Origin of the sequence: Lysobacter sp. 22409 (assembly GCF_052045105.1) — a bacterium.
Taxonomy (GTDB): Bacteria; Pseudomonadota; Gammaproteobacteria; order Xanthomonadales; family Xanthomonadaceae; genus Lysobacter; species Lysobacter antibioticus_B.
The window spans coordinates 1-56,685 of record NZ_JBQEOE010000015.1 but is presented as its reverse complement, the minus strand read 5'-3'; the positions used below and the strand labels follow the sequence as shown (position 1 = coordinate 56,685).

Genomic DNA, 56,685 nt, shown 5'->3' with positions numbered 1-56,685 from the left:
GACCGACTCGATCTGCGGCTGCGCGGACGACGGCTCGCTGGCGGCGGGCTCGCCGACCGCAGGCTGGGCTTCGTGGCCGAGGTTCGCGAACGAGGCCTTCGGCTCGGCCGCCGTTTCCGGGGCCGGGCTGAACACGCGGCTGGCGGCGACGGCGGCAACCGCTGCGGGTGCAGCGACTGCGGCAGCGGCGGGCGCGGTGGATTGGGCGCGCGGCGCCGGTGCGCTGCCTTCGTCGTCGAAGTCGAACTCGGGCTGCGAACGGTTCGCCGCGGCCGGGGCCGCTGCGGGTTCGCCGCCGATCTCGTCTTCGTCGTCGAATGCGTTCTCGTCCTGGCCCTGACCTTCGCCACCGGCAGCGGCTTCACCGTTGCCACGACGACGGCGACGGCCACCGCGGCGGCCACGACGGCGACGGCCGCCGCCTTCGCCTGCGGCTTCGTCGGTGTCGCGCGGCTCGCTGCCGGCATTGTCGGCGGCGACGGCTGCGACAGCGGCTTCGGTCTTCAGTGCGGTCTCGTCGCTGACGCTCGGCACGGCCGGCACGGCGATGGGAGCGCCGGCGCTGGCCGATGCGGCGGCTACGGCGGCCGGCACGATCGCCGCGGCGCTGACGGCTTCAGCCGGAGCCGGGGCGTCCTGGCGCGGCGGCCTGGGTTCGCGCGGCGGACGCGGGGTCCCGCCGGCGGCCTGGGCGGCGCGCTCGTCGTTCTGCGGCTTGGGCGGCTTGGGCTGTTGCGCCTGCTGCGGTTGCTGCGGCTTGGGCTGCTGCTGCGCTTGCGGCTGCTTCTGCTTGGGCGGCTGCTGGGCGGCCTGCGGCTGGGCGTTCTGCGCCGGCTTGTCGCGACGCTGCTCGTCGCGACGCGGTTCGTCGCGGCGCTGCTGCTCGTCGCGGCGACCGCCGTCGCGTCCGCCCTTGCCGGCGTTGTTGCGGTTCTCGCCACGGCGCTGGCCGTTGCGGTCGTTGCGGCCGCGGCCTTCCGAACTGCGCGCGGCCGGTTCGGCCGGGGCCGGAGCGGGCTGCGAGGGGCCACGGAAGATGCGCAGGATGCGCTCGACCAGACCGACCGAATGGGTCGGCGCGGCGACCGGCGCCGGAGCCGGGGCGGGAGCCGCGGCCACGGCGGGCTCGCGCGGTTCGCGCAGCGGCGCCGGTTGCAGCGGCTTGACGTTGGTGACGATCGGCGCATCCGGAATGTTCAGATGGGCCTTGGTCAGCGCATGCAGCGGCAGCTTGCGCTGGGTGCCGCGCTGGTAGCTGGGCTTGGACGACTCTTCGCCGATCTCGTTTTCGCGCACACGGGTGACTTCGTAATGCGGGGTCTCGAGCTGCTCGTCGGCGACGATCACGATCGGCGCGCCGTGGCGCTGTTCGATCTCGGTCAGCGCCCGGCGCTTCTCGTTGAGCAGGTAATTGGCGATCTCGGTCGGGGCCTGCACCAGCACCTGTCCGGTGTTCTCCTTCATCGCATGCTCTTCGGCGATGCGCAGGATCGACAGCGACATCGACTCGACGCTGCGCATGCGGCCGTGGCCGTCGCAACGCGGGCAGACCAGCTGGCTGGACTCGCCGAGCGAGGGGCGCAGGCGCTGGCGGCTCAGTTCGAGCAGGCCGAAGCGCGAGATGCGGCCGATCTGAACGCGGGCGCGATCCTGCTTGAGGGCGTTCTGCAGGCGGTTCTCGACGTCGCGCTGATGGCGGTTGGAGGCCATGTCGATGAAGTCGATGACCACCAGGCCGCCGAGGTCGCGCAGGCGCATCTGGCGCGCGACTTCCTCAGCCGCTTCCAGGTTGGTGTTGAACGCGGTTTCCTCGATGTCGCCGCCCTTGGTCGCGCGCGCCGAGTTGACGTCGATCGCGGTCAGGGCTTCGGTCTGGTCGATCACCAGGGCGCCGCCGGAGGGCAGGCGGACGGTGCGCTCGTAGGCGTTCTCGATCTGCGACTCGATCTGGAAGCGGTTGAACAGCGGGGTGTCGTCGGCGTACTTCTTCAGCTTGCGCAGGTTGTGCGGCATGACCTGCTCGACGAACTCGCGCGCTTCGGCGTACATCTCGTCGGTATCGACCAGGATCTCGCCGATGTCCGGACGCATGTAATCGCGCAGGGCGCGGATGATCAGGCGCGATTCCTGGTAGATCAGGAACGGGGCCTGCTTGCTCAGGGCGGCGTCGGTGACGGCCTTCCAGACGCTGACCAGGTAATCCAGGTCCCACTGCAGTTCTTCGGCATCGCGGCCGACGCCGGCGGTGCGGATGATCACCCCCATGTCGTCGGGGATGGTCAGCTTGTCCATCGCGTCCTTGAGCGCGGCGCGGTCCTCGCCTTCGATCCGGCGCGAGACGCCGCCGGCGGTCGGGGAGTTGGGCATCAGCACCATGTAGCGGCCGGCCAGGGAGATGAAGCTGGTCAGGGCGGCGCCCTTGTTGCCGCGCTCTTCCTTGTCGACCTGGACGACGATTTCCTGGCCTTCGCGCAACAGCTCGCGCAAGCCGGCCTTGTTATGGTCGACCCCGGGCTGGAAATAGTCGCGGGAGATTTCCTTCAGCGGCAGGAAGCCGTGGCGGTCGGCGCCGTAGTCGACGAACGCCGCTTCCAGCGAAGGTTCGAGCCGAGTGATGCGGCCCTTGTAAATGTTGGACTTCTTCTGTTCCTTCGACGGCTGTTCGATATCGATGTCGTACAGGGATTGGCCGTCGACGATGGCGACGCGCAGTTCTTCCGCCTGCGTCGCATTGATCAGCATGCGCTTCATTGTTGCGTTCCTCGCGCGCTCTACCGCGCGGAACGCCATGGCGTTTCGCTATCTGGGAACTGAGACTTCGCCGTCGCGATCGTCGGCCGCAGCGAATGCGGGCCGCCCGCGCGCCGGCGAGGTCTCCACTACCAGCGCTACATCACCACGGCACGCCGCGGGAGCGCTTCTTACCTACTCGGTTCTTTCGGGGCCGGCGACGCGAACGTCGCTCGGGGCGGGCGGCGACGCGTCAAGCCGGCTCTCAACGAGCCTCAGGCTTGGGCGCCGCACGGGTGTTCATCTCGACGGTTTGACCCATCGGGCGCTGGCCGGTTCCGCCGGTCCGTCGCTGCTAACATGGCTACCCCGTGGGCAGTGGTTAGACGCGGACCGGAATCGCGGGAGGGGCTTTCGGCCCCGTACCGAACCGCACGCTTGTCAGGCGACGCGGTCGGGTACAACTCCCAGCGAAATCAAAACCTTATCTCGCGTCGCGAGTGTAACAGATAACGCTTCGGGATGACCCAGACAGCAAACTCCGGTAACACCGGCGCACGGACGGTGCGTGTACCCGAAGATCGTGAAGGTCAACGGCTCGACAATTTCCTCCTGGGCCAACTCAAAGGTGCGCCCAGGTCCTTGATCTACAAGCTCGTGCGCTCCGGCCAGGTGCGCGTGAACGGCGGCCGCGCCAAGGCCGAGCGCAAGCTCGAGGCCGGCGACGAGGTGCGCATTCCACCGGTTCGTCTCAGCGAACAGGGCGACAAGCCGACCCCGCCGAAGGGGTTCATGGACGCCCTCGACGCGGCGATCGTGTTCGAGGACGCGCGCCTGCTCGCCCTGAACAAGCCCTCGGGGGTCGCCAGCCACGGCGGCAGCGGGATCAGTTTCGGCGCCATCGAGACCCTGCGCGCGCTGCGCCCGGGCCAGACCCTGGAGCTGGTGCACCGGCTCGACCGCGACACCTCCGGGCTGCTGATCGTGGCCAAGAAGCGTTCGGCGCTGACCGAGATGCAGGCCTTGATGCGCGAAGAGGGCGGGATCGCCAAGCGCTATCTGGCGCTGCTGACCGGGCGCATGCCCGAGGGCGTGATGAGCGTGGACGCGGCCCTGCACATCGGCCTGCGCCAGGGCGGCGAGCGCCATGTCCAGGTGCACCGCGACGGCAAGCCGTCGCTGAGCCACTTCAAAGTGCTGGAGCGGCGCGGCGGGCAATCGTATTGCGAGGTGCGGATCGAAACCGGCCGCACCCACCAGATCCGCGTGCATGCCCAGCACATCGGCCATCCGGTCGCCGGCGACGACAAGTACGGCGAAGTCGAGGCCAACAAGCGCCTGCGCGAGCAGGCCGGTCTCAAGCGCCTGTTCCTGCACGCCTCGACCCTGGAGTTCGCCCTCGACGGCGGCCGCGAGCCGTATCTGCTCAACGCGCCGCTGGCTCCGGAGCTGGTCGAAGTGCTGGATCGCCTGGGCTGAGCCGAAGTCCCCGCGCAGTCGCTGCCTGCGGGGAGCGGCCCGGCGGATCAGGCTTCGGTACCAGGCGCTCCGGCCTGATGCGATTGCTCCGAACGGACAACGCCGGCTCAGGCCGGCGTTGTCGTCTGACTGGATTTACTGCGCGCAGTGGCCTCAGCCGCAATGCTCCGGGCGTGTCGTCGGCGAGTGGAAGGTCACCGGGACCTGGATGTCGGTCGACACCGGCTTGCCGTTGCGGGTCGCGGCCTCGAAGCGCCAACGCTGCACGCCCTTGATCGCGGCCTGGTCCAGCGCCGGCGTGCGGCTGCTTTCGAGCACGTCGACTTTCTTCGGCTTGCCGTCCGGGCCGACGCTGAGCTGCAGCACGACCTTGCCGCCGATCTGGTCGCAACCGATCTCCTGCGGGTAATCCGGCGGCGGCGTGTCGACCGCGCGCAGCGGCGTGGATGGAATGATCGGCGCATCCGCGGCGCGTTCGCCGCAGCCGGCGGCGACCAGGGCGAGCAGGGCGGCGCCGAGCATCGGGAGCAGACGCGGCGAGAGGCGGGAGTTGCTGCGGATTGGGTTCATGGCGGGATCAACCGGTCAGAGCGTCGGCCTTGGCCGCGCAGATGAAGTCGTTCTCGCTCAGGCCACCGACGTCGTGGGTCGAATACCGCACCACACAACGGTCGTAATGGACGCCGAGATCGGGATGATGGTCTTCGCGATTGGCCATGAAGGCCAAGGCGTTCACGAAAGCCATCGTTCGATAATAGTCGTCGAAACGGAAGGTCCGGGTGAGGGCATGGCCGTCTTCGGCGAGCTCCCAGCCCGGCACCTCGGGCAGCAGCTCGCGGATGCGGGCTTCGCTGAGCTTGTGTTCGATGCCCCGGCGCACGATGCAATGGGCCTGGGACAGGGGGATGAGATCGTTCATGCTGCGGACTCCTGGGCGGCCCGGCGATGGCGCCGCGGCATAGCTTCTGCGCGGCGACCGCCTTCCATGAACGGAATCGTATCGCCGACGGTCGTAGGATGCATACGCGGCTTCACGCCGTGCTGACCCCGCTAGAATAGCCCGATGATCAATATTTCCGAATCCGCGCAAAACCACTTCCGCAAGCTCATCGAGCGCGAGGCCCTGCCGGGGCTCGGAGTGCGGCTGTCGGCGGTGCATCCGGGTACGCCGCGCGCCGACGTGCGCCTGGAGTTCGCCGAACCGGCCGATCTGACCGGCGACGAATGGGCGGTGGATTGCGAGGGCTTCACCCTGTGGCTGCGCGCCGACAGCGTGCAGTACCTGGACGGCGCGGAGATCGATTACGAGGTCAAGGCCACCGGCGGCCAGCTGCAGATCCGCGCGCCCAAGATCAAGGGCGAGGCGCCGACCGATTCGGCCTCGCTGGTCGAGCGGGTGCGCTGGGTGGTCGAGCACGAGGTCAACCCGCAGCTCGCCCAGCACCGCGGCCATGTCTCGGTGCAGGAAGTGACCGCCGACGGCGTGGTCGTGCTGCGCTTCGGCGGCGGCTGCCACGGTTGCGGCATGGCCGACGTGACCCTCAAGCAGGGCATCGAAACCACCTTGATGACCAAGGTGCCGGGCGTGACCGCGGTACGCGATGCCACCGATCACGAGACCGGTGACGCGCCGTACATCCCCCGAGACACCGCCGCCTGATTCCGGCGCGGCGCAGCCTATGCCCACCGCCGCCTCCGTCATCGAAGCACTGCAACGCCGGTTGCGGCTTTCCATGCGGCGCGATTCGCCCCCGCCGGGCGAATTCCCGGCGGGCTGGCAAAGCTGGCTGGAGTCGTTGCAGGAACGCAGCGGTGCGGTGACCGGCGCGACTTCGGACGCACTGGTCGCGGTGATCGCGCAGCGGCCCTTGGCGCAACCGCCGCCGCGCGCGGCCATGCTCAACCGTTGGCAGGCCTTCGCGACCCTGTGGCGTCAGCAATGGCAACCGCCGGAGCGCGAGGAGCGCTGGCTGCGCTGGATCGCCGGCGCGTTCTCGCTGGTCTGGCACATCTTCGTCGCCGGCCTGCTGATCTGGCTGATGTATCTGCAGTTCTTCGCCACCCGGCCGCCGCCGGAAGGCGAGAACGTCACCATGATCGAATACATCGGCGAGGGCACGCCGAAGGAACCCGGCGGCGGCTCGCAGCAGCCGAGCGACCAGCCGCAGGCCGAGACCCCGCAGGCGCAGCAGCCCACCCAGCAACAGCCCACCCAGCAACAGCCGGCCCCGGCCGAGCCTTCGCCGCCGCAATTGGCGGCGGATGCGCCCTTGCCGACCCCGGAACTGCAGGCGACCTTGCCCGAGGTGCCGCAGCGCGACGTGCCCGAACCGCAACTGCCGGCGCCGACCGTCGAGCAACCGGTGATGGTCAGCAAGGAAGTGCCGGATTCGCCGCAGATCTTCGTGTTGCCGCCGACGCGTCGCCGCCTCGACGACACCCCGCGCGTGCCGCAACTCGAAGCCAAGACCCAGCCGGTGCCGTCGCTCGACGTGCCGGCGCCGGTGCAGCCGATCGCGCGCGAATTGCCGCAGCGCGAGATCGCCGCGCCGAGCATCGCGGTGCAGCCGCGCGAAGTGAGCGTGCGCGACGTGCCTGCGCCGCTGTCGCGGATGCCGGTGCGCGAGTTGCCGACGCCATCGATCGCGGCGCCGCAGCTGCCCTCGACCGCGCCGCAGGTGCGCATCGCCGACATCCCCACGCCGTCCGCGGCGGCCTCGACCGCATCCTCGCCGAGCAGCGCGCCGGCTACGGCGCCGTTTCCGGCCTCGGCTTCGACCATCACCAGCGCGCCGGCCAGTGCGTCCAGTTCCAAGCCTGCCGCTTCGAGTTCGGCCCCGGCCGCGAGTTCGAGCCCGCCGGCGGCGACCGCCGGCGCCGGCCCGAAACCGACGCCCGCGCCCGGGACCTGGTCGTCGCCGAAGCGCGGCGACGATTGGGGCGATTCCACCCGCAACCAGCCCGGCGGTCAGCGCGGCGACACGCCGGGCCTGTACAACAGCGACGGCAGCGTGCGTCTGGCCGATGCGCCGGGCTCGGCTTCGCCGGGCAAACCGCCGGGCACGATCACCGCCGAGATCAAGGACCTCGACCGCGCCGGCACCTGGTTGCGGCGCAAGCCCACCGATTACGAGCCGACCGCGCTCGACAAGTACTGGCGCCCGAACGAGACCCTGCTGGCCGAGTGGGTCCGGCGCAGCGTGCAGACGGTGATGATTCCGATCCCGGGCAGCAAGGGCAAAAGCATCCAGTGTTCGGTCGCCCTGCTGATGCTCGGCGGCAGTTGCGGCATCAACGACCCGAACCTCAACGAACAACCGGCCACCGCGCGCCCGCCGCCGGATATCCCGTTCAAGCCGCATCTGCAGGAAGACAACGGCAGCGTGCGGCCGCCGCCGGGCGGGTGAAGGCGGTCGCTGGATTGGATGCCTGGTTCCAGAGGGCTGGACTGCGCTAGTTGTCGCGGTAGCGCAGTTCGCCAGGGCTCGGGCAGCAGCGGCTCTTTCGCAAATGCCGCCGCAAACGAAAACGGCCCGCTGATGCGGGCCGTTTGTTTCTGATCGACTGCGCGGCGAGGCCGCGCGACGGCTCAGTGGATGCCGTGCAGGTCGCGCAGTTGGCTTTTCTGGCGCGAACCGAAGTAGGCGGAGAGATCGGCGATCTGCTGATCGTTCAGATCCTTGGCCTGGCTCGACATCAGCGGGTGCTCGCGGTCGCCGTCGCGGTACATCTGCAGCGAGTGCGCGATGTAATCGTGGTACTGGCCGGCGAGCTTCGGGTAGGTCGGGTCGATCGGCGCATTGCCTTCGGCGCCGTGGCAGTCGACGCAGGACTGGCCGGTGGCCTTGCCCTTGACGCTGGCGAGCTTCTCGCCCGCGGCGACGTTGCCGGCCGGCAGGCCCGCCGACGACGAAGTGTGGCCGGCGTCGCGGTCGGCCGAAGAATGGCCGGCCGGGACTTCACCGCCCTGCGAGCAGGCGGCGAGGGTCAGGACCGAGAACAGGGCGATGGCGAGGCCGCTCTTGAAGAAGCTGGAGTTCGTCATGGGGCGGCTCACTTGGCGCTGGAAAGGAAGGCGGCGATATCGGCGATGTCCTGGTCAGAGAAGCTCTGAGCCTGGGCCTGCATCGTCGGGTGCTTGCGCGTGCCTTTCTTGTATTCGGTCAGCGCATTCGTCAGGTATTCCGGCGACTGCCCGACGATCTTGGGAACGTGATAGTTCGGGTACGCGTTCTTGTAGCCGGTGACGCCGTGGCAGCCCTGGCAGGTATAGGTCAGTTGGCGGCCGGTCTCGGCACTGCCCTTGATGGCCGGCGCGGCGGCCGGAGTGGCCGAGGGCGCCGGAATGGCGGCGGCGGCGGTGGGGGCCGGCGCCTTGGCGGGTTCCTCGGCGTGCGCCGTCATGGCGGCCAGGGTCAGGGCAAAGCAGGCGGCGATCATCAGCGGTCGCATCATGTCTAGTCCGCAATCTCGAATGGCTAGCGAAAGGTGGTGGCTGGCTGTGCAGGGCCGGAGCCGCGCATAAGTCGGCGAGTATAGCCGGCCATGCGACTGCAACGAAGTCGTCCTTGAGCGCATCCATACTCGGCGGGTGGCGCTGGCGCGCCGCCCGAGGCCGCCGCAGGCGCGCGATCGGCATCGCTCGCGCTAACCGTGCCTCAGAATAAATGCATGGCTCCAGTCACCATTACCTTCGGCGGATGGTGGTTTTCAGGGCCGGTGATATACCTATATACAACACCGGCATACGACCGGTAACCGACGAAAAAACTAGAGCTTGGGGTCGTCTCGAATGCGTCAACTCACCAATATCCGCAAGAGCGGTCCGGCAATGGGCGGCACGGTGGCAGTCGCCGCCCTGGCCCTGGCCTGTGTGCTCGGCCTGTCGGCCTGCAAGGGCGGCGCCGGCGCTGCGGAAGCGCAGGCCAAGGAAGCCAAGGACAAAGCATCGGAAGCGGTTCCGGTCGAGGTCGCCCAGGCGACGCGGCGCGCGATCGCGGCCAGCTACACCGGTACTGCGCCGCTGGAGGCGCGGGCCGAATCGCAGGTGGTGGCCAAGACCTCGGGCGTGGCGCTCGCGGTGATGGTCGAGGAAGGCCAGCACGTGCAGGCCGGCCAGATCCTGGTCCGGCTCGACTCGGCGCGCGCCGAGCTGCAGGCCGCCCAGACCAACGCCACCATGCGCAAGCTCGAGGCCAACTACGCCCGCTCCAAGCAACTGGCCGAACAGCGTCTGCTCAGCGCCAACGATAACGACCAACTGCGCTACGACCTGGAGAACGCCCGCGCCGCCAATCGCATGGCGAACCTGGAGCTGTCCTACGCCAAGGTCGAAGCGCCGATCTCGGGCATCGTCGCCTCGCGTTCGATCAAGACCGGCAACTTCGTCCAGATCAACTCGCCGATCATCCGCATCGTCGACACCTCGCGCCTGGAGGCCACGCTCAACGTGCCCGAGCGCGAGCTGGCCACGCTGAAAGCGGGCTTGCCGGTACAGATGCAGGTCGATGCCATGCCCGGCAAGGTCTTCACCGGCACGGTCGACCGCGTCGCCCCGGTGGTCGATTCCGGCAGCGGCACGTTCCGGGTGATCTGCGCCTTCGAAGGCGGCGGCACGCTGCAGCCGGGCATGTTCGGCCGCCTGCGCATCGATTACGACAACCGTGCCGATGCGCTGGTGGTGCCGCGCGCGGCGCTGCTCGACGACGAGGGCGACCCGGCGGTGTTCGTGGTGCGCGGCAAGAAGGTCTCGCGCGTCCCGGTCAAGCTGGGCTATCTCGACGGCGCCTGGGCCGAGGTCCGCGACGGCCTCAAGCTCGGCGACCAGGTCGTGGTCGCGGGCAAGACGGCGTTGCGCGAAGGGACCGAGGTGCAGTTGATCAATACGGCCCAGCCCAAGGCCGTCGCCAGCGCCGCCACCGGCCCCGCTACCAAGCAGTAAGCCGGCGCGGCCGCAGCCCGACGCGACCGCTGCGGTCGCGTCGTTCGCAACCTTTATGAACGTGGGGACTGACTGTGGCTCAGCCTTCGGACACGACGTCCTTTAACTTGGTGGAGTTTTCCACCCGCCGCCGCGTCACCGTGGCGATGGTGACGATCACTTTCCTGCTGTTCGGCCTGATTGCGCTGAACAGCCTCAAGGTCAACCTGCTGCCGGATCTGAGTTATCCGACCTTGACCGTGCGCACCGAGTACACCGGCGCGGCGCCGACCGAAATCGAAACCCTGATCTCCGAACCGCTGGAAGAGGCGGTCGGCGTGGTCAAGGGCTTGCGCAAGCTCAAGTCGGTCTCGCGCACCGGCCAGAGCGACGTCGTGCTCGAGTTCGCCTGGGGCACCGACATGGACCAGGCCAGCCTGGAGGTGCGCGACAAGATGGAAATCGTGCAGTTGCCGCTGGAAGCCAAGAAGCCGGTGCTGCTGCGTTTCAATCCCTCGACCGAGCCGATCCTGCGCATCGCGCTGTCCAATAAGAATGGCGCCAAGGCCGGCGACAGCGAGGCGATCCGTCAGCTGACGGCACTGCGCCGCTACGCCGACGACGACCTGAAGAAAAAGCTCGAACCGGTCGACGGTGTCGCCGCGGTCAAGGTCGGCGGCGGTCTCGAGGACGAAATCCAGGTCGATATCGACCAGCAGAAAATTTCCCAGCTCAACTTGCCGATCGACACCGTCATCCAGCGCCTGAAGCAGGAAAACATCAACATTTCCGGCGGACGCCTGGAAGAGGGCGCGCAGCGCTATCTGGTGCGCACCGTCAACGAATTCGCCAGCGTGCCGGAAATCCGCGAGATGCTGGTGACCACGCAGAAGGCCGGCGGCAATGCCGCGGCCGACGCCGCCGCGGAAATGGCGCGCGTGGCCGCCGCTTCCGGTTCGGCCGACGCGATGGCAGCGGCGGCTTCGGTGCAGAGCGCGTCCTCGGGCGAGCAGAGCACCGCGGCCGGCGGCAAGCCGGTGCGTCTGAAGGACATCGCCGAGGTCCGCCAGAGCTTCAAGGAGCGCGAGGCGATCATCCGCCTGGGAGGCACCGAAGCGGTCGAACTGGCGATCTACAAGGAAGGCGACGCCAACACCGTCGCCACCGCCGACGCGATCCAGGAACGCCTGAAGCAGATCAAGGAGCAGATTCCGCCGGACGTGGAACTGACCACGATCGACGACCAGTCGCAGTTCATCCGCCACGCCATCGCCGACGTCAAGAAAGATGCGGTGATCGGCGGTTTCCTGGCGGTCTTGATCATCTTTCTGTTCCTGCGCGACGGCTGGAGCACCTTCGTGATCGGCCTGTCGCTGCCGGTCTCGATCATCGCGACGTTCTTCTTCATGGATCGCCTGGGGCTGAGCCTCAACGTGATGTCGCTGGGCGGCCTGGCGTTGGCCACCGGCCTGGTGGTGGACGATTCGATCGTCGTATTGGAGAGCATCGCCAAGGCGCGCGAACGCGGGCTCGGCATTCTCGAAGCGGCCGTCACCGGTACCCGCGAGGTCAGCATGGCGGTGGTCGCCTCGACCCTGACCACGATCGCGGTGTTCCTGCCGCTGGTGTTCGTCGAAGGCATCGCCGGCCAGTTGTTCCGCGACCAGGCCTTGACCGTGGCTTTGGCGATCGGCATCTCGTTGATCGTATCGATGACCCTGATCCCGATGCTGAGTGCATTGCGTGGCCGGCCGACGCTAGGCTTCCAGGAAGAAGCGCCGCATCCGCGCTGGCAGCCGCGCAACCGGTTGCTGAAGGTGCTGGCGTGGCCGCCTTATGCGATCGCTACGGCGGTGCGCGGGACCTTCTTCGGCATCGCCTGGGCGGTGACGCGCGTTTGGCGCGTCCTCGGTGCGGTGGTCGGGCCGGTCATGGGCAAGGCCAGCGATCTGGCGATGGCGCCTTACGAGCGCGCCGAACGCGGCTATCTGAAGCTGTTGCCGGCGGCGATGGGCCATCGGGTGCTGGTGCTCGGCCTGGCCGGCGCGGCCTTCGTGGCGACTCTGGCGGCGGTGCCGCTGCTCGGCGCCGACCTGATTCCGCAGTTGGCCCAGGACCGCTTCGACATGACCGTCAAGCTGCCGCCGGGCACGCCCTTGCGCGAGACCGACCGGCTGGTGCGCGAAATCCAGGAGAAGCACGCCAAGGACCCGGGTATCCACGCCTGGTTCGGCGTCAGCGGCAGCGGTACGCGCCTGGACGCCAACCCGACCGAGAGCGGCGAGAACATCGGCAAGATCACCGTGGTGATGGCCGACGGCGGCAGCAAGGAGATCGAAGCCGAAGAAACCGAGCGCCTGCGCCGCACCATGCAGGGCCATCCCGGCGCGCAGGTCGACTTCGCACGGCCGCAGCTCTTCAGCTTCTCCACGCCGCTGGAAATCGAGTTGCGCGGCCAGGACCTGGAAACCATTCAGCGCGCCGGCCAGCACATGGCCAAGTTGTTGCGCGGCAGCCCGCATTTCGCCGACGTTAAATCTACGGTCGAACAGGGCTTCCCGGAGATCCAGATCCGTTTCGACCAGGACCGCGCCGGCGCGTTCGGCCTGGCCACCCGCGATATCGCCGACGTGGTGGTGAAGAAAGTGCGCGGCGACATCGCCACGCGCTACAGCTTCCGCGACCGCAAGATCGACGTGCTGGTGCGTGCCCGCGAGTCCGACCGCGCCTCGATCGATAGCATCCGGCGCCTGATCGTCAATCCCGGTAGCAACCGCCCGGTGACCCTGGAGTCGGTGGCCGACGTCGTCGCCACCAGCGGTCCCAGCGAGATCCACCGTGCCGATCAGGTGCGCGTGGCGATCGTGTCCTCGAACCTGCGCGATATCGACCTCGGCGGCGCCATTGCCGAAGTACAGAAGCTGGTCCGCGAGCAACCGCTGAGCGCGGAAGTGCGCATGCACATCGGCGGCCAGGGCGAGGAACTGCAGCAGTCGATCAACTCGCTGTTGTTCGCGTTCGGTCTGGCGATCTTCCTGGTGTATCTGGTCATGGCGTCGCAGTTCGAGTCGCTGCTGCATCCGTTCGTGATCTTGTTCACCATCCCGCTGGCCCTGGTCGGCGCCGTGCTGGCGCTGCTGCTGACCCGTTCGGCGGTGTCGGTGGTGGTGTTCATCGGCTTGATCCTGCTGGTCGGCCTGGTGGTGAAGAACGCGATCATCCTGATCGACAAGGTCAACCAGTTGCGCGAGCACGGCATGCCCAAGCGCGAGGCCCTGATCGAGGGCGCGCGCTCGCGACTGCGCCCCATCATCATGACCACCCTGTGCACCTTGTTCGGCTTCCTGCCGCTGGCGATCGCCACCGGCGAAGGCGCCGAAGTGCGCTCGCCGATGGCGATCACGGTGATCGGCGGCCTGCTGGTATCGACCCTGTTGACCCTGGTGGTGATCCCGGTGGTCTACGACCTGCTCGACCGCCGCGGCGACGAGTATTACCGCAACCGCGTGCGCAAGGCCGAGCGCGAAGCCAGAGTGGCCGCCGACAAGATCGGCCACGACAACGATCCGCTGGCCGAGGCGCACTGACATGAGCGTTGCCGAGATCAGCATCAAGCGGCCGATCACGACCATCATGTTGTTCGTGTCGATGTTCGTGATCGGCCTGATCGCGGCGGTGCGCCTGCCGCTGGAATCGCTGCCGGACATCACCGCGCCGTTCCTGGTGGTGCAGCTGCCTTACGACGGGTCCACCCCGGAAGAGGTCGAACGGACCATCCTGCGCCCCGCCGAAGAGGCGCTGGCGACGATGACCGGCATCAAAACCATGCGCGGCAGCGCTACCTCGGACTCTGCGACCATCCAGATGGAGTTCAAGGACTGGGACCGCGATATCGCCATCGCGGCCTCGGAGGCGCGCGAACGCATCGACGCTATCGTCGACGATCTGCCCGAGGGCTTTCAGCGCTACTTCGTGTTCAAGTGGTCGAGCGCCGACCAGGCGATCCTGCAAGTGCGGCTGGCCGGCGACATGGACCTCAGCCGCGAATACGACCTGATCGACCGCGAGTTCAAGCGTCGACTGGAGCGTATTCCCGGCGTGGCCAAGGTCGAAATCGGCGGCGCTTCGCCCAACGAGGTCGAGATCGCGATCCTGCCCGACCGCATGGTCGCGCACGGCGTCGATCTCAATACCCTGACCAAGAGCCTGCAGGCACTCAACTTCTCGATTTCCGCCGGCCAGATCGAGGACGGCGGACGACGGCTGCGGGTGCAGCCGATCGGGCAGGTCGCCGACCTGGAGCAGTTCCGCAACCTGGTCATCAACACCAGCGGCCTCAAGCTGCGCGACATCGCCGACGTGCGGCTCAAGCCCGCGCGCCTGGAGACCGGCCGGCGTCTCGACGGCCGCCCAGCGATCGGCCTGGATATCTTCAAGGAACGCAGCGCCAATCTGGTGGAGGTGTCGAAACTGGCCTTGGCCGAAGTCGAGGCGATCCGCGCCCAGCCGGCGCTCAGCAACATCGAGATCAAGGTGGTGCAGAACCAGGGCGAGGACGTGACCAGCTCCCTGCTGGAGCTGGGCGAAGCCGGCGCGATCGGTCTGCTGCTGTCGATCGCGGTGCTGTTCTTCTTCCTGCGCCATTGGCCCTCCACCCTGATGGTGACCCTGGCGATCCCGATCTGCTTCGTGATGACCTTGGGTTTCATGCACTTCATCGGCGTGACCCTCAACGTGTTGTCGCTGATGGGCTTGCTGCTTGCGGTCGGCATGCTGGTCGACAACGCCGTGGTCGTGGTCGAGAGCATCTATCAAGAACGCGAGAAGATGCCCGAGCAGCCGCAGCTGGCCTCGATCCTGGGCACGCGCCACGTCGCCATCGCGCTGTCGGCCGGCACCTTGTGCCACTGCATCGTGTTCCTGCCCAACCTGATCGGCGAAACCAACGACATCAGCATCTTCATGTCGCAGATCGCCATCACGATTTCGGTCTCGCTGCTGGCGTCGTGGCTGGTCGCGGTGAGTCTGATTCCGATGATCTCGGCGCGGATGAAGACGCCGCCCGCGGTCAACACCACCACCGGGCTGATCCCGTGGCTGCAGCGCTCGTATGCGCGGTTCCTGCGCTGGACCCTGGAGCATCGCGGCCTCAGCGTGATCGGCATCGCGCTGGTGGTGCTTATCAGCCTGTTTCCGGCGACCCAGACCAAGTTCGACATGTTCGGCAACGACGGCGGCAAGGAAGCCTTCATCGGATACCAATGGAAGGGCAGCTACACCCGCGAACAGATGTCGCAGGAGATCCTCAAGGTCGAGCAATTCCTGGAGGCGCGGCGCAAGCAGTACCACATCAAGCAGATCTATTCGTTCTTCAGCGAGCAAGGGCGCGAGGGCGGCACGCGTTTGCAGTTCAACGAGAACGAAGTCGAAAACAACAAGCCGCTGGTCGACGCGATCGCCAAGGCGCTGCCGAAATCGGCCAAGGCCGAGATCAGCGTGGGCCAGGATCAGGACGGTGGTCAGGGCGGGGGCAAGAACGTCCAGGTCCAGTTGGTCGGCGACTCGACCGAGACGCTGACCGAACTGGCCCGCGACATCATCCCGATGCTCGCGCGCCGCCCCGAGCTGCGCGATGTGCGCGTGGACGTCGGCGACCGCAATACCGAGCTCAACGTGAAGGTAGACCGCGAACGCGCGGCGTCGTTCGGTTTCAGCGTCGAGGAGGTCTCGCGCTTCGTCGGCTTGGCGCTGCGCGGCGCGCAGTTGCGCGACTTCCAGCGCGGGGAAACCGAAGTGCCGGTGTGGGCGCGTTTCGCCGGCGCGGAAAAGTACGGCATCGAGAATCTGGCCGAGTTCACCGTGCGTTCCAGCGACGGTCGCAGCGTGCCGCTGCTGGCGATGGTCGACGTCAACCTGCGCCCGACCGCGAGCCAGATCAACCGCAACGACCGGCAGACCACGCTGACCATCCTGGCCAGCCTCAACGGCAAGGCGACCACGCCGGACGCGCGCAAGGCAATGGAGGAAGCGCTGAAGAAGATCGCGTTCCCGGCCGGCTACAGCTACAGCTTCGACGGCAGCTCGTTCGAGCGCGACGACGACGCGGGCAAGCAGATGATGTTCAACCTCATCATCGCCCTGGTGATGATCTACGTGGTGATGGCGGCGGTGTTCGAGTCGCTGCTGTTCCCGGCGGCGATCATGAGCTGCGTGGTGTTCTCGATCTTCGGCGTGTTCTGGTTGTTCTGGCTGACCGGCAGTTCGTTCACGGTCATGGCCTTCATCGGCATCCTGGTGCTGATGGGCGTGGTGGTGAACAACGGCATCGTCATGGTCGAGCACATCAACAACCTGCGCAGACGCGGCCTGTCGCGCAACGAGGCCCTGGTCGAAGGCAGCCGCGAGCGCCTGCGTCCGATCATGATGACCATGGGCACGGCGATCCTGGCGATGGTGCCGATTTCGTTGAGCGACACCGTGGTGCTGGGCGGCCTGGCCTATTCGCCGATGGCGCGCGCGGTGGCCGGCGGCCTGGCGTTCTCGACCGTGGTCAGCCTGCTGTTCCTGCCGACGATCTACAGCATCCTCGACGATATGCGTGCCAGCACCGCCCGGATCGTAGGCCGGGCGCGCGGCAAGTCCGCAGCGTCGGATGCGCAGGCGGGCGAGGGCGCTGGATTGCCGGTTTGAGCGGCAGATTCGCCCATAGGCCTGAGCCGCCGACCCACCTGCGAAGTGCGGCCTGAGCGCATGGCCGTGCCCCTGTACGAGGGGCGCGGCCGGCCACCCCGGCCGAGAGGCCCGCTCGGACCTGGGCATTGCGGCACCTCGTTCGCGAGGCGCGACCGCCGAATCCGTGCGCTGCCTCGCAGCGACGATGCCCCCGATTCGTGGCAGGCTAAGCGCCTCGAAGCCACGACGACGCGCATGTACCTCGAGCACTATGGCCTGAAGGAGCCGCCGTTCTCGATCACCCCCGACCCGCGCTTCGTGTTTCTCAGCGAGCGTCACCGGGATGCGCTCGCGCACCTGCTGTTCGGCATCGGCCAGGGTGGGGGCGGCGGTTTCGTCCAGCTCACCGGCGAAGTCGGCACCGGCAAGACCACCCTGTGCCGGTTGCTGCTCGAACAACTGCCGGAGAAGACCCACGTCGCCCTGGTGCTGAACCCGCGCCTGACCCCGGTCGAGCTGCTGGAAACGATCTGCGAGGAACTGCACCTCGATCTGGCCGGCAAGCGCGGCAGCGTCAAGGCCCTGGTCGACGCGCTCAATGCCTACCTGCTCGGCGCCTATGCGCAGGGCCTGCGGGTGGTGTTGATCATCGACGAGGCGCAAAACCTCTCGCTGGAAGCGCTGGAGCAGGTGCGGTTGCTGACCAACCTGGAAACCGATACCCAGAAGCTGCTGCAGATCATCCTGCTCGGCCAGCCGGAGCTGCGCGTCATGCTCGCGCGCCCCGACATGCGCCAACTCTCGCAGCGCATCACCGCGCGTTTCCACTTGACCCCGTTGAGCGCGGACGAAACCACGGCCTTCCTGCGCCATCGCTACCGCATCGCGGGCGGTCAGCGCTTGCCGTTCACGCCCGGCGCGATCAAGCGCATTCACGCGCATTCCGGCGGCGTGCCGAGACTGATCAACGTGATCGCCGAGCGCGCTTTGCTCGGCGGTTACGCTCACGACAACATCCAGGTCGACGAGAGCACCGTGAACCGGGCCGCTGCCGAAGCGCTGGCGCCGAGCCAGCGAGGCGTTTCGCATCAACGCCTCGCCATTCTTTCTGCCGCGGTCATAGTGGCGTTGGCGCTCGGCGCGCTGTGGTGGTGGACACAGCCGCCACCGGCCACGGCGAACGCATCGACGGGCCAGGCCGGGGCGGGGAACAGCGCGCTCATCGCGAAGACCTCGGCCAAGCCGCGCGGCCAGGCCGGAACCACGGATGCGGATAAGACGCCATCGGCAGCGAAGACCGAAGCGAGTACGGAACGGGCGGCTGTAGCGAAGGACCCGACTGCAACGCCGCATTTGGACGAGACCGCTTTCGCGCAGCGTGTCGCTGCGGCCGAGGTCGCTTCGCTACCGGCATGGCGGCAGTTGCTGAGCGCGTGGCAGCTGCCGACGGATGAGGCGGCCGTTGCCGCAGCATCGCGATGTGTCCCTCCTATCGCTCCTGGAGTCTATTGCCTGCGCGGCGAGGCGAGTCTGGAAAAACTGGTCCAGTTCGGCCGTCCGGTGCTGCTGCATCTGCGCCTCGGCGTCCGCGACCCCTGGGTGCTGCTGAGCGGGGTAGATGCGAGCAAGGTGCGTTTGTCGCTGGACGGGACTTCATTCGACACCGAGCGCGCCGCACTCGAACGTTTATGGACTGGCGAGTATGCCGCTGTATGGCGCGGCCCGGAGGGCTTGGCGTCGTCGTTGTCGCCGCGCGCCGGCGGTGTACGCGGCGAGTGGTTGCGCACGCGGCTCGGCGCGACCGCGGCCGGTGGCGCGAGCATCGAGGACGTGCGTCGTTTCCAGACCGCACGCGGTTTGCTCAGCGACGGCGTCGTCGGTCCGGAGACCATGCTGGCGCTGTCGTCCGGCGACGCAGGCCCGCGTCTGCAGTCGGTGCTGGAGTAAACGATGTCGTTGATTCTCGAAGCCCTGCGCAAATCCGAGGCCGAACGCCGACGCGGCGAGTCGCCCGACCTGTATGCGGAACTGCCGCCGGTCGCCCGCGTGCAGCGTCAGTCCACGCCGATCGGGTGGTGGCTGGTGCTCGCTGCGGTCGTCGTCGCTGCGCTTGCCTGGTGGTTCGGCAGCCGGCAGAGCCCGCCCGTCGAACCTCTCGCCGATAGCACGGGCGAAGTCGGCCAGCGCGATCGGATCGCCGATGCCGGGCCGCCTCGGATCGAAGCGCCCGCGATCGCCGAGTCGCCTGCTGCTCCGGTCAAGCCGGTGCCAGAATCAGAATCAGAGCCAGAGCCAGAGCCAAGGCCGGCGGCACCCGCACCGGTGCCGGCGAGCCCGGCCGTCGTCGCGGCGCCAGCGCCCCCGGCGCCTGCGGATACGAAGCCGGAGAGAGAGACAAATAAAGAGACCGTCGCGGTCGCGCCGCGCGCGCCGCCGGCGCCGGAACCTCGGCCGGCGCCGCCCATCGCGGTGCCGGAACCGTTGCCGGTAGCACCGCCCGCGCCGCCGGCGCCGGTGGCCGTCGAACGCAACGAAGGCCTGCTGCTACTCGCCGACCTTCCGGTCGCCGAGCGCAAACAGCTGCCGCCGCTCAAACTGAGCATGCACATGTGGAACGACGCACCGGCGCAGCGGTTCGTGATCATCGACGGCCAGCGCCTGTCCGAAGGCGGCCGCATCGGCGATGCCGTGCTGGTCGCGATCAGGACCGACGGTGTGGTCCTGGACTGGAACGGACGGCGCCTGAAACTGCCGATTCGTTGAGCCTTGGTGATACGGGAGCTCCGTCATTCCGACGGCCGCTCTTCTGCCTCGATCGCCTCGTGACAATTCCCCCTTGTAAAGAGGGGGCAACGGGAGCTTGCCCTTCCACGCAGCGTCATCGGCACGAAGGCCCCCGCGCTCCGTTTTCTCGCCTGCAACGATCCTGCGCCGGGCGCTTGCCCCCTTCTCAAAAGGGGGCGGGGGTGACAGCGAAGCTGCGCGGCGTAAATCCGGCCCCTTAACCGACCAGCTTGCTCGCGATGCGGAACCCGGCCAGCCACACGCCGATGCCGGTGCCGATGTTGGTCAGCATGAAGTTCAGCACCACGCGGGCGACGCGGTTGCGGTACCAGCCTTTGAGCGTCTGCGCGTCGTCGCGCAGGGCCATGAAGTCGCCGTAGGCCGGCTTGCGCCGATGCACCTCGACCAGGGCGCTGAGCGCGCCGGTCGGCACGCCGGGGCGGAACGGTTTCAACGGCGCGACCACCGCCGCGGTGATGATGCTGAAGGGATGCCCGCCGGCGAGCAGGCAGCCGAGCGCGGCCAGGCCGCCGGTGAACAGCACCCATTGCAGCAGCAGGTCGGCGCCCATCGCTGCGCCGCCCTTCCAGAAGCCCCAGGCGATGCCGGCGATGATCAGCGAGGTGATCACGATCATCACCCACGGCACCTTGCTCTTGGTGGTGACCTGTTCGAGCGCGGTGCGTTGGGCGACCGGGTCTTCGGTGTCTTCGCGCAGATGCCGGGCCAGTCCTTGCAGGTGACCGGCGCCGACCACGGCCAGCACTTCGCGCGCATCGCCATGGGTCTCGCGCAGGCGTGCGGCCATGTAGCGGTCGCGTTCGGCGATCACGGTCTCGTACAGCTCCGGGCTTTCGGCGGCGAATTCGCCGAAGCTCGATTCGAGCATGTCGCCTTGCTTGAGTTTCTCGATCTCTTCTTCGCCAACCTCGTCGGCGGCGAACAGGCCGCTGATCAGGCCGACACCGAGCTTGGCCCGGCCCCAGAAACCGAGCTTGGAGGAGGCGCGCTTGAAGGTCAGGCCGACTTCGCGATCGATCAGGTGCACCGGCAGGTCGCGCTGCCGCGCCTCCAGCACCGCACGCTTGAGCTCGGCGCCGGGTTCGATGCCGAGCTGTTCGGCGAGCCGGCGCTGGTATGCGGCCAAGGCCAGGTTGGCGGCGAACAGTGCGGTCTTGCCGGAACGGATCACCTGGATCAGGTCGAGCTTGGCCAGCGCGTCCGGATCGGTCAGGGCCTGCAGGCGCTGCGGGTCGAGTTCGACCGCGACCGCATCGAAGGCGCCGCTGCCGACCGCATCGCGCACCGCGTCGACGCTGGCCTGCGATACGTGGGCGGTGCCGAGCAAGGTGTAGCGCACGCCGTCGCGTTCGACCACTGCGTGCGGTTGCGTGGCGAGCACGTCCTGCAGGCCGGTGCCCGCCTGCGCCAACAACGACTCGCTCATGCGCGCGGCCCGCGCAGTCGACGGAGGGACGAACTCGAGAACGGATGCATGCAGCGGCCCGGTGGCGGCCCGGCAAACACAACGGCGCCCAAAGGCGCCGTCTTGTGCCGAAGCGGGTGGAATCGATGGGGTGAAGCCGCTCCGTTGCCGGACGGCGACTCCTACCGTATGGGGGCAGAGCTTAGAGCCTGCAACCGGGGCCGGCAATGAACGCGGTCGCGTTCACGAAACGGCCGGGAGGGCATTGCAGCGCGCCCGCCACGGTGGCTCTCCCCACGAGCGATCTCCCATCGAACCGNCTGGGCCGGGTTCAGGCGAAGCCGTAGGGCAGGTTCTCGCTGGACACCACTTTGTCGCCGACCTGTTCGCCGTGCAGGAAACGCAAGGCGGCGAGGATCACGCTGCCGTCGTCGGCGATGCGGTTGTGGCCCAGTCCCTGGGTGCTGAGCAGACGCGAATCGGGCCAGTAGCGTGCATAACGCTCGCCCTCGGCCCAAGGCACTTCGCGGTCGTCCAGGTCGTGCACGATCAGGGCCGGGCTGGCGATGCCGGGCGCGTTGCGGTGCGCCTGCTGCGAATCGAAGCTGATGCCGATATGCGCCTCGTAATAGGCGAACAGGCGCCGGCAGATGTCTTCGCCGACCCACAGGAAGCGGGCGAAACGCTTCACCGCCGCGACCGGGTCGGCCGCGGGCGCGATCAGCACCGCGCGTTCTGCGCGCATGCCGCGCGCCATCGCCAATAACGCCGCGGCGCCGCCGAGCGAATGACCGATCACCACCGCAGCCGGGCCGTAGTGCTGGCCGACGGCGAACAGGTGGCGGGTGAAGTCGGGCAGGGTGGCGAGGCGGCCGGCGCTCTTGCCGTGGGCGGGCTGGTCGAACGCCACCACCGCGTAGCCGGCAGCCGACAGCGCCGGCAACCATTTGGCGATGCGGGTGCCATGGCTCGACCAGCCATGGGCGAACAACACATAAGGCTGGCGCTGCGGGTCGCCCCAGACATAGGTGGCGATGCGCTGGCCGTCGACCTCCAGCGACTCCTCGCGGGCGCCGTGGGTCGGCGCGGCGAGCGCGCGAGTGCGGGTCGAGGCGAACGGCGTGCAGAACAAGGTCGCCACCCGGTGCATGGTGGCGTCGGGCGCGAACCAGGCGCCGACCAGGAAACTCAGGCGCAAGCCGTATAGTTTCAACATGTTACGAACGGTCGTGCTAATTTTGGCGATAAGCGGATACATGACGAACCTCGTCGGTCGCTCAGGCGGTGGGGGAAGAAGCGTAGGAACCGATCAGGCGCTCGTAGGCGCGACGCCCGCGTTCGGTCGCGGAGTCGTAGCCGAACAGGCCGGAGTCGTGGTGCACGACCAGGGCCACGCCGTAGATCTCGAAAGCCAGTTGCGCGGTGTCGGTGTCGGAGCCGAGCTCGCCGGTGTCGATGGCCAGTTGCACGGCCTTGCCCAGCACCTGGTGCCAGCGCTTTTGCTGGTCGACCACGGCATCGCGCAGCGTGCCGGGGCGGTCGTCGTACTCGCTGACCGCGCCGAGCAGCACGCAGCCGCCTTCGGTGTGGCGCGCCCAATCGAACCAGGCATCGACGATCGCGCGCAGTCGCGGCAGGCCGCGCGGGTGTTGCAGTGCCGGCAACAGCACATATTCGACGAAACGCTGGCTGGCCATGTCGAGCACCGCCAGCTGCAAGTCTTCGCGCGAACCGAAGTGCGCGAACACGCCGCTCTTCGACATGCCGACCGCGGCCGCCAACGGGCCGATCGACAAGCCTTCCAGCCCGGCCGACGAGGCGATGCCGTAGGCCTGTTCGAGGATCGCGTCGCGGGTGGCGGCGCCTTTGACGGTGGCGGTCAGCATCGACATGAATTCAAAATAGCACGTCCGTTCGTTTTATTGTGACCGTTCGTCGGCAATTGCTGTTCAGCTTACCGGACGCCGCCGGCCTTGCCACGGGCCTGGGTCGCAGTGCGGTCCCGAGGGTTGTGCGACTGCCTGTAATGAGAACTCGGACCGCGGCCATCCGCGGCCACGGTCGGGCGCCCGGTATGGGCACCGGGCGCGCGGAGTGTTCAACGCGGGGGAGGCCGACGCCTCGATGGGCGTCGATGCTTCGATGGACGTCGATACTTCGAAGCTATCGCCGGATGGCGATCAGCGCAGGCCCGGCACGCCTTCGTCGGGCTCGCCCTGGTCGCCGTCGCCGAGCGCGCGTACCAACTGCACGGTGTCGAGCCAGCGGCCGTGCTTGCGGCCCAGGCCGGGGAATACGCCGCCGGGCTTGAAACCCAGGCGTTCGTGCAAAGCCACCGAGGCCTGGTTGCTGCCGTCGCCGATCACCGCGACCATCTGTCGGAAGCCGAGCGCGGTGCAGTCCTCGATCAAGCGCTGCATCAGGGCACGGCCGATGCCGCGGCCGTGGAAGTCCGGGGCGACGTAGACCGAGTTCTCGACCGTCCAGCGATAGCCGATGCGGCTGCGGTAGGCCGTCGCATAGGCATAGCCGGCGAAAGCGCCGTCGTGCTCGGCGACCAGGTAGGGATAGCCGGCGTCGACGATCGTGCGCCAGCGTCGCCGCATTTCGACGGCATCGGGTTCGTCGTACTCGTAGGTCGCCAGGCCCTCGCGCACTTCCCGCGCATACAGCACGGTGATTGCGTCGAGGTCGGCTTCGACCGCCGGACGCAGCAAGGGCGACGGACGAGCGTCCGCGTTCAATCGCGGTACCGCTTGAGCAGGTCGGCGTAGGCGTCGATGCGGCGATCGCGCAGGAACGGCCAGATCCGCCGCACGTGTTCGCTGCGGCCGAGGTCGACTTCGGCCATCACGATCTCCGGCTCCTGGGTCTTGGCCTCGGCCAGGAACTCGCCCTGCGGCCCGAGCACATGGCTGGAACCCCAGAACTGGATGCCGGAGGCACCGATCGGAGAAGGTTCGTGGCCGACGCGGTTGACGCTGAGCACCGGCAAGCCGTTGGCGACCGCATGGCCGCGATGGCTGAGGATCCAGGCGTTGCGCTGGCGGTCCTTCTCGTCTTGCTGGTCGTCCGGGTCCCAGCCGATGGCGGTCGGATACAGCAGCAGCTCGGCGCCGGCCAGCGCCATCAGACGGGCGCCTTCCGGATACCACTGGTCCCAACACACCAGCACGCCGAGGCGGCCGACCGAAGTGTCGATCGGCTCGAAACCGATGTCGCCCGGGGTGAAGTAGAACTTCTCGTAGAAGCCCGGATCGTCGGGGATGTGCATCTTGCGGTACTTGCCGGCGATCGAGCCGTCGGCCTCATAGACCACCGCAGTGTTGTGGTACAGCCCGGCCGCGCGGCGCTCGAACAGCGAGCTGACCAGGACCACGCCGTGTTGCTTGGCGAGGGCGGCCAGGCGCTCGGTGCTCGGGCCGGGAATCGGCTCGGCCAGGTCGAACTCGGCGACCGACTCGTGCTGGCAGAAGTACGGCCCGTTATGCAGTTCCTGCAGCAGCACCAGGCGCGCGCCGCGCTTCGCCGCTTCGCCGACGCGAGCTTCGATGTTGGTCAGGTTGGCCTCGCGCGAGCCGTGGTCGCGGTCCTGGATCAGGGCGACGGGCAGGGTGGTCTTCTTCATGGGTAAGCGGTCCAGACGAGGTGCGATGTCATTGTAGACGGGACGCGTCGGACGTCCGCGCGGTGGCGGCGTCGATCGCCTTCAATCGCGATTTCTTTCCTGATCGATCGCGGCTTCGCAGGCCCAGATTGCGAAGGTGGCTACGCCGCTGATGAGAAAGCCGGTAAAAGTCCATTTGAACGCATGGTCCCAACCGATCGATTTCGTCGCGATCATCAGTACCAGACATTGCAGGCTAAACGCTTGCGCAGTCATGCCCCAAGGGCCTGTGCGCACACCCTCCTGCCAACGCGGACGGAACGGCATCAGCCGCCGCAATGACGGCGCCCACCATGCGGCCGCGATCAGGCCGAGGCAATACAGGCTGATCGCCACAGCGGTGGCGATCAGCAAGGCGATGCGCATGTCCTGCATGGAGCGGGCTCAGTCGCCCGCCACCAGCCCCTGAGGCAACTGCATGGTCACGCAATGCAGGCTGCCGTTCTGCCAGATCAGGGCGCGGCAGGGCACCGGGACGATGTCGCGATCCGGGAAGGCTCGGGCCAGCACGGCCTGGGCCTCGGCATCGGCGGCATCGCCGTAGGCCGGCATCAGCACGGCTCCGTTGATGATGAGGAAGTTGGCGTAACTAGCTGCCAGTCTTCGGTTTTCATCGATCACCGGCTGCGCCCACGGCAACGCGAACAGGCGATAAGGTTGGCCGTCGCGGGTGCGCAGCGCCGCCAGTTCGGCCGCCATGGCCTGCAGTTCGGTGTAGTGCGAATCGGCGGGGTCGTCGCAGCCCTGGTAGACGATGGCATCGGGCGCGGCGAAGCGGGCCAGGGTGTCGATGTGGGCGTCGGTGTCGTCGCCCTCGAGATAACCGTGGTCCAGCCACAGCACCCGGTCCTGCTGCAGCCAGCCGGCCAGCTTGGCGGTGATGTCCTCGCGGCTGGCCTGCGGGTGGCGTTCGTGCAGGCACTGCCAGGTACTCAACAAGGTGCCGGCACCGTCGGTCTCAATGGCGCCACCTTCCAAAGCAAAATCAATGCTTTGACGAACACTGTTCGAGAAGGTTCCCATCTCGGTGAGGCGTTCGACCAGCAGGTCGTCCTGGCTGGCGTCGAACTTGCCGCCCCAGCCGGTGAAGCGGAAGTCGAGCAGTCGGAAGCCATCGCCGTCGCGCAGGCTGATCGGACCGGAGTCGCGCAGCCAGGTGTCGTCGTAGGGCGCTTCGATGAAGTGCACCCGGGCCATGTCGATGCGCGCCGAGGACAGGCGCGCGCGGGCATAGGCCTGGACGTCGTCGTCGGCCACGCAGATCAGCACGGGTTGGTAGCGGACGATGGCCGCGACCAGGGCGATATAGGTTTCCTCGACCTCGCCCAGGCGCTCGGCCCAGTCGGTGTCGGCGTTCGGCCAAGCGATAAGCACCGCGGACTGGGGTTCCCACTCCGCGGGGAAGCGCAATACGTTTTTATTCATAGCCTCAAAGGATAGGCGGTTTCGGCCCGATTTCCTCGGCGTCGGCCTTGTTGGCGACCACGTCGATCACCCGGCTCTTCTCGAAGTAGACGGTGAAAGCCGGGTAGACCCAACGGTTGATCTGCGGCCACTGGCGCTTCTGGCCGCCGCGCGGATCCATGCGCTGGGTCGGCTCGCCGTAGCGCGCCTTGACCTGGTCCATGCTCTGGCCACGGGTCGGCAGCAAAGCCTTGCCTTCCTCCTGCACGCGCTGGATCAGCAGAGTCTCGGCAGAGACGGCGCCGGAAAAGGCGAGCAGGGCGAGCAACAGCGGGGCAACGGCGATACGCGATTTCATGGAAGAGCCACCTCGTCAAAGGACGCGGGGATTCTAGTCACAAGCTGACGCTTAACGGCAGCGTGCGGCCGTCACGGTTTGGCGAAGCCGAGGGAGGATCGGGCTGGATAACGAAGAAAGCCGCCTTGCGGCGGCTTTCTGCTTCGAACCTCGAACGGCGAGGAGCCGTCCGGCGGGTTTCAGCGCTGACGCGCTTTGACCCGGTTGGTTCGTTTCAGCGCTGGCGCGCTTTGAAACGCGGGTTCGACTTGCAAATCACGAAGACCTTGCCGCGGCGGCGGACGACTTTGCAGTCGCGGTGACGGGCCTTCGCCGACTTCAGGGAGGACAGGACCTTCATGAGAGACCTCGGCAAAAATTAGGTGAAAGAAGCGGGGTGGAAAAGTTAGCCCGCGATTGTAGCGGACAAATCTTCGTCCGATCAAGTGCTTGCGTGAAAAAATCCAGCCGGCGCCGACGAGGGGCGAAATCGCCACGCTGGCGACGATGCGCCGAGAGCCGTGGCCGCGGGGGCCGGGCTCGGGTTTGGCGGCCCGATTCGGCGGGTCGGGCGCGGCGAGCCGGGGCCTGCGCCCAGAGGCACCTGGCGCCGATCGGCTGCGATCGCGAGCCGAAAACCCCTGCTGCCGTCGCATAATGATACGCATGAACAGCGCATCCTCAGACAACAGCAGTATCCCCGTCCTCACCATCGACGGGCCCTCGGGCTCGGGCAAGGGCACCATCAGCCGCCTGGTCGCGCAGCGCCTGGGCTGGCATTACCTCGATTCCGGCGCCCTCTACCGTGCGGTCGGCGTGGCCGCGGGCTGGGCCGATCTCGACCTGGCCGACCCGGCGGCCCTGGTCCGCTGCGCCTTCGACACCCACATCGGCTTCCGCGACGACGAGCGCGGCGAGCTGAGGGTCCTGGTCAACGAGGTCGACGCCACCGACGAGCTGCGCACCGAAACCGCCGGCGCCGCGGCCTCGGCGATCGCCGCCATCCCGGAAGTCCGGGCCGCTCTCAAGGACCGCCAACGCGCGTTCAGGCAGGCGCCGGGGCTGGTCGCGGATGGCCGCGACATGGGCACGGTGATCTTCCCGGACGCCCCGTTCAAGGTGTTCCTGACCGCCAGCGCCGACGAAAGGGCCGAAAGGCGCTATAAGCAGTTGAAAGACAAAGGGGTTTCGGTTACTTTAGATGGTCTGCTACGGGAGATTCTTGCCCGCGACGCCCGCGACGCCCAGCGTTCGGTGGCGCCGTTGCGTCCGGCCGAAGATGCCGTCCGCATCGATACCACCGGTCTGGGCATCGACACGGTAGTCGAACAGGTGCTGGCTTTGTTGCCTGCGCGCTGAACGGCACGAGCGCACGCGATGCGTCCGTGGCAGATGCAGTCGTAACAGGGTTTCGTTACAGCTGGTTTTCGTTACGCATGTTGCAAACGTTGTTCCACAGCCCCGTCGCAATCCTGCGCCGGATCAACCAATAACACATGGTGCAGTTCCATCGCGCCACATAACGGGTGGGTCGACCACGTACTGCTTGCGTTGCCAGTCCGGCAACGATGTCAGACGGTGCGGCCCGTGTGTTTAACCGAGATATCCAATCCAATGACCGAATCATTTGCCGAACTGTTCGAGCAGAGTCAGCAATACCTCGCCAAGCTGAAGCCCGGCGCCATCGTCACCGGTACCGTCGTGGAAGTCCGCGGCGACGTGGTGGTGATCAACGCCGGCCTGAAGTCCGAAGGCATTGTGCCGATCGAACAGTTCCGTAACGACGCCGGCGAGATCGACGTTGCCGTGGGCGACGAGGTCAAGGTCGCACTCGACTCGATCGAGAACGGCTTTGGCGAAACCGTGCTGTCGCGCGAGAAAGCCAAGCGCGCAATGGTGTGGGACGAGCTCGAAGAGGCGCTCGAAAAGAACGAGACCATCACCGGCCGCATCAGCGGCAAGGTCAAGGGTGGTTTCACCGTCGACATCAAGGATGTCCGCGGCTTCCTGCCGGGTTCGCTGGTGGACGTGCGCCCGGTGCGCGACTCCGCCTACCTGGAAGGCAAGGAACTCGAGTTCAAGCTGATCAAGCTGGACCGCAAGCGCAATAACATCGTCGTCTCCCGCCGTGCGGTGGTCGAGAGCGAGTACAGCGTCGAGCGCGAACAGCTGATGGAGAAGCTGCAGGAAGGCGCGATCCTCAAGGGCGTCGTCAAGAACCTCACCGATTACGGTGCGTTCGTCGACCTCGGCGGCATCGATGGCCTGCTGCACATCACCGACATGGCGTGGAAGCGCGTGCGTCACCCGTCGGAAGTCGTGGAAGTCGGTCAGGAACTCGACGTCCGCGTGCTCAAGTACGACCGCGAGCGCAACCGCGTCAGCCTCGGCCTCAAGCAGCTGGGCGAGGATCCGTGGGACAACATCGCCCGTCGCTACCCGGCCAACACCCGCGTGTTCGGCAAGGTCAGCAACGTCACCGATTACGGCGCGTTCGTCGAGATCGAGCCGGGCGTCGAAGGCCTGGTGCACGTGTCCGAGATGGATTGGACCAACAAGAACGTCAACCCGTCCAAGATCGTGCAGGTCGGCGACGAAGTTCAGGTCATGGTCCTCGACGTCGATGAAGAGCGTCGTCGTATCTCGCTGGGCATGAAGCAGGTCACCTCGAACCCGTGGGAGACCTTCGCGGCCATCCACAAGAAGGGCGACAAGGTCGAAGGCCAGATCAAGTCGATCACCGACTTCGGCATCTTCATCGGCCTGGACGGCGGTATCGATGGCCTGGTCCACCTGTCCGACATCAGCTGGAACACCACCGGCGAAGACGTGGTCCGCAACTACAAGAAGGGCGACACGCTGGAAGCCGTGGTCCTGGCCGTGGATCCGGAGCGCGAGCGCATCAGCCTCGGCGTGAAGCAGCTCGAGCAGGACCCGATGGGTCAGTACGTGGCTTCCAACGCCAAGGGCTCGATCGTCAAGGGCACGGTCAAGGAAGTCGACGCCAAGGGTGCGACGATCGAACTGGCCGACGGCATCGAAGGCTACGTCGCCGCGCGCGACATCGCCAAGGAGCGCGTCGAAGACGCTTCGCAGTACCTCAAGGTCGGCCAGGAAGTCGAAGCCAAGATCATCGGCACCGACCGCAAGGGCCGCAGCATGCAGCTGTCGATCAAGGCCAAGGACGAGCACGAGCAGCAGGAAGCGATGGCCGATTACAACCGCCAGACCTCCGAAGCCGCCAGCGGCACCACCAGCCTCGGCGCGTTGCTGCGCGAGCGTCTGGGCGGCAAGTCCGAGTAATCGCTGCACGCGTCACGCTACAGGCAATACGGCCCGGTCGATCCGGGCCGGCAACACCGAAGTATCCGCCGAGGCGGCCCGGCATGGCCGGGTCGCCTTCGGTCTGCGGTAGGGGATCGCAGCTGATCGCGACGTCCGCACGACTCTCTCACGACCTTCCTAAGGCAAGGCCACGCTTCGTCCATGACCAAGTCCGAACTCATCGAGATCCTTTCGCAGCGTCAGGCCCATCTCAAGGGCGACGATGTGGATCTGGCGGTGAAGGCTTTGCTGGAAATGATGGGCGGCGCCCTGTCGGCCGGCGAGCGGATCGAAATTCGCGGCTTCGGCAGCTTCTCGCTGCACTACCGTCCGCCACGCCTGGGCCGCAACCCGAAGACCGGCGAGTCGGTCGCATTGCCCGGCAAGCACGTCCCGCATTTCAAGCCCGGCAAGGAACTGCGCGAACGCGTCAGCGGCGTAACGCCGCTCGACGAAGAGGCCTGAGCGCCCGCGTTCGGCCAGGTTTAGTCCCGGCATCCCGCGATGCCGCCTTATATAAGGTCCCGACCGCACCACCGACCTTCGGGCCGGCTTCAGGGCGGGCCTTCCTCGTCCCTTCCCTTAATCCCAGCCCGCCCGGCGTCTACGCTGTGGCCGCGCCTGTCCGTTAAGCTAGGCGCGACACGCACGAGATCGTGCACGACCTCCGGAACTCTCCCATGCGCGTGATCCGACTCCTCATCGCCCTGGCCTGCCTCGCGGCAGGGGCGATCCTCGGCGCTTTGAACCGCCAGATCGTCAGCATCGACCTCGGTATCGGTTTCGTCCCGGCGACCTCGCTCGGCATCGCCCTGATCGTCGCGCTGTTGCTCGGCGCCCTGATCGGCGGCCTGGCCATCAGCGCCAGCGTGGTCCTGCCGTTGCGGCGCCGCCTCAGTCGCGCCGAGCGCGCTGCGAGCGCCGCGCCGGCGCCCCCGCTCGCCGGCCCCGAGGTCTGAGCATGGAATTCATCAGCCAGTGGTTCTGGTTCTTCCTGTTGCTGCCGGTCGCGGCCGTGAGCGGCTGGGTGATCGGGCGGCGAGGGGGCGAGCGGCATAGCGACAACCAGGTCAGCCGGTTGTCGACCACCTATTTCCGCGGCCTCAACTACCTGCTCAACGAACAGCCCGACAAGGCGATCGAGTTGTTCCTGCACATCGCCGAGCTCGACAAGGACACCTTCGAGACCCAGGTCGCGCTCGGCCACTTGTTTCGCCGCCGCGGCGAAGTCGACCGCGCGATCCGCCTGCACCAGGCCCTGGTGCAACGGCCGGGCCTGAGCGATCAGCAGAAGGTCCAGGCCTTGCTCGCGCTCGGCGAGGACTACATGCGTTCGGGCTTGCTCGACCGCGCCGAGACGGTGTTCAGCGATCTGGTCGCGCTGGACATGCGCGCGCCGCTGGCGCTGCGCCATCTGATCGGCATCTATCAGTCCGAACGCGACTGGGACAAGGCGATCGAGAACGCCCAGCGCTACGAGGCTGCGACCGGCGAACCGATGGGCAAGCTGATCGCCCAGTTCGAGTGCGAGCTGGCCGACCGCTACCGCGCCGCCGGCGACACCGATGCCGCGCGCGCGGCGGTCAAGCGCGCCTACGAGGCCGATGCCAATTCGGTCCGCGCCGGCATGCTGGAAGGCCGCATCGAAGTGGAAACCGGCAACGATGCCGCGGCGATCCGCGCCTTCGAGCGCGTCGCCCGCGCCGACCCCGATTACCTGCCGGAAGTATTGCCGGCGTTGCTGAGTTGCTACGAACGCGACGGCGACGCCACCGGCGCGCGCGCCTTCCTGGCCGAGATGTGCGAACACTACCGCGGCATCGCCCCGGTGCTGGCGCTGACCCGCATGGTCGAAGCCGAAGACGGCGTGCCGGCCGCGCGCGCCTATCTGGCGCGCCAGCTCAAGGACCGGCCCTCGGTACGCGGCGAAGCGGCGCTGATCGACCTGACCATCGCCGAGAACGCCGACCCGCTGGCGACCCTGCACGACCTCAAGCACATTACCGACCAGTTGCTGGTGCGCAATCCGAGTTACCGCTGCAACCGCTGCGGCTTCGGCGCCCGTAGTCACCACTGGCAATGCCCGAGCTGCAAGGAATGGGGTTCGGTCAAGCCGCTGCTGAACTACGCGGTGGTCTGAGCGATGTGGCAATGGATCGCGATCTACGCGGCGCTCGGCGCCGCCGGTACCTGGCTGGCGCGCGTCTATGCGCTGCACAGCCGGCTCATCGACGAGCCCGGCGAACGCCGCAGCCATAGCGTCGCCACGCCGCGCGGCGGCGGCATCGCCATCGTCGCCGCGGTGTTGATCGCCACGGCTGCGCTCGGCATTCGCTTCCCCTCGCATGCGCCGCTCGCATTGGCGTTCGGCATCGGCCTGTTGGCGATCGCCGGTATCGGCTGGGTCGACGACCATCGCCCGCTGTCGCCGTGGCTGCGCCTGGGGGTGCATGCCTTCGCTGCGGCCTTGCTGGCGTTCGCAGTCTGGTACGTCCTGGGCAATGTCTGGCTGGCGCTGGCGGCGTTCGCCCTGGCGGTCGGACTGACCAACGTCTGGAATTTCATGGACGGCATCAACGGCATGGCCGCTTCGCAGGCGGCGTTGGTCGCGCTGGCCCTGGTCTGGCTCGGAGGGCCGGTCTGGAGCTGGCTGGCGCTGGCCTTGCTGGCGGCCTGCGTCGGGTTTCTGCCGTTCAATTTCCCGCGCGCGCGCATCTTCATGGGCGACGTCGGCAGCGGCGCAATCGGCTACGCCGTCGCCGCATTATGTGTGCTCGCCGCGAGCGGGCTCGGCCTGCGTTCAGGCCTGTTGCTGTTGCCGCTGGCCGCATTCATGGTCGACTCCGGCCTGACCCTGCTACGGCGTGTCCGGCGCGGCGAACGCTGGTGGACACCGCATACTCAGCACGCTTACCAGGTCTGGGCCAGGCGCATCGGCCACACCCGGGTGACCCTCGCCTATGCGGTTTTCACGCTGCTGTCCGTAGTCTGCGTGCGCTATGTGACCGAAGTCCGAACCGGTTTCATCTTATGTATGGGAGCCGCGTGGTATATGTCCGGCGCTTTTTTTTGGTGGCTGATCCAGAAGACCGGACGCGAAACCGGCGACCCGATCAGCTAGGACGAACCGAGCGGCCGAGCGGGCCGAACCGATTGATTTTCTTCAGTAGGGGCAGGGAATGAGTTCATTGCGCGATCGTCTGAAAAGCGGCCTGCCCCGGTTGGCGGTGGTTGCGCACGATCTCGCGATGGTTTGGCTGGTCTGGCAGGCGCTGCACAAGTTGCGCTTCGGCATCACCGCGACCCCTCCGACCCTGCCGCTGTGGTCGACCGAGATCGCCCTGGTTCTGGCCGCGCAAGGCCTGGTCTTCTGGCAGGTCGGCCTGTACCGCGGCCTGTGGCGTTTCGCCGGCGTGCCCGACCTGTGGAACATCTTCAAGGCCTGCATGCTGGGCCTGTTCGCGATCGTCCTGGGCCTGTTCCTCTATAACCGCGTCGATGCCGTGCCGCGCACCGTGCTGGTGCTGTACCCGCTGGTGCTGATGGGCATGCTGGGCGCGCCGCGCCTGCTGTACCGGGCCTGGAAGGATAGCCGCATCGATAGCGCCAATGCGGTCTCGGTGAGGATTTTGATCCTCGGCGCCGGCCGCGCCGGCGAGGCCCTGGTCCGCGACCTGCGCCGATTCGGCACCTATCACCCGGTCGGTTTCCTCGACGACGCCGCGCGCCTGCGCGGCAGTAAGGTCCAGGGCGTGCCGGTGCTCGGCAACGTCGACGACGTCGCCGAGATCGCGCGCGAGACCGCGGCCAAGCTGCTGGTCATCGCCATGCCCTCGGCCGATGCCAATGCGATGCAGCGCGTGGTCATGGCCTGCGAACGCACCGGCGTGCCGTTCCGCATGGTGCCGCGCCTGCAGGACGTGCTTGAAGGGCGCTCGCTGCCCGGCGAGCTCAAGGAAGTCGCTATCGAGGACTTGCTCGGCCGCAAGCCGGTGCTGCCGGACTGGAAGGCGATCCGCGCCTGGCTCGGTGCGCGTTCGGTTCTGGTGACCGGTGCTGGCGGTTCGATCGGTTCTGAGTTGTGCCGCCAGTGCGCGCGCCACGGCGCCGGGCGCATCGCCCTGATCGAGATCGACGAGCTGGCCCTGGTCACCACCGAGACCGCGCTGCGCCGCGACTTCCCCGACGTCGAATTCATTCCGATCCTCGGCGACTGCGGCGACAGGGCGCTCATCGAGTACGCGCTCAAGCTCGCCGCGCCGGACGCCGCCTTCCACGCCGCCGCCTACAAGCAGGTGCCGTTGCTGGAAGCGCAGTTGCGCGAGGCGGTGCGCAACAACGTATTGACCACCGAGACGGTGGCACGCGCCTGCCGCGCGGCCGGCGTCGGCACTTTCGTGCTGATCTCCACGGACAAGGCGGTCGACCCGGTCAACGTGCTCGGCGCGACCAAGCGCCTGGCCGAGATGACCTGTCAGTCGCTGGCCGATCAGCGCGCCACCCGTTTCGTCACCGTGCGCTTCGGCAACGTGCTCGACTCGGCCGGCAGCGTGGTGCCGCTGTTCCGCGAACAGATCCGCAGCGGCGGTCCGGTCACCGTCACCGATCCGGAAGTCACGCGTTTCTTCATGACCATTCCGGAAGCCTGCCAGTTGATCCTGCAGGCTTCGGCGATCGGCACCCACGAGGCGATCTACACCCTCGACATGGGCGAACCGGTGCCGATCCGCCTGCTGGCCGAGCAGATGATCCGCCTGGCCGGCAAGACGCCGGGCCGCGATGTCGCCATCGTCTACACCGGCCTGCGTCCGGGCGAGAAGCTGCACGAGACCTTGTTCCACGCCGACGAGCGTTATCGCCCGACGGTGCACCCGAAGATTCTCCAGGCCGAGCCGCGCGACGTGTCGGCCGGGGCGCTGGAGAACTCCTTGCAGCAACTGCGCGAGGCTTCGATCCGCTACGACCGCGAGGCGCTCAGCACGCTGTTGCGCATCGCGGTACCGGAATTCCGCCCGGTAGGTGAACATCCCGATTACAAGGAGTCGGCTACGGTGGTGGCGTTCCCCGCCCGCAACGCCAGGAAGATTTAATGGAAACACGTATTCGCAAGGCTGTTTTTCCGGTCGCCGGCCTCGGCACCCGTTTTCTCCCCGCGACCAAGACCGTGCCGAAGGAGATGCTGCCGATCATCGACCGGCCGCTGATCCAGTACGCCGTGGATGAGGCGATCGAAGCCGGTTGCGACACCCTGGTATTCATCACCAACCGCTACAAGCACGCGGTTGCCGACTACTTCGACAAGGCCTACGAGCTCGAACACAAGCTCGAACGCTCCGGCAAGACCGAACAACTCGAACTGATCCGCAACGTGCTGCCCGAGGGCGTGCGTGCGGTGTTCGTGACCCAGGCCGAAGCGCTGGGCCTGGGCCATGCGGTGCTGTGCGCCAAGGAAGTGATCGGCAACGAACCCTTCGCGGTGCTGCTGCCCGACGACGTGATCTGGAACCGCGGCCCCGGCGCGCTCAAGCAGATGGCCGACGCCGCGCAGAGCAGCGGCGCCAGCGTCATCGCCGTGCAGGACGTGCCGCGCGAACAGACCGCCAGCTACGGCATCGTCGCCACCGATGCCTTCCAGGCCCGACAGGGCCGGATTCGCGCCATCGTCGAGAAACCCGAGCCGGACGTGGCGCCGAGCACGCTCGCCGTAGTCGGCCGTTACGTGCTCAATCCGGGCATCTTCGAACTGCTCGAAACCACCACGCCTGGCGCCGGCGGCGAGATCCAGCTCACCGACGCCATCGCGACCCTGCTCGAACGCGAGACCGTCAACGCCTATCGTTTCCAGGGCACGCGCTTCGACTGCGGTACCCACCTCGGCCTGATCGAGGCCACGATCCGTTACGCCCTCGACCACGAAAAGCTCAGCGACTCGGCGCGCCAACTGATGCAGAACGCGCTCAACGAACTCGGTGTCGAAGACCTCGAGTAATTAGCGGGGCAGGGCATAGCCGTGCGATTCATGGGCCGCGAATGCGGCCCGTGTTCGTTTCTGGATGGGATTTCTGGGATCAACTGAGCCAGACCCAGGCCGCTACGGCCGCCGCGGCGAATACTCCGGCGGCGCCTTGCGCGATACGGCCCAGGCGCTCGCTGCGCCGCGACCATCGCAATGCGGCCTGTTCGCGCAGCACCCGCACGTCGCGGTAAGTCTTCCAGGCGCGCGGCGGAAACCGGCCTTCCTCGCGTGCGGCCCGGCCGAGCCGGCGCAGGCTGTGCCCCCACAGGGCACTAGGCAAGGCCGGCATGATCAGCATCGCGGCGATCGCGCCGCGCAGCCAGCGCCGCGCTTCCTGTGGCGCGCTCGCCAGCGCATGCGCCTGCACCGTCTGCAGCCAGCCGTGCAACAGCCACAGCCCGATCGCGCAAACGCCCAGGAGCGCGGCCAGCAGCCACAGGCTGCGTCTGCGGTAGGCTAGGTCGGCGCGGTGGATGTCCATCGTCTGCGTCTCGGCGTTCGGTGTGGCGGCGCGGTCAGGCACCGGTCGCCGCGACGGCCGACCGGCATCATCAAACCCGTTGCGACCCGCTCATGTCCATACCCGCCGAAAGCTATTACCGCGCCAGTCTCGAACGCCAGCCTTCGTGGCCTGTGTTCGAAGAAAAGCGGCAAACGCGGGTGTGCGTGATCGGCGGCGGTTTCGCCGGGCTCAACACCGCCTTGGGCTTGGCCGAGCGCGGCCTGAGCGAAGTGACCCTGATCGAAGCGCAGGAGATCGGCCACGGGGCCTCGGGCCGTAACGGCGGCTTCGTGTTCGGCGGCTTCTCGCGCGGCGAGGATGCCTTGTTGCGCGAGCTCGGTCCGCAGCGCGCCCGCGCGCTGTACGCCGGCACCACCGACGCGGTCGAACTGATCCGTTCACGCATCCATCGCGACGGCATCGCTTGCGATGCCACTGAGGCCGGGGTGATCTGGGCCAACTGGTTTCGAGATCCTGAAGTGCTGCGCTCGCGCCGGGCCTTATTGGCCGACCACTACGGCGTCGACTGGCAATGGTGGTCGCGCGAACGCCTGCGCGAGCAGGTGCGCAGCGAGCGCTATCACGAGGCCTTGTTCGAACCGCAGGCTTTGCATTTTCATCCGCTCAAGTACGCCCACGGCTTGGCGGCCTTGGCCGAAGTTCTCGGTGTCGCCGTGCACGAACGCAGTCCGGCGCTCGCGTTGGAGCGTCACGGGTCGACCTGGCGGATCAAGACCGAACGCGGCGAGATCGAGGCCGAGCAAGTCGTGTTGGCCTGCGGCGGTTACCTGGCCGGTCTGCGCCGCGAGGTCGATGCCGCGGTGATGCCGATCGCGACCTATGTGATGGTGACCGAGCCGCTCGGCGATCGGCTCGATAGCGCCTTACATACGCGCGCCGCGGTCTACGACACGCGTTTCGCCTTCGACTACTATCGGCCGCTGCCGGACACACGCCTGCTCTGGGGCGGGCGCATCTCGGTGCTGGATCGCTCGCCTGAAGCGGTCAAGCGCTTGCTCTACCGCGACCTGCTCAAGGTATTTCCGCAATTGGCCGGGACCCGGATCGACTACGCCTGGTCGGGCCTGATGAGTTATGCGCGCCATCAGATGCCGCAGATCGGCCGCATCGGCGAGGGCCTGTGGCTGGCCCAGGCGTTCGGCGGTCACGGCGTTGCGCCGACGACCTTCGCCGGCGAAACCGTCGCCGCGGCGATCGCCCAAGGCGACGAGCGTTGGCGCGAGCTGTCCGACTACGGCCTGGTCTCGGCGATGAAGCCCGCCGGCCTGTTGGCGGCGCAGTTGAGCTATACCTGGGCGCAACTCAAGGACGCCTACAAAGAACGCAGCGAAGGAAGGGCAGGATGAGCGATACGAACAGCAACGAGACGGGCCTGATCGCGTGGAGCGACTTCGAGAAAGTCGTGATCTGCGCCGGCACCGTCACCCAGGTCGAGGAATTTCCGCAGGCGCGCAAGCCGGCCTGGAAGCTGTGGGTCGATTTCGGCCCGCACGGCCTGCGCAAGACCAGCGCGCAGATCCGCGACCTGTATTCGGCCGAGGAACTGGTCGGGCGGCAGATCGTCGGGGTGATCAATTTCCCGCCGAAGCAGATCGGGCCGTTCGTGTCCGAGTTCCTGCTGACCGGTTTCCCGACCGAGCAAGGCGTGGTCATCACCGCCCTCGAGCGGCCGGTGCCGAACGGTACGCGGCTGGCTTAAACGCCGGCGTTCTCACGTAGTAATCCGGCTTCAAGCAAAGGTGCGGCACCTAAAACGAAAAACCCCGGATCGCTCCGGGGTTCTTCTTGCCTAGGACCCGCGTGCGGGCCGCAGCCGCTTACAGCGCTTCGAACACGCCGGCCGCGCCCATGCCGGTGCCGATGCACATCGTCACCAGGCCGTACTTCTGCTTGCGGCGCTGCAGGCCATGCACGATGGTCGCGGTGCGCACCGCACCGGTCGCGCCGAGCGGGTGGCCGAGCGCGATCGCGCCGCCGAGCGGGTTGACCTTGGACGGGTCGAGATCGCTGTCGCGGATCACCGCCAACGCCTGCGCGGCGAAGGCTTCGTTGAGCTCGATCCAGTCGATCTGGTCCTTGGTCAGGCCGGCCTGCTTGAGCGCCTTCGGAATCGCGGCGATCGGGCCGATGCCCATCACTTCCGGACGCACGCCGGCGACCGAGAAGCTGACGAAGCGGGCGAGCGGAGTCAGGCCATAGTCCTTGACTGCCTGCCCGGAGGCGAGCAACACCGCGGCGGCGCCGTCGCTCATCTGCGAGCTGGTGCCGGCCGTGACGCTGCCGCCGAACTGGCCGTTGCGGAACACCGGCTTGAGCTTGGCCAGCGCTTCCAGCGACGCGTCGGGACGCGGGCCTTCGTCGAGCTCGATCAGGCTCTTGCGCAGCTTGATGGTGTTGCCCGACAGGTCCGGCACGTGCGAGACGACTTCGAGCGGACTGATCTCGTTCTTGAACTCGCCGGCCTGGATCGCGGCGATAGCCTTCTGGTGCGAGGCCAGCGCGAACGCGTCCTGGTCTTCGCGCGAGATCTTCCACTCCTCGGCGACCTTCTCGGCGGTGATGCCCATGCCGTAGGCGATGGCGACGTGGTCGTCGTTGAACACCGAGGGGCTCAGGGCGACCTTGTTGCCCATCATCGGCACCATCGACATCGACTCGGTGCCGCCGGCCAGCATCAGGTCGGCGTTGCCCAGGCGGATTTCGTTGGCCGCCAGCGCCACGGCCTGCAGGCCGGACGAGCAGAAGCGGTTGATGGTCTGCGCGGCGATGGTGTTCGGCAGGCCGGCCAGCAGCACGCCGATGCGCGCCACGTTCATGCCTTGCTCGCCCTCGGGCATGGCGCAGCCGATGATCGCATCGTCGATGCGGTTGACGTCGATGCCCGGCGCCTGCGCGACCACGGACCTGAGCACGTGGGCGAGCATGTCGTCGGGACGGGTATTGCGGAACACGCCGCGCGGGGCCTTGCCGACCGGAGTGCGGGTGGCGGCGACGATGTAGGCTTCCTGGATCTGTTTCATGGCTTTCTCCGAAAGCCGGGAATCGGGAATCGAAAATCGGGAATCGTCGAGGCAAAGGCCCGGCGGCATTCCGATTCGATTCTTGCTCCCGGTTTTTTCAATATGGGGACAGGAGAGGGGAGGCGGGAGAAGAAGCCGAGCTTCTTCGATTCCCGATTCCCCATTCCCGATTCTCAGTTCCGCAGCGGCTTGCCGGTCTTAAGCATGTGCGCGATGCGCTCTTGCGTCTTCGGCATCTGCGCCAGGGCGACGAAATGCTCGCGTTCGAGCTTGAGCAGCCATTCCTCGTCGACCAGGGCGCCGCGGTCGACTTCGCCGCCGCAGATCACCGTGGCGATGCGGCTGGCGATTTCGTAGTCGTGCGGCGAGATGAAGCGGCCTTCGAGCATGTTGACCAGCAGCATCTTGAAGGTGGCGATGCCGACGTCGCCGGCGACCTGGATGCGGCGGCCGGGCAGGGGCGGGCGGTAGCCGCTTTCGGCCAGCGCGCGCGCCTGCGCCTTGGCCACGTGCAGCAGCTCGAAGGCGTTGAAGACGACGCGGTCGCCTTCGCGGGCGAGCTTGAGTTCGCGCGCTTCGAAGGCCGAGGCCGAGACCTTGCCCATCGCCACGCTCTCGAACGCGGTCTTGAGTTCGGCGAACACATCGCCGCCCGGACCGGCCGCGTCGGAAGCGCGCACCGCGAACTCCTTCAGGCCGCCGCCGGCCGGCAGCAGGCCGACGCCGGCCTCGACCAGGCCGATGTAGCTTTCCAGCGCGAACACCGTATGCGCGGAATGCATCTGGAACTCGCAACCGCCGCCGAGCGCGAGACCGCGCACCGCCGCGACCACCGGCACCAGCGAGTACTTGATGCGCTGGCTGGTGGCCTGGAAGTTGGCGACCATCGCCTCGAAGCCCTTGAGGTCGCCGGCCTGCAGCAGGCCCAGCGCGCCGGACAGGTCGGCGCCGGCCGAGAACGGCTCCTTGGGCTGCCAGATCACCACGCCCTTGAACTTCTGCTCGGCGATGGCGATGGCTTCCTGGATGCCGTTGAGCACGTGGTCGTTGACCGTGTGCATCTTGGTTTTGAAGCTGATCACGGCGATGTCGTCGCCGTCGTCGGCCCACAGGCGGATGCCGTCGTTCTCGAACACGGTCTGGCCCTGCGAGAAACGCTCGCCGAGCAGCGCGTCGGGGAAGCGCTGGCGCGCATACACCGGGTTGGACGAGCGCGGCACCTGGGCGTTACGGCCCGGGCTGTAGCTGCCGTCCTTGCCGTGCACGCCTTCGCGGCCGTCGAACACCCAGTTCGGCAGCGGCGCGCTGGCCATGGTCTTGCCTTTGATGATGTCCTCGGCGATCCAGTCGGCGACCTGCTTCCAGCCGGCGGCCTGCCAGGTCTCGAACGGGCCGAGCGACCAGCCGTAGCCCCAGCGCATGGCGAAATCGACGTCGCGCGCGGTGTCGGCGATGGTTTCCAGGTGGAAGGCGCTGTAGTGGAAGCTGTCGCGGAACACCGCCCACAGGAACTGTGCCTGCGGATGCTCGCTGGCGCGCAGCGCGGCGAACTTCTTGGCCGGGTCCTTTTCCTTGAGCAGGGCGGCGATGTCGGCATCGAGCTCGCCGGCCGAGGCGCGGTAATCCTGCGCCTTCAGGTCGAGCACCAGGATGTCCTTGCCGCGCTTGGTGTAGACGCCGGCGCCGGTCTTCTGGCCCAGTGCGCCCTTGCCGATCAGCGCCGACAGCCACTTCGGCGCCTGGAAGTACGAGTGCCACGGGTCGTCGGGCAGGGTGTCGGCCATGGTCTTGATGACGTGGGCCATGGTGTCCAGGCCGACCACGTCGGCGGTGCGGAAGGTCGCCGACTTCGGCCGGCCGATGGCCGGGCCGGTCAGCGCGTCGACGGTGTCGAAGCCCAAGCCGAACTGCTCGGTGTGGTGCATGGCGGCCAGCATCGAGAACACGCCGATGCGGTTGCCGATGAAGTTCGGAGTGTCCTTGGCGATCACCACGCCCTTGCCGAGGGTGGTGGTCAGGAAGGTTTCCAGACCTTCCAGCACCGCCGCGTCGGTGGTCTTGGCCGGGATCAGCTCGGCCAAGTGCATGTAGCGCGGCGGGTTGAAGAAATGCACGCCGAGGAAGCGGTGGCGCAATTGCTCTGGCAGCACTTCGGCGAGCTTGTTGATGCCCAGGCCGGAGGTGTTGGAGGCCAGCACGGCGTGATCGGGCACGTAGTCGGCGATCTTCTTGTACAGGTCCTGCTTCCAGTCCATGCGTTCGGCGATGGCCTCGATGACCAGGTCGCAACCGCGCAGCTGTTCCAGGCCGGTGTCGTAGTTGGCGGCGGTCAGGCGCTCGGCCAGGGCCTTGCTGGCCAGCGGCGCCGGGCTCAGCTTGGCCAGGTTGGCGATGGCCTTGTTGACGATACCGTTGGGGTCGCCTTCCTTCGCGGCCAGGTCGAACAACACCGTGTCGACACCGGCATTGGTGAGGTGCGCGGCGATCTGGGCGCCCATGACGCCGGCCCCGAGGACCGCGGCACGGCGGACAAGCAATTGCTTAGACATCGTCTACAACTCCTTGAAGAAAAACGAGAATCTTGGATGTGGGCGAGGGGAGAGGGCGGGAGTCCAGAGGGAAATCCTGGAGGCAATCCAGGAACGACCGGCGGCGCGGGGCCGTCCGGCGATGCCGGTCCCCGCCGGGACCGGCATCTGGCGCCGCTCAGCTCTTGAAGCCGGCGGCGGCGAAACGGATCAGTTCGCGGGCGGCACGTTCACGGTGCGCCGCTTCGGTGACACCGGCGGGTCGTTTGATCAGGCCGAAATCGGCCATGGCATAGGTCAGCGAACCGGCCAGGAAGTCCAGGCGCCAGTACAGCTCTTCCTTGCTCAGGTTCGGCACCGCGCCGGCGATGGCCTTGGCGAATTCGCGCAGGACATGGCCGTAGTGGTCGGACAGGAACTTGCGCAGGCTGTCGTTCTTCTCGGCGTAGGCGCGGGCGATCACCCGCACGAAGGCGCCGCCGCCGTTGCGGTCCTGGGCCAGCGCCAGCGCGGGCTCGACGAAGGCGGCCAGGATCGGTTCGAGCTCGCCGGGGTGCTGTTCGACCGCGGTCTTGAGCGCGCCCATGCGTTGCTCGGTCATCTCGTCCATGCGCCGGCGGAATACCTCGTTGACGAGGTTTTCCTTGCTGCCGAAGTGGTAATTGACCGCGGCGATATTCACGTCGGCGCGGCTGGTGACCTGGCGCAACGAGGTGCCGGTGAAGCCGAACTGGGCGAACAGCTCTTCGGCGGCGCCGAGGATGCGGTCCTTGGTCGAAAAATGGGCGGTCGTGGTCATGGGGCGCGGGCTACTCCTGGACGACCGTCGCGACGGCCTGAATCAAACGCTTGTTTGATGCTAGTCCGGGTCCCCGGAATCGTCAATCTCGGCGCCGCCGAGACCCGTCGGCTGGCCGGCGGGAGGATGTAAACCAAGTGATTATTCCGTTAGAATTACCGCAGCCATATCGGCTAAACCCGCGTCCCGTCGCGGGTTTTCTGTTATTCTCGGGCCGACCGTAAAGCGGCCCGCCTACCCGGAGACTTTCCATGGCGCTGGAGCGCACCCTGTCCATCATCAAGCCCGACGCCGTTGCCAAGAACGTGGTCGGCGAGATCTACACCCGTTTCGAGAAGGCCGGCCTGAAGGTCGTCGCCGCCAAGATGAAGCACCTCTCGAAGCAGGAAGCCGAAGGTTTCTACGCCGTGCATCGCGAGCGTCCGTTCTTCGCCGCCCTGGTCGAATTCATGATCAGCGGTCCGGTGATGATCCAGGCGCTGCAAGGCGACAATGCCGTGCTCAAGAACCGCGAGCTGATGGGCGCCACCAATCCGAAGGACGCAGCGCCGGGCACGATCCGCGCCGACTTCGCCGACAGCATCGACGCCAACGCCGTGCACGGTTCGGACAGCCTGGAGAACGCCGCGATCGAAATCGCGTACTTCTTCCCGGCCACCGACGTCTACGCGCGCTAAGCGAAACCTTAGAGCACGACAGTGAACGACATTCGCGACAACGCCAACGATCTTCCTCTTGCCGGCACCGCGCAGGCGACGGAAACCGCGGCCGCGCGCGCGGATGTCGGCGGCACCCCGGGCGCGATCCCGAGCGTGCTGATCGGTAACGCGGCGGCGCCGGCTTCGGCCGGCACCGCCGTTCCCGACAACGGCAAGACCAACCTGTTCGATTTCGACCGCGTGCAACTCGAGGATTTCTTCGAGCAGACGCTGGGCGAAAAGCGCTACCGCGCGCACCAGGTGATGAAGTGGATCCACCACCGCTACGTCACCGATTTCAACGACATGACCGACCTGGGCAAGGCCCTGCGCGGCAAGCTCGAGGCGCATGCGCAGGTGCGCGCGCCGATGGTCATCTTCGACAAGCCCTCGACCGACGGCACCCACAAGTGGCTGCTCGGCATGGACGCGAAGAACGCCATCGAGGCGGTCTACATCCCCGACAAGGGCCGCGGCACGCTGTGCGTGTCCTCGCAGGTCGGCTGCGCGCTGAACTGCCAGTTCTGCTCCACCGCGACCCAGGGCTTCAACCGCAACCTGTCGACCGCCGAGATCATCGGCCAGGTCTGGGTGGCGGCGCGTCACCTCGGCAACGTCCCGCACCAGCAGCGCAAGCTCACCAACGTGGTGATGATGGGCATGGGCGAGCCGCTGATGAATTTCGACAACGTCGTGCGCGCCATGAGCATCATGCGCGACGACCTCGGCTACGGCCTGGCCAACAAGCGGGTGACGCTGTCGACCGCCGGCATGGTGCCGATGATCGACAAGCTCGGCGAAGTCAGCGACGTCTCGCTGGCGGTGTCGCTGCATGCGCCCAACGACGAGCTGCGCACCGAGCTGGTGCCGCTCAACAAGAAATACCCGATCGAGCAACTGATGGACGCCTGCGTGCGCTACGCGCTGCGCAAGCGCGGCACCTCGGTGACCTTCGAGTACACCCTGATGAAGGGCGTCAACGATCAGCCGACGCATGCGCGCCAGTTGGTCCGCCTGCTGCGCCAGTTCGACAACGCGGTGCAGATGAAGGACGCCGCCAAGGTCAACCTGATTCCGTTCAACCCGTTCCCGGGCACCCGCTTCGAACGCCCGGACGAGACCGCGATCCGCGCCTTCCAGAAACTGCTCAACGACGCCGGCATGATCGCGCCGGTGCGCCGCACCCGCGGCGACGACATCGACGCGGCCTGCGGCCAGCTCAAGGGCCAGGTCATGGACCGGACCCGGCGCCAGGCCGAGTTCCGCAAACAACTGCAAGCCCAAGGCCTCGACCAGGATGTCGGCGATGCTGCTGCCTGAGTTTCCGCGCTCCACCGCATCGAACCGTCGTCCCGCTGCGCCGCGCGTCCGCGCCGTACGCACCATCGCCCTGCTCACCGTCGTCGTCCTGGCGGCCAGCGCCTGCAACCGGCTCAGCTTCATCCGTCCGAACATGGAGCGCAAAGGCTTCAAGCAGACGGCGGTGGAATACGACATCGGCGACAAGCGCGGCGGCCGTTCGGGCGGCGAAGCCAGCGCGCTGGGCCGCGTCCAGTCCGCGCAGAGCCATCTGATGGCCGGCGACCGCGACAAGGCCCGCTCCGAGATCAAGCAGGCCCTGCAGTTCGATTCGAAATCGGCCGAGGCCTACAGCCTGCTGGCGGTGATGGCCGAGCAGGACGGCAACAACGCCCAGGCCGGCGCCCATTACCGTAAGGCCGCCGAGCTGGCGCCCGACCGCGGCGCCGCGCTCAACAACTACGGGGTCTGGCTGTGCGCGAACAACCGCGCCAGCGAGGGCCTGACCTGGTTCGACAAAGCCCTGGCGGATCCGCGCTACGGGACTCCGGCGGTGGTGCTGGCCAACAGCGGCGCCTGCGCCGACACGCTGGGGCAGGGCGATCGCGCCGATCGCGACCTGCGTCTGGCGATCTCGCTCGATCCGACCAATGCCATGGCGCTCGGCGCGATGGCCAAGCGGCAGTTGCGTTTGGGCAATGCCTTCGAGGCGAGGGCCTTTTCTGAACGCCGGCTGGCCGTTGAGCCAATCACAGCTGAAGCGCTGATGACTGCGTCACAGATCGAACAAAAACTCGGCGACACGGCTGCCGCCGCAAGATACGTTCAGCGAATGAGGGCGGAGTTCCCTGACGCGCAGGGCTCCGGAACGGGGGATGGCGGTAGGTGAAGATGCAGTCGAACGAATTCGCGCCTGAAGGCGGCGGAAGCTGTGGCGCGCGTCTGAAACAGGCCCGCGAGGCAGCGGGGCTGTCCATCGAAGACGTCGCGGCACGGCTGAAAATGCCGTCGCGGGTTGTGCTGTCGCTGGAAAACGACGACACCGGCAGCGCCGGTGCGCCGGTCTTCGTGCGCGGCCAATTGCGCAGCTATGCGCGCCTGGTCGGCATCGACCTGGAAGATCAGCTCAGCGGCACGCCGCTCGCATCGACCGCACCGTCGGAACTCATCAGCCATACCCACACGCCGCGCTATCGCCGCGTGTTCGAACAGACCACCCGCCGCGCCATCTACATCGTGATGACCGCGGCGATCGCGGTGCCGGTGATCCTGGCGACGCGGCCGCACCTGAGCAACAGCGTCAGCGTGCAATCGCTGGAAATGCCGGCGAACCCGGCCGGCGCCGAGCACGGCGCAGCCTTGGCCGCGCGATCGGCCACGGCCGCGGCCACGCCGCCGCAGCGCACGCCCCTGGTCGCCTCGATGGCGCCGGCGCTGTCGCAGATCCAGGCCAGCAAGACCCTGACCCTGAATTTCACCGGCGAAAGCTGGATGCAAGTGCGCGGAACCGGCGGCCAGGTGCTCGACGAGGGCACCGTCCAGGCCGGCCAGGTGCGCAGCTACAACCTCGGCGAAGTCGGCTACGTCAAGCTTGGCAACGCCTCCGGCGTGGAAGTCCGCAAGACCGGCGAGTCGGTCGATCTGGCGCCGTTCAGCCGCGGAAGCGTGGCCCGCTTTACGCTATCCTCTGACGGTTCCCTCGCGCCAGCGTCTAATTGATCCGCGCTGCGGGTTCGCGACCATCACCGGCCCGCGTTGCGGGCCGGTCCTCATTGACTTCGGCTTCGCCCTCGCGGGCGAGGACCTAGCACGGCGGCCTACGGCGTACTCATGGCGATAGACGATCTGCTCGACGAACACGAACAAAGCGAACGGGTACTGGCCTGGTTGCGCGCCAACGGTGCCGGCCTGATCGGCGGCATCGCCCTCGGTCTGGCCGCGATCGGCGGCTGGAAGTGGTGGGGCAACCACCAGCTCGAAACCCACGGCAAGGCTGCTACCGAATTCCAGACCGCGGTCGATGCGGTCCAGGCGAAGGACAAGGCCGCCGCGGCCAAGGTCAAGGCGCTGCCCCCGGGCATGTACCAGACCCTGGCCTCGCTCGACCTGGCCAAGTCGCAGGTCGACGCCGACCAGCGCGACGCCGCGATCGCCACCCTGCGCGGGATCAAGACCGAGGACGCGGCCATCGCCGAGATCGTCAAGCAGCGCCTGGCGCGCTTGCTGATCGACGCCAAGCAGCCGGCCGAAGCGATCAAGTTGCTCGACAAGTCGACCTCGCCGATGGCGATCGAAGTGCGCGGCGACGCCCAGTTCGCGCTCGGCAAGGCCGATCTCGCCCGGGCCGATTACGGCACCGCGCTCGCCAAGCTCGACGAGGCCTCGCCGCGTCGCCGCCTGCTCGAACTCAAGCTCACCGAAGCCGGCGGCACGCCGGCCAAGCCCGAGGCCAAGTCTTGATGAAGTCCGCTGAAAACAGGTTCTCCGGCCGCCCCGCCGTCCGCAACACCGCCGCGATCGTGCTGTGCGCGTTCGCGCTCAGCGGTTGCACGACCATCAAGGGTTGGTTCGGCGGCGGCAAGAAGGACGACGGCAAGCCCAACGAGCCGACCGAGCTCACCGACATCACCCCGAGCGTCAAGGTCGACAAGATCTGGTCGGCCAACGCCGGCAAGGGCGAGGAGCGCATCGGCATTCGCCAGGGCCCGGCCGTGGCCGACGGCCGCGTCTATGCCGCGGCGGTCAAGGGCGGCGTGCATGCCTACGACCTGCAGACCGGCAAGCAGGTCTGGCACTTCCAGCCCATGCGCACCGACAAGGACAAGAAGGACAAGGACATCCGTCTGTCCGGCGGTCCGGGCGCGGGCGATGGCCTGGTCGTGGTCGGCGGGCTCGACGGCGAAGTGATCGCGCTCGACGCGGCCACCGGCGCGCAGAAGTGGACCGCGAAGGTCTCCAACGAAGTGATCGCCGCGCCGACCATCGGCCTGGGCATGGTGTTCGTGCGTTCCAACGACGGCCGCGTCACCGCTTTCGACGCCGCCAGCGGCGAGCGCCGCTGGTTCTGGGTGCATGAAGTGCCGATGCTGACGGTGCGCGGCAACGGTTCGCCGACCCTCGGCCCGGGCTTCGTCTTCGTCGGCAACGACGACGGCACCGTCAGCGCCCTGTCGGCGACCGACGGCCGCCCGACCTGGGACCTGCCGGTCGCGCAGCCGGAAGGCCGCAGCGAACTCGACCGCATGGCCGACGTCGACGGCACGCCGATCCTGGAAGGCACCACCCTGTACGCCAGCAGCTTCAAGAAGCAGACCATCGCCATCGACGCCCCGAGCGGCCGGCCGATGTGGGTCAGCGAACACGGCAGCGTGGGCCGTCTCGGCGTCGCCAGCGACCGCCTGGTCGTCAGCGACCCGACCGGCCTGGTGTTCGGCCTCGACAAGTCGGGCGGCAGCGCGCTGTGGCAGCAGCCCGGCCTGGCGCGTCGCAGCCTGACCGGCGCGGCGGTGCAGGGCGATTACGCGGTGGTCGGCGATTTCGACGGCTACGTGCACTGGCTTAAGCTCGACAACGGCGAGTTCGCCGCGCGTGCGCGCGTCGGCGGCAAGCTGCTGCGCGCCGCTCCGGTGGTCGCCGACGGCGTGCTGATCGTGCAGAACGTCGAAGGCGAGCTGACCGCGTTCAAGCTGCAATAAGACCGGGAATAGGGAGTCGGGAACAGGGAATCGGTGGTTCCGCGCGGTTTGCCGCTGCCGTGCCTCCGGCTAGATTCCCGGCCCTCGTTTCTTGAGTTATCGCGGCCCGGGTGGCGATCAGCCGTCCCGGGCCGTTTGTTTGAGCGGTTTCGCCCATCGTCCGCGCCCATTCCGGCAGGCCCGGCTCCAGAGTCCGGCCCCGACCGCTCGCCGCGTCGTTTCGAGTCGCGAAAGCGCCGTCGCGGCCGGTCTGGCACTATGGCGCCCTGCTGGACGGCTTGTTTAAGGCTCGTCCCGGGGCAATCCGAAGGCCGGCGCCGCACCAGGCGGCTGCGTTGCCTGCGATTCCCGAATCCCCATTCTCCATTCCCGGCTTCAAACACATGCTTCCCTTAGTCGCCCTCGTTGGCCGCCCCAACGTCGGAAAATCCACCCTCTTCAATGCGCTCACGCGCAGCCGCGACGCGCTCGTCCACGACGAACCCGGCGTCACCCGCGATCGTCACTACGGTGTGTGCCGGCCCGAGGGCCAGCGCCCGTTCGCGGTCGTGGACACCGGCGGTATCGCCGGCGAAGACGAGGGCCTGGCCGGCGCGACCGCGCGCCAGGCGCGCGCCGCCGCCGAGGAAGCCGATCTGGTGCTGTTCCTGGTCGACGGCCGCGAAGGCGCCTCGGCGCTCGACGACGAGATCCTGGCCTGGCTGCGCAAGACCGCGCGCCCGACCTTGCTGGTGGTCAACAAGACCGACGGCCTCGACGCCCGCGCGGCGGTCAACGATTTCGCCCGCTACGGCATCCGCGATGCGGTCGCCGTGTCGTCCGCGCACCGCCAGGGCATCGACGAGTTGCTCGCCGAAGTGTTCGCGCGCTTGCCGGAAGAGGGCACCACCAGCGAACTCGATAACGACCCCTCGCGCGTGCGCGTGGCCTTCATCGGCCGCCCGAACGTCGGCAAGTCGACCCTGGTCAATCGCCTGCTCGGCGAAGAACGCATGATCGCCTCGGAAGTGCCGGGCACCACGCGCGACTCGGTCGCCGTCGACATGGAGCGCGACGGCCGTCTGTATCGCCTGGTCGACACCGCCGGCGTGCGCCGCAAGTCCAAGGTCGAGGAAGCGGTCGAGAAGTTCTCGATCATCAAGACCCTGCAGGCGATCGAGAACTGCCAGGTCGCGGTGGTCATGCTCGACGCCGGCGAAGGCGTCACCGACCAGGACGCCAGCGTGCTGGGTTATGCGCTCGATTCCGGTCGCGCCCTCGTCGTTGCGGTCAACAAGTGGGACGGGCAAACCGAATACCAGCGTCAGCAGACCGAAAACCTGCTGATGCGCAAGCTGGCGTTCGTGGAATGGGCCGAGAAGGTGCGGATCAGCGCCAAGCACGGTTCCGGCCTGCGCGAGCTGTTCAGCGCGATCCATCGCGCCCACGCCTCGGCGACCACCGAAATCGGCACCAGCGAAGTCACCAAGGCCATGGAAGTGGCCTACGAAACCAACCCGCCGCCGGTGGTGCGCGGGCACGTGGCCAAGCTGCGCTTCGCCCATCCGGCCGGCCTCAATCCGCCGACCTTCGTCGTCCACGGCACGCGCCTGCGCACGCTCGGCGATACCTACAAGCGCTATCTGGAAAACTTCTTCCGCAAACGCTTCAAGCTGGTCGGCACGCCGATCCGCTTCGTCTTCAAGGACAGCAGCAATCCTTACGAAGGCAAGAAGAACGTGCTGACCGAACGCCAGGTAGCGAAGAAGAAGCGCCTGATCCGCCACGTCAAGCGCGGCAAGTAAGTCCACAGCCGGCGAGAGCGCCCAGGACACGCGAGGAGAGGCCATGCAGTGCATACGCGCCGACCTCAGCCTGGGCATCCTGGCCGGCGGCCGCGCCTCGCGCCTGGGCGGCATCGACAAGGCCTGGCTTCGCCGCGACGGCGAAGCGCAGGTGCTGCGCCTGGCGCGTGTGTATCGAGAGCAGACCGCACAGGTGTGGGTCAGCGCCAATCGCGACCTCGCGCGCTATCGGCGCCATGGCTTGCAGGCGGTGAGCGATTCCACGCCCGACCTCGGGCCGCTCGGCGGCCTCGCGGCCCTGGTCGCGGCCTGTACCACGCCCTGGTTGTTCACGCTGCCGGTCGATGCGGTCGCGCTCGACGGGCGACTGTTGCCGGCGCTGATCGAAGCGCAGGACGGGCAGGGTGCCTATGCGGTCGACGACGATGGCGTGCAGCCCTTGTTCGCCTTATGGCCTGTAGCGACCTTGCGCACGGCCTTGGCCCAGGCTTTCGCGCAACGGCGCCTGGCGGTGCGCGAGTTGCAGGCCGGACTCGGCATGGCGGCGCTGCGCCTGGATGGCCTACGCTTCGGCAACCTCAACAGCCCCGAGGATCTGCTTGCCCACGGTTTCGTCGCCGACGACGCGCCGGGCCGCTGATCCGCCACCCCTGCGAGCGATACCCCCATGAGCGATTTCCCGAGCGGCCTGTTGTTCGACGAGGCGATGGCGATCGTCTCCGAAGTCGCCGCCGCGCACCGGCTCGAAGCCGAAACCGTGGCCTTGTCGCGTTGCCACGGACGCGTGCTCGCCAGCGACGTCGATGCGCCGCTGTCCTTGCCGCCGTTCGACAACAGCGCGATGGACGGCTTCGCCTTTCGCCATGCCGATCTGACCGGCGAGCAGACCGTACTGACGTTGATCGGCGAGCAGTTCGCCGGCCTCGACGGCGCTTGGTCGCTCGGCGCCGGCGAATGCCTGCGCATCACCACCGGCGCGCCGCTGCCGGCCGGCGCCGACACGGTCGCGATCAAGGAGAACGTCGCCGTCGACGGCGAGCGGGTGAGCGTGCCGCGCGTCGCGTTGGGCCAGAACGTGCGCTACGCCGGCGAAGACGTGCGCGAAGGCGAACGCGTCCTGCACGCTGGACAATGGCTGACCCCGGCGCGGGTGTCGCTGGCGGCCTCGCTCGGCTTGTCCTCGTTACGGGTGCGGCGCAAGCCGACCGTGGCGGTGTTCACCAGCGGCGATGAGCTGGTCGAGCCCGGCATGAGCCTGCAGCCGGGGCAGATCTACGACAGCAACCGCGATCTGTTGATGGGGCTGTTGCGCGCCGACGGCCTGGAGCCGACTGCGTGGCCGCGCCTGCCCGACGACCCGAAACAGGTCGAGATCGCCCTGCGCGACGCCGCCTGCGCCTTCGACCTGGTGTTCACCTGCGGCGCGGTGTCGGCCGGCGAAAAAGACCATATCCCGGCGGTGCTGCGCGAGTTCGGCCGCATCCACCTGTGGAAGGTGAAGATGCGCCCGGGCATGCCGCTGCTATTCGGCAGCATGGACCAGGCGCGCATGCTCGGTCTGCCGGGCAACCCGGTCTCGGTGATGGCGACCTACATGACCTTCGGCCGCGCCCTCATCGACGGCCTGCAAGGCCGCAGCGAGGCGCGCCCGCGTTTCCGCGCACGCCTGGTCGGCTCGATTGACAAGACCCATCCGCGCCGCGAATTCATCCGCGCGCGGTTGTTCAGCGACGACGAGGGCGTGCTGCGGGTCGACCCGAACCCGGCCACCGGTTCGCACCGCTTGCGTGCCGCGGCCGATTCCGATGCCCTGATGGTGGTGGCCGAAGGGCCGCAGGCGCTGGCCGAGGGGGCGGTGATGGAGGTCCTGCCGTACTGACGGCCGGCGCAACACAGCATCGCCGCAGGCGCGACCGATCCACCTGCGCATGAGCATCCGAAAGCGGATAATCCGCGCATGAGCATCGAACAGATTTCCCCGGCGCAGGCGCGTCGGCGGCAACAGGCCGGCGCGGTCCTGATCGACGTGCGCGAGGCCCACGAACGTGCCGGCGGTCAGGCCGAACACGCGCGCGGCATCGCCAAGGACGCGCTCGAATCCGACCCCGCCGCGTTCTTGCCCGACCGCGACGCCGAGATCCTGCTGATCTGCCAATCCGGCGCGCGTTCGCTGCGCGCCGCGCAAACCTTGGTCGAAGCCGGCTATGCGCGCGTGGCCTCGGTCGAGGGCGGCACTTCGCGCTGGATCGCCGAGCGCTTGCCGCTCGCGGTGCTGGAGCAGTCCGACGAAGAACGCGATTTCTACGACCGCTATTCGCGCCATCTGCGCTTGCCCGAAGTCGGCGAGGCCGGGCAGCGTAAGCTGCAGGCCGCGCGCGTGGCGATGGTCGGCGCCGGCGGCCTCGGCTCGCCGGCCGCGTTCTATCTCGCCGCGGCCGGCATCGGCACCTTGGTGCTCGCCGACGACGACGTGGTCGATCGCAGCAACCTGCAGCGGCAGATCCTGCACACCGAGGAGCGCATCGGCGTGTCCAAGGTCGAATCGGCGCGGATCGCGCTGGCGGCCTTGAACCCGCGTGTGCGCGTGGAAACTTTTGCCGAGCGCATCAGCGCCGACAACGTCGAGCGGCTGATCGAGGGGGCCGACGTGGTCTTCGACGGCGCCGACAATTTTCCGGTGCGCTATCTGCTCAACGATGCCTGCGTGAAACTGGCCAAGCCTCTGGTCTACGGCGCGATCCATCGCTTCGAAGGGCAGGTCAGCGTGTTCGACGCCGGCCGTCAGCGTGGCGTGCGTCCCTGTTATCGCTGCTTGTTCCCCGAGCCGCCGCCGCCGGAAGCGGCGCCGAACTGCGCCGAGGCCGGCGTGCTCGGTGTGTTGCCGGGCGTGGTGGGGCTGGTCCAGGCGACCGAAGTCATCAAGTTGATCCTCGGGTTGGGCGAATCCCTGGCCGGCCGTCTGCTGCATTTCGACGCCCTGGGCATGCGCTTCCGCGAAACCCGGCTGGCGCCCGACCCGGATTGCCCGGTGTGCGCGGCGGGTCGCGAGTTCCCGGGTTACATCGACTATCAGGCGTTTTGCAGTGCGCACTGAGGTCGCCGCGATCGCCCTGGTCCTGGCGGCGTGTTCGGGCGCGGTCGGCGCGAAGCAGCCGACCCTGCCGGCCTTGACCCGCTTGGCCGAGCTCAGCGCCCAACGCCTGCTGCTCGCCGACACGGTGGCGGCGAGCAAGCGCCAGTCCGGCAAGCCGGTCGAGGACGCCGCACGCGAGAGCGAGCAACTCGAACGCCTGGGCGCGCAAGCCGCCGCGCATGGCCTGACCCAGGCCCAGGCCACGGCGTTCTTCAAGGCGCAGATGGAAGCCAACAAACTGATCCAGTACCGCTTGCTGGCCGAGCCCCGTTTCGTGCGTCGAGCGTCCGCCGCGGTCGACCTGGGACCGGTGCGCGAGCGCCTGGACCGTATCAACGTCGAACTGTTGGATACGCTCGCACCGGCCGTGCGCGAAGCGCAAGGCGAGGGCTGTGTGGTGCACGCCGAGCGTGCGCAACGGCTGGCGGCGCGGCGTCATCGCCTGGATGCCTTGCACCGCACCGCGCTGGTACGGGCCTTCGGCGATCTGTGCCGGATGCCGTAAGGCTCAGTCGGCTGCGATCGCCTCGATCTCGACCAGCCAGCCTTCTTCGTACAGGTCGGTGATGATCACGGTCAGCGCCGGCGAATGTTCGCCGAGCAGCTCGTGACGAATCTCGTAGTTGCGTTGGCGATGGCGGCGATCGGTCAGAAAGGTCGTGACCTTGACCAGATGGCTGTAATCCATGCCGGCGGCCGCCAATTGGCGCGCGACATTGGCCCAGGCCTGGCGGCATTGGCCGTCGAAATCGTCGGCGAGCGCGCCGTCGTCGCTTTGCGGAATCTGGCCGCTGACGAACAGCATCCGCTTGACGTCGCCGATCTCGTGCGCCTGCGCGTACGAGACCGCGGTCGGGTGAATGGCGCGTCGCTGCATGGCCGCGTCCTCAGTCCATGAACTCGCGCAGCGAATCGCCGTAGGCCGGGTAGGTGCCGATGTTGTGGTGATCGGCGCCTTCCAGCTGCACCACGTCGACGCCTTGCGGCCGGGTCTGCAGCGAGTGGATCAGGCGTTGGGTGTTCGGCGCCGGGATGACGTCGTCGGCGGTCGCGCGCACCACCAGGACCGGGCCGAAATAGCTGCGCAGATGGGTCACCGAGTCGTAGCGGTCCTTGACCAGCCAACGCGTCGGCAGCCAGCGGTAGTGCGCCTGCGCGGTCTCGCGCAGACTGTCGAACGGCGTCACCAGCGCCAGCCGTTCGACCGGGCGATGGCCGGCCACGTAGCTGGCGACGCCGCTGCCGAGGCTGCGGCCGACGATGGCGACCGGCTGCCCCGGGTGTTCGCGCGCGACCTGGTCGAACACTGCCAGGGCATCGGCGAACAGCGCCGATTCCTCAGGACGGCCGTCGCTGGCGCCGAAACCGCGGTACGAGATGAGGTAAATGGTGCGGTCGGGAAACCACTGCGCCAGGGACTCGCGCATGTTCTCGATGCGTTCGGCGTTGCCGCCGAAATAGATCAGTGCCTTGCCCTGGCCGGAATTGAGCCGCCAACCGCGCAGGACGACGCTGCCGTGCTTGACCGTGTAGTCGGTCATCGCCACGCCCAGACGGGTGTTCTGCGGGAAATACAGCAAATCGCGCTGCTTGAAGTAGAGCCAGCCGCAGACGCTGAGATAACCGGCCGCGGCGACGCCGGCGAGCATGGTGACGGATGGGAGCAGACGCGGATTACGAGCCATCGATGCGGGGCCTTCCAAGGCGGGCAAGGGAGCGCGGGCGTTGGATTGCGCGCGCGCGGTGCGATCCGGGCGACGATAACTCGCGGCGTCGGTTTCTCGCCAGCGCTGCCGCTATCACACGACTTGCACAGACGATCCATAGGCTGGGCAAGGGCGGCCGATTGATCGATCATGCCGCCACCCCACGCGGCGTCGTCGTTCGACGGACCGTACCGTCGTTTCGCCGTGCCGCACGGCACCGCCTTGGAGAAGTGCCGATGTTCCGTTCGCTCGTGTTCGCCTGTCTGTGGCTGTCGGCGGGCGCCGCCGTCGCCGCCGATGCCTGTCCGGCGTTGCGTGGGCAGACCACGGCGCCGGATGCGGCGACCCGCATCGCCGCGGCCGCCTGCACCGAGAACCTGCAGTGGTTTCGCCCCTTCATCGACGTGCAGGGGCGCCTGGCCAGCGCGACCCTCAGCGAAGCCGAGACCAGCCGGCTCGAGGACGGCGCCACCGAGACTTGGCGCCGCACCGTCAGTTACTGGCGCGACACCGGCCTGCTGCAGCGCATGGCCGGTTTCGCCGGCGCCAACCAATGCAGCGATCCCTACGGCGGCAGCTATCCGGCCGTCGCCTGCCGCGCCTTCCTGGTCGACAACCCCTGGTCGGCGGCGTTCGTGTCCTACGTGATGATGAAAGCCGCGGTCCCTGGGTTCCGGCCGTCGGCCAGCCATTACGACTATGTCCGCGATGCCTACCGCACGCCCGACCAGAGCCCGTTCCAATACCTTGACCCGAGCACCGCGCGTCCGGCGGCGGGCGACCTGCTGTGCGCGGTGCGTTCGGGCAGTCGCGTCTACGGTTACGAAGGCCTGGTCGCCGCGCTCGATGGCGCGAGCGGCGCGCTCAACATGCATTGCGACATCGTCGTCGCGGTCAATCCCAACAACGACGGCAAGGCCTATCTGATCGGCGGCAACGTCCAGCAGGGCGCGACGATGCGGATCATGGCGGTCAACCGCAACGGCGAATTCTGGCCCTTGCCGCGTCGCAGCGAGACCCAGGTCGAGTGTTCGCCCGACACGGCTTCGGCCTGCGACATGAACAAGTTGGACTGGGCGGCGCTGCTGAAGCTCAAACCCGAGGCCTCGCTGGCCCAGCTCGCGCCTGCGATTCCCTTGTATGCCCCGCAGATGGCGCCGCCGGCGCCGACCCCGCAGGGCTGTTGCGTGCAGTGCGTGGTGGGCTCGGGCGTGCCGCGTTGCCCGAATCCGAATGCGCCCGGGGTGCGGCCGCAGCAGCAATAAGCGCCAATGCCCCTGTAGAGCGGCGTGAGCCGCGACCGCGGGGCTCCAAGTCGGCACAGTCTATTTCGATGCCACGGCCTTGGCTGTCGCTGTCGCTGTTGCTGTTGCTGTTGCTGTGCGCAGCTTCGCACTAGCGAAGGCGATAGAAGACCCGGAGGGCGGCGCGCAAGGATGCGCGCCGTTTTTCATCGGGACAGGGATGTCCCGTATGAAAAATCCCCGCGTCGGCACCGCTCGTGCGGGCCTGTGATTCAAAACAAAAGCATTTTTCTTTGGTGACTTTCTTTTGTTGCTTATGACAAAAGAAAGTTACCCGCCGCTTTAGTGGCGGAAGCTTTTATCGTTTGATCTTGTTTCCTTAGAAGCTTCAAGCAAGTGCAGAGCTTCCTTCCGCTAACGCGGCCGGGTTACTTTCTTTTGCTAAGCCCAAAAGTCCGTCTGGATTCCCTTCGGTCAAAGGTAACCAAAGAAAAGGG

The 56,685-nt window shown here is 67.4% G+C and carries 50 protein-coding genes (1 of these 50 only partly in view); 30 read left to right on the top strand and 20 right to left on the bottom strand.

Annotated features, from left to right (window positions below):
• Positions 1 to 2,751: the 5' portion of an Rne/Rng family ribonuclease gene (locus ACTJJK_RS10020; protein WP_440730111.1), read on the bottom strand. It extends 663 nt beyond the left edge of the window; the window shows 2,751 of its 3,414 coding nt (coding positions 1–2,751); its start codon is at positions 2,749 to 2,751; its stop codon lies beyond the left edge, outside the window.
• Between the two features lie 501 nt (positions 2,752 to 3,252).
• On the opposite strand from ACTJJK_RS10020, the gene ACTJJK_RS10015 reads away from it, so the two are divergent.
• Positions 3,253 to 4,209, top strand: a complete 957-nt coding sequence (locus ACTJJK_RS10015; protein WP_031371688.1) for an RluA family pseudouridine synthase — start codon at positions 3,253 to 3,255, stop codon at positions 4,207 to 4,209.
• A 153-nt stretch (positions 4,210 to 4,362) separates the two neighbouring features.
• On the opposite strand, the gene ACTJJK_RS10010 is transcribed toward ACTJJK_RS10015, so the two are convergent.
• Positions 4,363 to 4,779, bottom strand: a complete 417-nt coding sequence (locus ACTJJK_RS10010) for an energy transducer TonB (protein WP_440730110.1) — start codon at positions 4,777 to 4,779, stop codon at positions 4,363 to 4,365.
• A gap of 7 nt (positions 4,780 to 4,786) precedes the next feature.
• On the bottom strand, positions 4,787 to 5,128 hold the full coding sequence (locus ACTJJK_RS10005; protein WP_057917746.1) for a 4a-hydroxytetrahydrobiopterin dehydratase: 342 nt from the start codon (positions 5,126 to 5,128) through the stop codon (positions 4,787 to 4,789).
• A gap of 144 nt (positions 5,129 to 5,272) precedes the next feature.
• On the opposite strand from ACTJJK_RS10005, the gene ACTJJK_RS10000 reads away from it, so the two are divergent.
• On the top strand, positions 5,273 to 5,869 hold the full coding sequence (locus ACTJJK_RS10000; RefSeq protein ID WP_440730109.1) for an NfuA family Fe-S biogenesis protein: 597 nt from the start codon (positions 5,273 to 5,275) through the stop codon (positions 5,867 to 5,869).
• A 19-nt stretch (positions 5,870 to 5,888) separates the two neighbouring features.
• Entirely contained in the window at positions 5,889 to 7,616 is a 1,728-nt protein-coding gene (locus tag ACTJJK_RS09995; RefSeq protein ID WP_440730108.1) for a hypothetical protein, read from the top strand.
• 182 nt (positions 7,617 to 7,798) lie between these two features.
• On the opposite strand, the gene ACTJJK_RS09990 is transcribed toward ACTJJK_RS09995, so the two are convergent.
• Positions 7,799 to 8,254 carry a c-type cytochrome gene (locus tag ACTJJK_RS09990; protein ID WP_031371683.1) on the bottom strand — a complete coding sequence of 152 codons (456 nt, stop codon included), beginning with the start codon at positions 8,252 to 8,254 and terminating at the stop codon, positions 7,799 to 7,801.
• A gap of 8 nt (positions 8,255 to 8,262) precedes the next feature.
• Positions 8,263 to 8,661: a c-type cytochrome gene (locus ACTJJK_RS09985; RefSeq protein ID WP_440730138.1), complete on the bottom strand. Its 399-nt coding sequence runs from the start codon at positions 8,659 to 8,661 to the stop codon at positions 8,263 to 8,265.
• A gap of 340 nt (positions 8,662 to 9,001) precedes the next feature.
• Between ACTJJK_RS09985 and ACTJJK_RS09980 the strand changes: the two genes are divergently transcribed.
• From ACTJJK_RS09980 to ACTJJK_RS09960, 5 genes are all read left to right on the top strand, one after another.
• Positions 9,002 to 10,150 carry an efflux RND transporter periplasmic adaptor subunit gene (locus ACTJJK_RS09980; RefSeq protein WP_440730107.1) on the top strand — a complete coding sequence of 383 codons (1,149 nt, stop codon included), beginning with the start codon at positions 9,002 to 9,004 and terminating at the stop codon, positions 10,148 to 10,150.
• A 68-nt stretch (positions 10,151 to 10,218) separates the two neighbouring features.
• Complete coding sequence (locus tag ACTJJK_RS09975) at positions 10,219 to 13,716, top strand: efflux RND transporter permease subunit (protein WP_440730137.1); 3,498 nt, start codon at positions 10,219 to 10,221, stop codon at positions 13,714 to 13,716.
• 1 nt (position 13,717) lies between these two features.
• Positions 13,718 to 16,819, top strand: coding sequence for an efflux RND transporter permease subunit (locus ACTJJK_RS09970; RefSeq protein WP_440730106.1), 3,102 nt, complete (start codon positions 13,718 to 13,720; stop codon positions 16,817 to 16,819).
• 237 nt (positions 16,820 to 17,056) lie between these two features.
• A complete protein-coding gene (locus ACTJJK_RS09965) occupies positions 17,057 to 18,748 on the top strand; it encodes an AAA family ATPase (RefSeq protein WP_440730105.1) in 1,692 nt (563 codons plus the stop codon).
• A 9-nt stretch (positions 18,749 to 18,757) separates the two neighbouring features.
• Positions 18,758 to 19,564, top strand: a complete 807-nt coding sequence (locus ACTJJK_RS09960; RefSeq protein WP_440730104.1) for a general secretion pathway protein GspB — start codon at positions 18,758 to 18,760, stop codon at positions 19,562 to 19,564.
• 238 nt (positions 19,565 to 19,802) lie between these two features.
• Here ACTJJK_RS09960 and ACTJJK_RS09955 read toward each other — a convergent pair whose 3' ends face one another.
• The 9 genes from ACTJJK_RS09955 to ykgO all read right to left on the bottom strand — a co-directional run bounded on the left by ACTJJK_RS09955 (position 19,803) and on the right by ykgO (position 26,780).
• Positions 19,803 to 21,032: a TraB/GumN family protein gene (locus ACTJJK_RS09955; protein ID WP_036148409.1), complete on the bottom strand. Its 1,230-nt coding sequence runs from the start codon at positions 21,030 to 21,032 to the stop codon at positions 19,803 to 19,805.
• Between the two features lie 310 nt (positions 21,033 to 21,342).
• Positions 21,343 to 22,227, bottom strand: a complete 885-nt coding sequence (locus ACTJJK_RS09950) for an alpha/beta hydrolase (RefSeq protein WP_440730103.1) — start codon at positions 22,225 to 22,227, stop codon at positions 21,343 to 21,345.
• Positions 22,228 to 22,288: 61 nt separating this feature from the next.
• Positions 22,289 to 22,897: a TetR/AcrR family transcriptional regulator gene (locus ACTJJK_RS09945; protein WP_440730102.1), complete on the bottom strand. Its 609-nt coding sequence runs from the start codon at positions 22,895 to 22,897 to the stop codon at positions 22,289 to 22,291.
• Positions 22,898 to 23,191: 294 nt separating this feature from the next.
• A complete protein-coding gene (locus ACTJJK_RS09940) occupies positions 23,192 to 23,755 on the bottom strand; it encodes an N-acetyltransferase family protein (RefSeq protein ID WP_440730101.1) in 564 nt (187 codons plus the stop codon).
• Positions 23,752 to 24,639, bottom strand: a complete 888-nt coding sequence (locus tag ACTJJK_RS09935; RefSeq protein ID WP_440730100.1) for a carbon-nitrogen hydrolase — start codon at positions 24,637 to 24,639, stop codon at positions 23,752 to 23,754. Before ACTJJK_RS09935 ends, ACTJJK_RS09940 begins: the two co-directional genes overlap by 4 nt.
• A gap of 81 nt (positions 24,640 to 24,720) precedes the next feature.
• Positions 24,721 to 25,053 (bottom strand): hypothetical protein, encoded by a 333-nt coding sequence (locus tag ACTJJK_RS09930; RefSeq protein ID WP_440730099.1) that lies wholly within the window; start codon positions 25,051 to 25,053, stop codon positions 24,721 to 24,723.
• Between the two features lie 9 nt (positions 25,054 to 25,062).
• On the bottom strand, positions 25,063 to 26,103 hold the full coding sequence (locus tag ACTJJK_RS09925; protein WP_440730098.1) for an agmatine deiminase family protein: 1,041 nt from the start codon (positions 26,101 to 26,103) through the stop codon (positions 25,063 to 25,065).
• 4 nt (positions 26,104 to 26,107) lie between these two features.
• Entirely contained in the window at positions 26,108 to 26,440 is a 333-nt protein-coding gene (locus ACTJJK_RS09920) for a hypothetical protein (protein WP_031371669.1), read from the bottom strand.
• 214 nt (positions 26,441 to 26,654) lie between these two features.
• Positions 26,655 to 26,780, bottom strand: a complete 126-nt coding sequence (gene ykgO / locus ACTJJK_RS09915) for a type B 50S ribosomal protein L36 (RefSeq protein WP_010342887.1) — start codon at positions 26,778 to 26,780, stop codon at positions 26,655 to 26,657.
• Between the two features lie 305 nt (positions 26,781 to 27,085).
• On the opposite strand from ykgO, the gene cmk reads away from it, so the two are divergent.
• From cmk to galU, 8 genes are all read left to right on the top strand, one after another.
• Entirely contained in the window at positions 27,086 to 27,778 is a 693-nt protein-coding gene (gene cmk / locus ACTJJK_RS09910) for a (d)CMP kinase (RefSeq protein WP_031371668.1), read from the top strand.
• A 255-nt stretch (positions 27,779 to 28,033) separates the two neighbouring features.
• A complete protein-coding gene (gene rpsA / locus ACTJJK_RS09905) occupies positions 28,034 to 29,722 on the top strand; it encodes a 30S ribosomal protein S1 (protein ID WP_031371667.1) in 1,689 nt (562 codons plus the stop codon).
• 183 nt (positions 29,723 to 29,905) lie between these two features.
• Positions 29,906 to 30,208 carry an integration host factor subunit beta gene (locus tag ACTJJK_RS09900; RefSeq protein WP_031371666.1) on the top strand — a complete coding sequence of 101 codons (303 nt, stop codon included), beginning with the start codon at positions 29,906 to 29,908 and terminating at the stop codon, positions 30,206 to 30,208.
• A gap of 215 nt (positions 30,209 to 30,423) precedes the next feature.
• A complete protein-coding gene (locus ACTJJK_RS09895) occupies positions 30,424 to 30,702 on the top strand; it encodes a lipopolysaccharide assembly protein LapA domain-containing protein (protein WP_031371665.1) in 279 nt (92 codons plus the stop codon).
• 2 nt (positions 30,703 to 30,704) lie between these two features.
• Positions 30,705 to 31,883: a lipopolysaccharide assembly protein LapB gene (lapB, locus tag ACTJJK_RS09890; RefSeq protein WP_031371664.1), complete on the top strand. Its 1,179-nt coding sequence runs from the start codon at positions 30,705 to 30,707 to the stop codon at positions 31,881 to 31,883.
• 3 nt (positions 31,884 to 31,886) lie between these two features.
• Positions 31,887 to 32,864 carry an MraY family glycosyltransferase gene (locus ACTJJK_RS09885; protein ID WP_223619553.1) on the top strand — a complete coding sequence of 326 codons (978 nt, stop codon included), beginning with the start codon at positions 31,887 to 31,889 and terminating at the stop codon, positions 32,862 to 32,864.
• 58 nt (positions 32,865 to 32,922) lie between these two features.
• Positions 32,923 to 34,833 (top strand): polysaccharide biosynthesis protein, encoded by a 1,911-nt coding sequence (locus ACTJJK_RS09880; RefSeq protein WP_440730097.1) that lies wholly within the window; start codon positions 32,923 to 32,925, stop codon positions 34,831 to 34,833.
• The gene (gene galU, locus ACTJJK_RS09875; RefSeq protein ID WP_031371661.1) at positions 34,833 to 35,732 is read left to right on the top strand and encodes a UTP--glucose-1-phosphate uridylyltransferase GalU; all 900 of its coding nucleotides are present in this window, start codon (positions 34,833 to 34,835) and stop codon (positions 35,730 to 35,732) included. The genes ACTJJK_RS09880 and galU overlap by 1 nt, the downstream gene beginning before the upstream one ends.
• Positions 35,733 to 35,811: 79 nt before the next feature.
• On the opposite strand, the gene ACTJJK_RS09870 is transcribed toward galU, so the two are convergent.
• Positions 35,812 to 36,240 (bottom strand): hypothetical protein, encoded by a 429-nt coding sequence (locus ACTJJK_RS09870; protein WP_440730096.1) that lies wholly within the window; start codon positions 36,238 to 36,240, stop codon positions 35,812 to 35,814.
• Positions 36,241 to 36,332: 92 nt separating this feature from the next.
• Between ACTJJK_RS09870 and ACTJJK_RS09865 the strand changes: the two genes are divergently transcribed.
• Positions 36,333 to 37,628: an NAD(P)/FAD-dependent oxidoreductase gene (locus ACTJJK_RS09865; RefSeq protein ID WP_440730095.1), complete on the top strand. Its 1,296-nt coding sequence runs from the start codon at positions 36,333 to 36,335 to the stop codon at positions 37,626 to 37,628.
• Positions 37,625 to 37,981 carry a tRNA-binding protein gene (locus ACTJJK_RS09860; protein WP_031371658.1) on the top strand — a complete coding sequence of 119 codons (357 nt, stop codon included), beginning with the start codon at positions 37,625 to 37,627 and terminating at the stop codon, positions 37,979 to 37,981. The genes ACTJJK_RS09865 and ACTJJK_RS09860 overlap by 4 nt, the downstream gene beginning before the upstream one ends.
• A gap of 118 nt (positions 37,982 to 38,099) precedes the next feature.
• Here ACTJJK_RS09860 and ACTJJK_RS09855 read toward each other — a convergent pair whose 3' ends face one another.
• The 3 genes from ACTJJK_RS09855 to ACTJJK_RS09845 form a co-directional block, all read right to left on the bottom strand.
• Positions 38,100 to 39,302 carry an acetyl-CoA C-acyltransferase gene (locus tag ACTJJK_RS09855; RefSeq protein ID WP_031371657.1) on the bottom strand — a complete coding sequence of 401 codons (1,203 nt, stop codon included), beginning with the start codon at positions 39,300 to 39,302 and terminating at the stop codon, positions 38,100 to 38,102.
• A 173-nt stretch (positions 39,303 to 39,475) separates the two neighbouring features.
• Complete coding sequence (locus ACTJJK_RS09850; protein WP_440730094.1) at positions 39,476 to 41,851, bottom strand: 3-hydroxyacyl-CoA dehydrogenase/enoyl-CoA hydratase family protein; 2,376 nt, start codon at positions 41,849 to 41,851, stop codon at positions 39,476 to 39,478.
• A 157-nt stretch (positions 41,852 to 42,008) separates the two neighbouring features.
• On the bottom strand, positions 42,009 to 42,629 hold the full coding sequence (locus ACTJJK_RS09845; protein ID WP_031371655.1) for a TetR/AcrR family transcriptional regulator: 621 nt from the start codon (positions 42,627 to 42,629) through the stop codon (positions 42,009 to 42,011).
• A 251-nt stretch (positions 42,630 to 42,880) separates the two neighbouring features.
• Between ACTJJK_RS09845 and ndk the strand changes: the two genes are divergently transcribed.
• The 11 genes from ndk to aroQ all read left to right on the top strand — a co-directional run bounded on the left by ndk (position 42,881) and on the right by aroQ (position 53,743).
• Positions 42,881 to 43,306, top strand: a complete 426-nt coding sequence (ndk, locus tag ACTJJK_RS09840; protein WP_031371654.1) for a nucleoside-diphosphate kinase — start codon at positions 42,881 to 42,883, stop codon at positions 43,304 to 43,306.
• Positions 43,307 to 43,441: 135 nt separating this feature from the next.
• The gene (rlmN, locus tag ACTJJK_RS09835; protein WP_051884819.1) at positions 43,442 to 44,647 is read left to right on the top strand and encodes a 23S rRNA (adenine(2503)-C(2))-methyltransferase RlmN; all 1,206 of its coding nucleotides are present in this window, start codon (positions 43,442 to 43,444) and stop codon (positions 44,645 to 44,647) included.
• Positions 44,634 to 45,515, top strand: coding sequence for a type IV pilus biogenesis/stability protein PilW (gene pilW / locus ACTJJK_RS09830; protein ID WP_440730093.1), 882 nt, complete (start codon positions 44,634 to 44,636; stop codon positions 45,513 to 45,515). The genes rlmN and pilW overlap by 14 nt, the downstream gene beginning before the upstream one ends.
• 2 nt (positions 45,516 to 45,517) lie before the next feature.
• Entirely contained in the window at positions 45,518 to 46,345 is an 828-nt protein-coding gene (locus ACTJJK_RS09825) for a helix-turn-helix domain-containing protein (RefSeq protein ID WP_440730136.1), read from the top strand.
• 111 nt (positions 46,346 to 46,456) lie between these two features.
• Positions 46,457 to 47,086, top strand: a complete 630-nt coding sequence (locus ACTJJK_RS09820; protein ID WP_408953507.1) for a YfgM family protein — start codon at positions 46,457 to 46,459, stop codon at positions 47,084 to 47,086.
• A complete protein-coding gene (bamB, locus tag ACTJJK_RS09815; protein ID WP_081930775.1) occupies positions 47,086 to 48,321 on the top strand; it encodes an outer membrane protein assembly factor BamB in 1,236 nt (411 codons plus the stop codon). Before ACTJJK_RS09820 ends, bamB begins: the two co-directional genes overlap by 1 nt.
• A 383-nt stretch (positions 48,322 to 48,704) precedes the next feature.
• Entirely contained in the window at positions 48,705 to 50,105 is a 1,401-nt protein-coding gene (gene der, locus ACTJJK_RS09810) for a ribosome biogenesis GTPase Der (RefSeq protein WP_031371648.1), read from the top strand.
• A gap of 43 nt (positions 50,106 to 50,148) precedes the next feature.
• Complete coding sequence (gene mobA / locus ACTJJK_RS09805; protein ID WP_440730092.1) at positions 50,149 to 50,745, top strand: molybdenum cofactor guanylyltransferase; 597 nt, start codon at positions 50,149 to 50,151, stop codon at positions 50,743 to 50,745.
• A 27-nt stretch (positions 50,746 to 50,772) separates the two neighbouring features.
• Positions 50,773 to 51,984 carry a molybdopterin molybdotransferase MoeA gene (locus ACTJJK_RS09800; protein WP_440730091.1) on the top strand — a complete coding sequence of 404 codons (1,212 nt, stop codon included), beginning with the start codon at positions 50,773 to 50,775 and terminating at the stop codon, positions 51,982 to 51,984.
• A gap of 78 nt (positions 51,985 to 52,062) precedes the next feature.
• Entirely contained in the window at positions 52,063 to 53,199 is a 1,137-nt protein-coding gene (gene moeB / locus ACTJJK_RS09795; protein WP_440730090.1) for a molybdopterin-synthase adenylyltransferase MoeB, read from the top strand.
• A complete protein-coding gene (gene aroQ / locus ACTJJK_RS09790; RefSeq protein WP_440730089.1) occupies positions 53,189 to 53,743 on the top strand; it encodes a gamma subclass chorismate mutase AroQ in 555 nt (184 codons plus the stop codon). The genes moeB and aroQ overlap by 11 nt, the downstream gene beginning before the upstream one ends.
• Before the next feature lie 3 nt (positions 53,744 to 53,746).
• Here the strand turns inward: aroQ and ACTJJK_RS09785 are convergent, their stop codons facing one another.
• Both ACTJJK_RS09785 and ACTJJK_RS09780 read right to left on the bottom strand, forming a co-directional pair.
• Entirely contained in the window at positions 53,747 to 54,115 is a 369-nt protein-coding gene (locus ACTJJK_RS09785) for a RidA family protein (RefSeq protein WP_440730088.1), read from the bottom strand.
• A 10-nt stretch (positions 54,116 to 54,125) separates the two neighbouring features.
• Positions 54,126 to 54,923 (bottom strand): alpha/beta hydrolase, encoded by a 798-nt coding sequence (locus ACTJJK_RS09780; protein WP_031371642.1) that lies wholly within the window; start codon positions 54,921 to 54,923, stop codon positions 54,126 to 54,128.
• Between the two features lie 257 nt (positions 54,924 to 55,180).
• Here ACTJJK_RS09780 and ACTJJK_RS09775 point away from each other — a divergent pair, with 257 nt between their 5' ends.
• A complete protein-coding gene (locus ACTJJK_RS09775) occupies positions 55,181 to 56,209 on the top strand; it encodes a DUF2272 domain-containing protein (RefSeq protein WP_051884786.1) in 1,029 nt (342 codons plus the stop codon).
• Positions 56,210 to 56,685 lie beyond the last annotated feature (476 nt).

Bases quoted from the DNA above. Each gene is read 5' to 3' on its own strand.
- moeB (WP_440730090.1), top strand. From the start codon at position 52,063: ATGAGCATCGAACAGATTTCCCCGGCGCAGGCGCGTCGGCGGCAACAG.
- ACTJJK_RS09865 (WP_440730095.1), top strand. From the start codon at position 36,333: ATGTCCATACCCGCCGAAAGCTATTACCGCGCCAGTCTCGAACGCCAG.
- ACTJJK_RS09855 (WP_031371657.1), bottom strand. From the start codon at position 39,302: ATGAAACAGATCCAGGAAGCCTACATCGTCGCCGCCACCCGCACTCCG.
- ACTJJK_RS09985 (WP_440730138.1), bottom strand. From the start codon at position 8,661: ATGCGACCGCTGATGATCGCCGCCTGCTTTGCCCTGACCCTGGCCGCC.
- ACTJJK_RS09825 (WP_440730136.1), top strand. From the start codon at position 45,518: ATGCAGTCGAACGAATTCGCGCCTGAAGGCGGCGGAAGCTGTGGCGCG.
- bamB (WP_081930775.1), top strand. From the start codon at position 47,086: ATGAAGTCCGCTGAAAACAGGTTCTCCGGCCGCCCCGCCGTCCGCAAC.
- ACTJJK_RS09930 (WP_440730099.1), bottom strand. From the start codon at position 25,053: ATGCAGGACATGCGCATCGCCTTGCTGATCGCCACCGCTGTGGCGATC.
- ACTJJK_RS09950 (WP_440730103.1), bottom strand. From the start codon at position 22,227: ATGTTGAAACTATACGGCTTGCGCCTGAGTTTCCTGGTCGGCGCCTGG.
- ACTJJK_RS09970 (WP_440730106.1), top strand. From the start codon at position 13,718: ATGAGCGTTGCCGAGATCAGCATCAAGCGGCCGATCACGACCATCATG.
- ACTJJK_RS09945 (WP_440730102.1), bottom strand. From the start codon at position 22,897: ATGCTGACCGCCACCGTCAAAGGCGCCGCCACCCGCGACGCGATCCTC.
- ykgO (WP_010342887.1), bottom strand. From the start codon at position 26,780: ATGAAGGTCCTGTCCTCCCTGAAGTCGGCGAAGGCCCGTCACCGCGAC.
- ACTJJK_RS09895 (WP_031371665.1), top strand. From the start codon at position 30,424: ATGCGCGTGATCCGACTCCTCATCGCCCTGGCCTGCCTCGCGGCAGGG.
- ACTJJK_RS09860 (WP_031371658.1), top strand. From the start codon at position 37,625: ATGAGCGATACGAACAGCAACGAGACGGGCCTGATCGCGTGGAGCGAC.
- ACTJJK_RS09920 (WP_031371669.1), bottom strand. From the start codon at position 26,440: ATGAAATCGCGTATCGCCGTTGCCCCGCTGTTGCTCGCCCTGCTCGCC.
- ACTJJK_RS09845 (WP_031371655.1), bottom strand. From the start codon at position 42,629: ATGACCACGACCGCCCATTTTTCGACCAAGGACCGCATCCTCGGCGCC.
- ACTJJK_RS09980 (WP_440730107.1), top strand. From the start codon at position 9,002: ATGCGTCAACTCACCAATATCCGCAAGAGCGGTCCGGCAATGGGCGGC.
- ACTJJK_RS09850 (WP_440730094.1), bottom strand. From the start codon at position 41,851: ATGTCTAAGCAATTGCTTGTCCGCCGTGCCGCGGTCCTCGGGGCCGGC.
- rpsA (WP_031371667.1), top strand. From the start codon at position 28,034: ATGACCGAATCATTTGCCGAACTGTTCGAGCAGAGTCAGCAATACCTC.
- ACTJJK_RS09925 (WP_440730098.1), bottom strand. From the start codon at position 26,103: ATGAATAAAAACGTATTGCGCTTCCCCGCGGAGTGGGAACCCCAGTCC.
- ACTJJK_RS09800 (WP_440730091.1), top strand. From the start codon at position 50,773: ATGAGCGATTTCCCGAGCGGCCTGTTGTTCGACGAGGCGATGGCGATC.
- ACTJJK_RS10000 (WP_440730109.1), top strand. From the start codon at position 5,273: ATGATCAATATTTCCGAATCCGCGCAAAACCACTTCCGCAAGCTCATC.
- ACTJJK_RS09990 (WP_031371683.1), bottom strand. From the start codon at position 8,254: ATGACGAACTCCAGCTTCTTCAAGAGCGGCCTCGCCATCGCCCTGTTC.
- ACTJJK_RS09995 (WP_440730108.1), top strand. From the start codon at position 5,889: ATGCCCACCGCCGCCTCCGTCATCGAAGCACTGCAACGCCGGTTGCGG.
- ACTJJK_RS09880 (WP_440730097.1), top strand. From the start codon at position 32,923: ATGAGTTCATTGCGCGATCGTCTGAAAAGCGGCCTGCCCCGGTTGGCG.
- ACTJJK_RS09900 (WP_031371666.1), top strand. From the start codon at position 29,906: ATGACCAAGTCCGAACTCATCGAGATCCTTTCGCAGCGTCAGGCCCAT.
- pilW (WP_440730093.1), top strand. From the start codon at position 44,634: ATGCTGCTGCCTGAGTTTCCGCGCTCCACCGCATCGAACCGTCGTCCC.
- ACTJJK_RS09935 (WP_440730100.1), bottom strand. From the start codon at position 24,639: ATGAAGAAGACCACCCTGCCCGTCGCCCTGATCCAGGACCGCGACCAC.
- ACTJJK_RS10015 (WP_031371688.1), top strand. From the start codon at position 3,253: ATGACCCAGACAGCAAACTCCGGTAACACCGGCGCACGGACGGTGCGT.
- ndk (WP_031371654.1), top strand. From the start codon at position 42,881: ATGGCGCTGGAGCGCACCCTGTCCATCATCAAGCCCGACGCCGTTGCC.
- ACTJJK_RS09870 (WP_440730096.1), bottom strand. From the start codon at position 36,240: ATGGACATCCACCGCGCCGACCTAGCCTACCGCAGACGCAGCCTGTGG.
- ACTJJK_RS10010 (WP_440730110.1), bottom strand. From the start codon at position 4,779: ATGAACCCAATCCGCAGCAACTCCCGCCTCTCGCCGCGTCTGCTCCCG.
- ACTJJK_RS09885 (WP_223619553.1), top strand. From the start codon at position 31,887: ATGTGGCAATGGATCGCGATCTACGCGGCGCTCGGCGCCGCCGGTACC.
- mobA (WP_440730092.1), top strand. From the start codon at position 50,149: ATGCAGTGCATACGCGCCGACCTCAGCCTGGGCATCCTGGCCGGCGGC.
- cmk (WP_031371668.1), top strand. From the start codon at position 27,086: ATGAACAGCGCATCCTCAGACAACAGCAGTATCCCCGTCCTCACCATC.
- lapB (WP_031371664.1), top strand. From the start codon at position 30,705: ATGGAATTCATCAGCCAGTGGTTCTGGTTCTTCCTGTTGCTGCCGGTC.
- galU (WP_031371661.1), top strand. From the start codon at position 34,833: ATGGAAACACGTATTCGCAAGGCTGTTTTTCCGGTCGCCGGCCTCGGC.
- ACTJJK_RS09775 (WP_051884786.1), top strand. From the start codon at position 55,181: ATGTTCCGTTCGCTCGTGTTCGCCTGTCTGTGGCTGTCGGCGGGCGCC.
- ACTJJK_RS10005 (WP_057917746.1), bottom strand. From the start codon at position 5,128: ATGAACGATCTCATCCCCCTGTCCCAGGCCCATTGCATCGTGCGCCGG.
- ACTJJK_RS09785 (WP_440730088.1), bottom strand. From the start codon at position 54,115: ATGCAGCGACGCGCCATTCACCCGACCGCGGTCTCGTACGCGCAGGCG.
- der (WP_031371648.1), top strand. From the start codon at position 48,705: ATGCTTCCCTTAGTCGCCCTCGTTGGCCGCCCCAACGTCGGAAAATCC.
- ACTJJK_RS09780 (WP_031371642.1), bottom strand. From the start codon at position 54,923: ATGGCTCGTAATCCGCGTCTGCTCCCATCCGTCACCATGCTCGCCGGC.
- ACTJJK_RS09955 (WP_036148409.1), bottom strand. From the start codon at position 21,032: ATGAGCGAGTCGTTGTTGGCGCAGGCGGGCACCGGCCTGCAGGACGTG.
- ACTJJK_RS09965 (WP_440730105.1), top strand. From the start codon at position 17,057: ATGTACCTCGAGCACTATGGCCTGAAGGAGCCGCCGTTCTCGATCACC.
- ACTJJK_RS09820 (WP_408953507.1), top strand. From the start codon at position 46,457: ATGGCGATAGACGATCTGCTCGACGAACACGAACAAAGCGAACGGGTA.